We start from the raw sequence: 57,671 nt of genomic DNA, 5'->3' as shown, positions 1-57,671 counted from the left end.
CGCCGAGTGATAACTAGAACACATAAAGCGCAAAAGGTTTTAAGCGAGGGGGCAGAAACTGACGATTGGCGATATTTGTATGTGACCGCGAACCTGTGGGAGCGAGCCTGCTCGCGAAGGGTCCAGCACATTCAACACATGCATTGACTGACAGAAGCCTTCGCGAGCAGGCTCGCTCCCACAGGAGAAAGTGTCGTATCAGCGGGCTTTGGGGGTGGCAACTTTATCGCGCAGGTAAACCGGCTGCGCGTCATCTGCCGGGATCGCCTCACCGCGCTGCCAGGCGTAACGCGCCAGGGTCAATAGGTCCTCGGCGTGGGGCAGCATGCCGGCGTCAGAGCCGCTCAGATTGACCGCAATGCGCTCGCCGTAACCCCAACCGGTACCGGCACCGAACCAATCGCCACTGGCATCAGTTGGCAACGCGGCGACTTCCGGTGGTAACACGGCTTCGGCGCCAACCAGACGCATCTCCCCCGCCGTCTCGCGGTAGCAGCCCCAATACACTTCATCCATCCGCGCATCGATCGCAGCCGCGACCTGGCTTACGCCATGTTCACGAAAGGCACGCTGGGCCAGCACGGCAAGGTTGGATACCGGCAACACCGGACGATCCAGAGCAAAGGCCAAACCCTGCACCACACCAATGGCAATGCGCACACCGGTAAACGCGCCCGGGCCACGGCCGAAAGCAATCGCGTCGACCGCTTGCAGCGTGGTGCCGGCATCGGCGAGCAATTGCTGAATCATCGGCAGCAGCTTCTGCGCATGCAGGCGCGGGATCACCTCGTAATGGCTCGTGACCTTGCCGTCATGCAGCAAGGCAACGGAGCAAGCTTCAGTCGCGGTGTCCAGGGCCAGCAAGGTGCTCATCGATGTTTCCAAAACAGGGGTGGGAAAAAGTGCGTCAGTATAAACAACAACGGCCCGCAAGCGGGCCGTGGATGATGCAGCCGATCAGACTTTTCAGCTCAGCGCGGCCAGCACCTTGGTGGTGATTGCATCAACCGAACCAACGCCTTCGATGTGGCTGTACTTTGGCTTGCCGCCGTTCTTGGCGGAAAGGTTCTGGTAGAACTCCACCAGCGGTTTGGTCTGCGAGTGGTAGACCGACAGGCGATGACGCACGGTTTCTTCAGTGTCGTCCTTGCGCTGTACCAGCTCTTCGCCGGTGATGTCGTCCTTGCCAGCCAGTTTCGGCGGGTTGTAGACGATGTGGTAAACGCGGCCGCTGGCTTCGTGGACACGGCGACCGGCGATGCGCTGAACGATTTCTTCGTCTTCTACAGCGATCTCGACCACGGCATCCAGCTCGACACCGGCAGTGACCAGCGCTTCAGCCTGCGGAATGGTGCGCGGGAAGCCATCGAACAGGAAACCGTTGGCGCAATCAGGTTGAGCGATGCGGTCCTTGACCAGCGCGATGATCAGGTCATCCGACACCAGGCCGCCGGCATCCATGATGCTCTTGGCTTGCACGCCCAGTGGAGTGCCAGCCTTGACCGCAGCACGCAGCATGTCGCCGGTGGAGATTTGCGGAATGCCGAATTTCTCGGTGATGAACTTTGCCTGAGTACCTTTACCGGCCCCGGGAGCTCCCAGCAGAATGACGCGCATCGATGTGCTCCTCAATTTTTTATATAAAAGCTTTACAAAACAAAGGATTCGCTCGTAACCGGCGGATCCTGAAAATACGGGTCGTGGCCGCACAAACGGCCAAAGGCTGATCAAGATACACAGCAGGCTGCGCCCACACAAGACGCCAAAAGTCGGAGAAACCGACGCCCGCCGTGACCTTGCGACGCGGTAACCCAAGTCGCAACCCCATCAATAACTGTCGCCTCGCGGCACTTTCCTACAGCAGGAGAAGCGGCATCCGCCCCTTGTCGCGAATGCCGCCTGAGGTGATCAGCAACCTTAGCCGGTATTGCGCAATCCGGCGGCAATCCCCGCCACAGACACCAGCAGCGCCTGTTCCACCGGGCTGCCCTGCTCGACATCCTGCTGCCGCGAACGCGCCAACAGTTCCGCCTGCAATAGATGCAGCGGGTCGAGGTAGGTGTTGCGCAAGCGGATGAATTCGAGGGTGTCCGGACTGTGCGCCAGCAGCTGCGACTGCCCGGTCAGACCGAGCACGACGGAGCATGCCTGCGACAATAGGTCGCGTAACTGCGCGCCCAATGGCAGCAGATCAGCTTCAACCAGACGCTCGTCGTAGGACTGCGCAATATCTGCATCAGCCTTGGCCAGGACCATTTCCAGCATATCGATACGGGTGCGGAAGAACGGCCATTGTTCGCGCATCTGCCCCAGCAACTCACCTTCGCCGCGCTCCAGCGCCTTGCTCAACGCAGTCTCCCAACCCAGCCAGGCCGGCAACATCAATCGGGTTTGGGTCCAGCCGAAAATCCACGGGATCGCCCGCAGGCTTTCGATACCGCCGGCGCGACGCTTGGCCGGGCGACTGCCCAGAGGCAAACGTCCCAATTCCTGCTCCGGGGTCGACTGCCGGAAATACTCAACGAATTGCGGATTTTCCCGCACCACCTGGCGGTAAGCGCTGACACCGTCCGCCGCCAATTCGTCCATCAGATGGCGCCATTCCGGAGTCGGCGGCGGCGGTGGCAGCAAGGTCGCTTCGAGCACGGCGGCCAGATACAGATTGAGGTTTTGCTCGGCGATGTCCGGCAGGCCGAATTTGAAACGAATCATTTCTCCCTGCTCGGTGGTGCGGAAACGTCCCGCCACCGAACCCGGTGGTTGCGACAGAATCGCCGCGTGCGCCGGACCGCCGCCACGGCCAACGGTGCCGCCGCGACCGTGGAACAGCAGCAGCTCGACTTGCTGCTCACGGCAGATTTCCACCAGTCGTTCCTGCGCCCGATATTGCGCCCACGCCGCAGCGGTGGTGCCGGCGTCCTTGGCCGAGTCGGAATAGCCGATCATCACTTCCTGCGGGCCGTGCAAACGCGCGCGATAGCCCGGCAACAGCAGCAGACGTTCCATCACCGGCCCGGCGTTGTCGAGGTCGGCGAGGGTCTCGAACAGCGGCACCACGCGCATCGGCCGCAGTACGCCGGATTCCTTGAGCAGCAGTTGCACCGCGAGCACATCGGAAGCGGCGCCGGCCATGGAGATCACGTAGGAGCCCAGCGAAGCAGCAGGCGCGGCAGCGATTTCCTTGCAGGTGTTGAGCACTTCAGCGGTGTCCGCCGACGGTTTGAAATGCGCGGGCAGCAAAGGGCGACGGTTGCTCAATTCTTCGGTGAGGAAGTTGATGCGCTGTTCTTCGTCCCAGTCCTCATAGCGGCCGAGGCCGAGGTAATCGGTGATTTCCGTCATCGCCGAGCTGTGCCGGGTCGAATCCTGACGCACATCGAGGCGCACCAGAAACAGGCCGAACGTCACCGCCCGACGCAGGCAATCGAGCAACGGCCCGTCGGCGATGACGCCCATGCCGCATTCGTGCAGCGAGTTGAAACACAACTGCAAAGGCTCGAGCAGGTCGCGATTGTCGTGCAGCACATCGGCGGTTGCCGGGGTCGGCGCGGTCAACGCGGCATGCGCCCAGTTGCGTGTGGCGCGCAGGCGTTCGCGCAATTGCTTGAGCACCGCGCGATAGGGTTCGGCGCTGTCGCCGGCCTTGGCCTTCAGCGCATCGCTGGCCTGCTGCATCGACAGCTCGGCAGCAAGATGATCGACATCGCGCAGGTACAAATCAGCGGCCATCCAGCGCGCCAGCAGCAAGACTTCGCGAGTGACGGCGGCGGTGACATTGGGGTTGCCGTCACGGTCGCCTCCCATCCACGAAGCGAAGCGGATCGGCGCGGCTTCCAGCGGCAAGCGCAGGCCCGTGGCGGCGAACAGTGCCTGATCGGCTTTGCGCATATGGTTGGGGATCGCTTGCCACAACGAATGCTCGATCACCGCGAAGCCCCACTTGGCTTCATCGACCGGGGTTGGTCGGGTGCGGCGGATTTCTTCGGTGTGCCAGGCTTCGGCGATCAGCCGCTGCAGTTTGCTCTGGATCTGCTCGCGCTCGGCGCTGGTCAGGTCGCGATGATCCTGAGCGGCCAGTTGCGCGGCGATGGCGTCGTACTTCTGGATCAACGTGCGTCGCGCCACTTCGGTCGGGTGCGCGGTCAGCACCAGTTCGATTTCCAGCCGCGTCAGTTGCCGGGCCAGAGATTCGGCGCTGTGCCCTTCGCTGCGCAGGCGCGCGAGCAGTTCCGGCAACACCCGCGACTCGAACGGCGCCGGTTGCGACTCCTCGCGGCGATGGATCAGCTGGTACTGCTCGGCGATGTTGGCCAGGTTGAGAAACTGATTGAAGGCCCGCGCGACAGGGAGCAATTCGTCTTCGCTCAATTGATTGAGGCTGGCGCTCAGTTCAGCGTCCATCGAGCCGCGCCGGTCGGCCTTGGCGCCTTTGCGAATCTGCTCGATCTTGTCGAGGAACGCCTCGCCGTACTGGTCTCGAATGGTGTTGCCCAACAGCTCTCCGAGCAGGTGAACATCTTCGCGCAAGCGTGCATCAATATCGGTCATCAGCAGTTCTCCAGCGGTAATCGGGGACAGCGCAGAAACGAATGCTTTGCCAGAGAGTGCCGCTCTGCGCCGCTTCTTACAAGCAGGCGACGAATTGACTTTAAACCTTGCCGGCGAAAGCTAGTCTCAACAGTAAGCCGTACGACGGCCCGCCGCCGGCGCTGCCGGACACTCACCCAGGCCTGCCATCAGCAGGCGCTAAATGAGGTCATCATGAAAATTCGTGAACTCGCCCAGCATTGGGAAGAAAACGCCAAAGGTCGCCTGACCGACACCGGCTACACGATTCATCTGGACGTCGAAGCCGCCGCAAGGCTGGCGGCGATTGCCGAAATGTACCCCAAGCGTCACCCCGAGGAACTGCTCGGCGAGCTGATCGGCGCCGCGCTTGAGGAGTTCGAAGCGAGCCTGCCGTATGTGAAGGGTTCAACAGTGGTGGCGACCGATGAGGAAGGCGATCCGTTGTATGAAGATGTCGGCCCGACGCCGCGTTTTCTGGCGTTATCGCGGCGGCATTTGCATGATTTGTCCTCGGCTGAGAACAAGCAGAAGCACTGATTCGACACACATCAAAACCGTGGGAGCGAGCCTGCTCGCGAATGCGGATTTTCATTCAGCATTTGCGCTGACTGACACATCTCATTCGCGAGCAGGCTCGCTCCCACATAGGCTGTATTCCAGTTCGCAAATTGGTTTATCAACAGACAAAATACACCCGCGCGTACCGCTCCAAAGCCCCAAAGTTCCCGCCCCAGAGCCTTGTCCAAACGGTCAATTAAATTTTTGGCGATAGGCCATCTTTTCTGAACTTTTCAAAAATGCCGCCGGTCGGAACAGGTAACCACGCCTGGAACGAGCGTTTCAATTCGCGTCTACAAGCGATGCTTTCGGCTCCTCTGCCAGGATGGATTCAGTTGTATTTTCAGGAGATGCCTAATGGAGTTGAAGACCATGAAAACCCAAACCTCGTTTTCCCACCTGCGCGGTCTGAAACTGGCCGCTCTGGCCATCGGCACCAGCTTCGTACTGGCCGGTTGCGCCGGTAACCCGCCGACCGAGCAGTACGCCGTGACCCAATCGGCTGTGAACAGCGCCGTCAGCGCTGGCGGTACCGAATTCGCTGCGGTGGAAATGAAGCAGGCTCAGGACAAACTGAAACAAGCTGAAATCGCCATGCACGACAAGAAGTATGACGAAGCCCGTCGCCTGTCCGAACAGGCTGAATGGGACGCTCGCGTCGCTGAACGCAAGGCTCAGGCCGCCAAGGCCGAACAGGCTGTGAAGGATTCCCAGAAAGGTGTTCAGGAACTGCGTCAGGAAAGCCAGCGCACTGTGCAGTAAGCGCGCATCCCGACCGCAAAGCTGAAACTCTTACCGATAGAAAGGACGAAAAATTATGCGTAAGCAACTGATGATTCCCGCTCTTCTGGCCGCAAGCGTTGCACTGGCAGCCTGCTCCACCCCGCCTAACCCGAACCTGGAGCAGGCGCGCACCAACTACGCCGGCCTGCAGGCCAACCCACAGGCGAGCAAAGTCGCGGCACTGGAAACCAAAGACGCCAGCGATTACCTGGACAAGGCCGACAAGGCTTATCTGGACAAGGAAGACGCAGCCAAGGTTGACCAACTGGCTTACCTGACCAACCAGCGCGTCGAAGTGGCCAAGCAGACCATCGCTCTGCGCACCGCTGAAAACAACCTGAAAAACGCCGCAGCCCAACGTGCCCAGGCCCGTCTGGATGCCCGTGACCAGCAGATCAAACAGCTGCAGGACAGCCTCAACGCCAAGCAGACCGATCGCGGTACGCTGGTGACTTTCGGTGACGTGCTGTTCGCCACCAACAAGGCTGATCTGAAATCCAGCGGCCTGGTGAACATCAACAAACTGGCGCAATTCCTCCAGGAAAACCCGGATCGCAAAGTGATCGTCGAGGGTTACACCGACAGCACCGGCACCGCGAGCTACAACCAGTCGCTGTCCGAGCGTCGCGCGACTTCCGTGCAGATGGCCCTGATCAAGATGGGCGTCGACCCTTCGCGCATCGTCGCTCAGGGTTATGGCAAGGAATATCCGGTAGCGGATAACGGCAGCGTTTCGGGTCGTGCGATGAACCGTCGTGTGGAGGTGACCATCTCCAACGACAACCAGCCAGTAGCACCGCGCTCTTCGGTGAGCTCGAACTAAGCTTCACCCGGTAACGCAAAAGCCCCGCCTGAGTTGATCAGGCGGGGCTTTTTTTGTGGAAGTGTGAAAGGCGGTTGACTCAATTCCCATGACCGTTTCGTCTTCCGAAAGCGAAGTCCACTGTCAACTATGACAGTGGACGAGAATCGGTACATGGAAGAGGCTGTTACCTGTCAGCCTGATCCTCACAAGGATTCCCCGATGAAACGATCAATCATCGCAGTCGGATTTTTGTCGACACTTCTCCATACAGCGATGAGCTGGAGCAACGCGGCAATCCCACCACAGCCTTTGTATGATCCCGATGACATGGTCATCAGCACCGATCCCGAACTACTGACTCCCTCGATAAAACGCCCGATCACAGGCGTTCAAAAGGTATTGCTGGTGGCCGGGCACTGGTCAGGCGAACCGGGCCTGGACTCCGGAAAAATTGCTGAGCAAACTTTCTCAACGCACTGGAATTCATTGCGCTCCTACATCCTCGCTGCCTCCGGCAATAAACTGAAACTGGAAGGCACACAGATCGAGGCAGATTTCGGTCCAAAACCTGCTACATGCTCCGCTTCAGGCAGTCTCGACGCAGGACGCAAAGCGGCCCGTGCACAAAACATTGATCCCGCAGGTTTTCCATTCCTCTTTGTGGCGGTCCCCTGTGGCGGCGGCGCAATCGCTACGGTGCCGGGAAACTGGATTTGGGTTAAAGGTATGCCGGGCTCACCGCATACATGGAAGCACGAATTCGGCCACAATCTGGGATACCCACATGGCGGCACTTATACCAAATGTCCGGTGAGTAACGACGTTGTTCAGGCTCCTGAAGAGTGCAGCCCGGTCGGGTATGGTGATACTGGAGACTCGGTATCGGGTGGCGGAACACTCTATCCGGCAATCAACCGGTGGTTTTCCGGCTGGCTAGATGACTCGCAAGCCGCCGTGATCAGTAAGACAGGTCTGTACCGCCTGGGGGTATTGGGTAAGGAAGGGCCTCAACTTTACATGATCAATCGGCCCACAGAACCTCAGTTGATAGCGCTTGAGTACCGCCAGCCCACACCATTCGACGAATTTTCTCCCACCGATAATCGCGTGACCGGCGTCTGGATCAGGTACTCGTCACTGAACGGGACGGTGCGCAATGTGCAATTGGATGCCTCGCCAGAAACTGCCACAACGAACGATCCTACCCTGCAGCCAGGACGGACGCTGGAAGACGCGACGGCAAAAATCAAAATCAAAGTCTGTGCGACGGATAAGGCTGGTGCATCGCTCGCAATTGCAATAAACGGACAAGGCCTCCCATATTGCACAACGACAGTCGTGCCACCGCTGGTCATGACACCCGAGCAGAACGCTACAACAACGCTGAAACCTTTGATCACTGGAACGGCGCGACCGGGAGCAACGATCAAGGTAGCAGAAGCCGCAACCCCGGAGACTTTCTTCGCAACAGCTATCGCGGATGTACAAGGCAGGTGGTCAATAACCCCTCCTACCGATAGGCCATCAGGCCCCAATGCACTTGTGCTTCGGCAGTACTTTGGCGACAGAGTCTCGGGGCCGTCCGAGCAGCGTTTATTCAACGTTGTTGATATCGTGGATGTGCCTCCCCCGGTTATCTCCAGGCCAGTGGAAAACGCTGACTCCGGTTACAACCCTTTGCTTTCAGGCACAGCATTGCCTGGCGCCCATATTCGCGTAACCCGCGTTTACGGCCCTTACGAAATACTGGCGGAAACAGACGCTGATGCCTATGGCAAATGGTCAGTGCGAAGTGTCTGGACATTACCCTCAGGGCCTTTTTCCATGACAGCCTGGCAAAGCATTGATGGTAAGCGCTCGCCGTGGAGTGCCAATAGAACAATCAAGGTAATTGATACGCTCGAGGCGCCAGTCATAGAAACCCCACTAGAGGGTAGTGACAGTGGTCAAAACCCTCTGCTCTCCGGCAAAGCTGTTCCGCGCGCACATATCCGTGTGTCCAAGGTCTACGGCCCTTACGAGGTACTGGCGGAAACAGACGCCGATGACTATGGCAACTGGTCGGTGCGAAGTGTCTGGACTTTACCCGTCGGCCCGTTTTCCATGACTGCATGGCAAAGTATCGATGGCCATCGCTCACCTTGGAGCGCCAATCGAAAAATCACGGTAACTGACGCACCCGCAGCGCCTGTTATCGACACACCGGTAGAGGGCAGTGAAAGCGGCCAAAATCCGCTGCTCTCGGGAAAAGCGCTGCCGGGTGCCCATATCCGGGTCACCAAGGTTAACGGCCCTTACAACATACTGGCGGAAACAGATGCCGATGCTTACGGCAACTGGTCGGTGCAAAGTGTCTGGAGCTTACCCGTCGGCCCGTTTTCCATGACTGCATGGCAAAGCATTGACGGTAAGCGCTCGCCGTGGAGTGCCAATCGAAAAATCACGGTGACAGCCAGCCCTTAGCTGTAAAAGCTCCTTCGTTCAAATGGAGGGGCTCTTTGTTTAGTTTCATACTGTAGCCCCTCACCCCAACCCTTCCCCGAGGGAGAGGGAGCCGATTGGGGGATGCTCTAGAGATACATCGATCTGAAAGTGCTTTATTGAATCCATAATCGACACGGTCTCTCAGGTCGATGTATGGCGGAATACACCTCGGTCAGTCCCCTCTCCCAATGGGAGAGGGGGAAAGTGATCCAGCAGAATCACTGCTCCAGCTTCTGCGGCGTCTCCTCCCCCATACACCGCACAGCCTTTTTCTGGCCATTGATCAACACACCGGTCAACCCTTTCTGCTCGGTATCAAACAACACCAGCACACCATCAATGCACTGCGCCACTTGCGGCGCGGGGGTCAGCGAGACTTTGTAGTCCTCGCCCGGCACCGTCTTGAGCATGGTGAATTCGCTGAGCAGCAATGCATCCTCCGGCTTGGCAAAGTGCAGGTAGCCGTAGTACCACAGCGCCCCGACGGTGCCGAGGATGCTGCAGATACCGGTGATGATCAGCGGGATGGCATTACGTTCTTCACTCATTGCGGGCTCTCATCTTCAGAATTCGGGGGCGGCGGATAGTTGGGGATTTCGCCGAGGCGGCGCAGGCCGTCGAAGTGTTCGGGATCATCAAGGTAGCGCAGCATGACCTGACGCCACACCGGGTCGCCGAAGGTTTGCACATGACCGCCACGGGTCAGCTGCAACACGCGCGGCGGCGGCGCCGCTTGATACAGGCGAATGCCGTTGGCCATCGGCACCAGCGGATCGTCGATGCTGTGGAAGATCAGCTTGGGCACGCCGGTCAGCTGCGCCATCGAGTTGATCGCGCTGTCGCCATCCGGCACCAGCCACGACAGCGGCACCTGCAACGGCCAGGTCAGCCACGAAGTGCTGAGGGCGAATTGGCCGACACTGCGATAACTGGCCGGCACACCATCCAGCACCAGGGCCTTGAGTTGTTTTTGCCGTTCCGGGTGCTGCGCCAGCCAATGCACCGACATCGCGCCGCCGAGGCTCTGCCCGAGCAGCACCAGCGGTTTGCCTTTGACCTCGGGCGCTTTGTCGAGCCAGGCGAACGCGGCGTCGATGTCCTGATAGATCGCCGGCAGGCTCGGCTTGCCCTCGGACAAACCGTAACCGCGATAGTCGACCAGCAGTACCTGATAGCCATTCTTCGGCAACCACCAGCTGCCGCCCAGATGCATCGGCAGATTGCCGCCGTTGCCGTGCAGATGCAGGACCGTGCCTTTGACCTCGACGCCAGGTTTGGCCGGCAGCCACCAGGCGTTGAGCTTCAAGCCATCAGCGGTGATCAGAGTGACAGTGCGGTATTCGAGTTTGGCTTTGTCCGGAGTAAATATCTGGCCCGGTTCAGGGTAGAACAGCAGCGAACTGCAACCGCCGAGGGTCAAGAGCAGGCAAAGGATGCCGAGGATTCTCATCCGGTGAAACCTCGCAAAGAAGAGAACTGAACACAAATCAAACCTGTGGGAGCGAGCCTGCTCGCGAAAGCGGTGTATCAGCCGACATCAATGTTGAAGGTGAAATCGCATTCGCGAGCAGGCTCGCTCCCACAAGGGGTTCGGTGGTGGGTCTAGAGGATATTGGAGTAATCCGCCTCAATCCGGTCCAGGCTCAAATGGTTGAGGAAGTTGGAGAAACACATCCACGCCGACAACGCATTCAAGTCACGGAACTGATCCGGTAGATATTTCGGCGGCACCACCAGCCCTTCATCCACCAGTTGCCGCAAGGTTCGCATGTCTTCCAGTGTGGTCTTGCCACAGAACAACAGCGGAATCTGCTCGAGCTTGCCCTTGCGCACGGCCAACTGAATGTAGTTGTAAACCATGATGAAGCCCTTGAGATAGGACAAGTCTTTGGTGAATGGCAGACCGGTGGGCGTCGAGCCACGGAACACCCGGCTGGCGTTGCCGTAGCTTTCGGCCATCTCGAAACCCTGCTCGCGGAAGAATTCGTAGATCTGCAAGAAGTCCGCGCCCTCCTCGACCATATGAATCGCACGGGTGCGGTTGGTCAGTTTGCGCAGGCGACTCGGGTAAGAAGCGAAGGTGATGATTTCCATCAGGATCGCCAGCCCTTCCTGGGTCACCGTTGACGAGGGCGGGCCTTTGGACAGGAACGTGCAGATCGGCTGGTTCAAGCCATTGAGCGTAGTGCCGACGTGCACCAGACCTTCGTGGACTTCCAATGCGCGCACGTCGCGGTCGTTGAACAGCGCATCCGTGCGGATCTTGATGTAGTCGGCGCCCGCCGCGGCGTCGGCGACGATGCCGTCGGACTCGAACACGCGAATGGTTTCTTCGGCCTCACCGAATACCTTGTTCAGTCGGGTTTGCAGCAGGTGCACCGCGTCTTTGGCGGTGAGGATTTTCGGTTCGTCCTTCAGATCGCCGCGTCCGTCGATGTTGTTCAGGTAGTCGGACATCATCAGGCCGAGGTCGGCCAATGTCGGGTCACCGGCGTGAAAGGCATCGGACGCCGCGCCGTACAGCTCCTGCGAGATCAGGCCGAAGTCCTCGGTGCCGCGCGCCTCGAGCATGCGCACCACCATGCGGTATTCCTTGCACATGCGCCGCATGATCTGCCCGACCGGGTTGAACTGGCCGAGCTGGCGGGTGATGTCGCGCTCGATGTTCTGAAATTCCAGTTTGACCTGGCTCGAATCGAACGACAGCGGGCGGTTGAGGTAGTAGTCGCGATCCACCGCCGGCATTTCCTTGCCTTTGGCCTTGAGAAAACCCTTGCGCACGTTGTCGTCCCACTTGACCGCATCGAGCACGCGGATCGGCGTCTGCGCCAGCACAATGCGATCGGACAACATGCGTATCGTCTGCTGGTAATCGTCCACCCGAAACTCCTGTAGAAAACGTGACGTGCTGAAACTCAGACTTTAAGCCTTTGCGGGAGCGGGCCTGCTCGCGAATGCACTGTGTCAGACAACGCAGATGTTGAATATCAGAGTGCTTTCGCGAGCAGGCTCGCTCCCACGGGGTGTAGCGTGAAACGCTAGACCGACGCCAGCACCAGGTGCATATACCGCGTCAGAATCCCGAGCATGTCCTCTTCGGCCAATGGCTCGGCGTCATTGAGCAGGCCCTGATATTCCATCCGCCCGATAATCGCCGTCAACACCTTGGCATCCTGTTGCGGTTCGCGCGAGCCCAGTACCTGGAACAACTGGCAGGTGCCCTGCAACAGAATCTGCTGATGCGAGCGCACCAGAATGGCCAGACGCGGATTGAGCAGCGCTTCCTGACGGAACGCCTGCTCGGCCATCAGATGCTCGCGGCGGTTGATCAGTTGCCGGTGCACGTAATCGGCCATCAGCCGCGCGATGTCATCGGCCAGTTGCGAGCGCGACTCCGGGCTGCCGTCGGCGCTGACCACCATTTCGCGCAGCAGACCTTCGTTATTGATCCACAACTTGGCCATGTACGCCGCGCTGCGTTCAACGTATTGGGCGAAGGTATCGGTGAGCAGGTCATCGATGTCCTTGAAATAATACGTGGTCGCCGACAGCGGCACACCGGCCTCCGCCGCGACCGCACGATGGCGCACGGCTCGCACGCCGTCGCGCACGACAATGCGCATCGCGGCGTCGAGAATGTCCTGGCGACGCTGCTCACTGCCCTGTCGGCTGGCCTTGCGGCCCTGGTACTGAACACTTTCAGCGACCGCAGTGGCGATACCCGCTGCACCTTCTTGAGCTATTGCACCCATCACGACAGCACTTCCTCTGCTATTTGCAAATTAACCAATTGATACATTTGTACCAGACAGGCAATAAAAAGCCGCCTGTTTTAGGCGGCTTTTCAACTGAAACGTTTACGCTTGCGGTCGCATGTGCGGGAACAGGATCACATCGCGGATCGACGGCGAGTTGGTCAGCAACATCACCAGACGATCGATGCCGATACCTTCACCGGCGGTTGGCGGCATGCCGTACTCCAGCGCACGGACGAAGTCGGCGTCGTAGTGCATGGCTTCGTCGTCACCGGCGTCCTTGTCGGCCACCTGCGCCATGAAGCGCTCGGCCTGGTCTTCGGCGTCGTTCAGCTCGGAGTAGGCGTTGGCGATTTCACGACCACCGATGAACAGCTCGAAGCGGTCGGTGACGTTCGGGTTCTCGTCATTGCGACGGGCCAGCGGCGACACTTCGAACGGGTACTGAGTGATGAAGTGCGGCTGCTCCAGCTTGTGCTCGACCAGTTCTTCGAAAATCATCACCTGCAGTTTGCCCAGACCTTCGAAGCCCAACACCTTGGCGCCGGCCTTCTTGGCGATGGCGCGAGCCTTGTCGATGTCATTCAGATCATCGGCAGTCAGCTCAGGGTTGTACTTGAGAATCGAGTCGAACACCGACAGCCGCACGAACGGCTCGCCGAAATGGAACACCTTGTCGCCGTACGGCACGTCGGTGCTGCCCAGCACCAGCTGCGCCAGCTCGCGGAACAGTTCCTCGGTGAGATCCATGTTGTCTTCGTAATCGGCGTACGCCTGATAGAACTCCAACATGGTGAATTCAGGGTTGTGACGGGTCGAAACGCCTTCGTTACGGAAGTTGCGGTTGATCTCGAAGACTTTCTCGAAACCACCGACCACCAGACGCTTCAGATACAGCTCAGGCGCGATACGCAGGAACATTTCCATGTCCAGCGCGTTGTGGTGAGTTTCGAACGGCTTGGCTGCGGCGCCGCCGGGAATGGTCTGCAGCATCGGCGTTTCGACTTCGAGGAAGTCGCGCTTCATCAGGAAGCTGCGGATGTGCGCGATCACTTGCGAACGCACGCGGAAGGTCTGGCGCACGTCTTCGTTGACGATCAGGTCGACGTAACGCTGACGGTAGCGCTGTTCGGTGTCGGTCAGGCCGTGGTGCTTGTCCGGCAGCGGACGCAGCGACTTGGTCAGCAGACGCACGTTGGTCATTTCAACGTACAGGTCGCCCTTGCCGGAACGCGCCAGGGTGCCTTCGGCAGCAATGATGTCGCCCATGTCCCAGGTTTTCACCGCAGCCAGGGTTTCTTCGGACAGCGTCTTGCGGTTGACGTAGACCTGAATGCGTCCGGTCATGTCCTGGATCACCATGAACGAGCCACGGTTGAGCATGATGCGACCGGCAACCTTGACCGGGATTGCAGCCTCTGCCAGCTCTTCCTTGGTCTTGTCCGCGTACTGTTTCTGCAAGGCATCGCAGTAGTTTTCGCGGCGGAAGTCGTTCGGGAAGGCATTGCCCTTGGCGCGCTCGGCAGCAAGCTTTTCCTTGCGCAGGGCGATCAGGGAGTTTTCTTCCTGTTGCAGGGCTTGCGGGTCGAGTTGTAGGTCGCTCATGTCTTTAAGTATTCCATCAGGTTCGTTGCCCCCAGCCTTCGGCTGGGGATCGCGGGCGAGCCCGCTCCCACAGAGGGTGTTACAGGCCGGATTTCAGGCTCGCTTCCAGGTATTCGTCGATGTCGCCATCGAGCACCTTGTCGCAATCGCTGCGTTCGATGTTGGTACGCAGATCCTTGATCCGCGAGGCATCGAGCACGTAAGAGCGGATCTGGTGACCCCAGCCGATGTCCGACTTGGTGTCTTCCAGCGCCTGCGAGGCCGCATTGCGCTTCTGCATTTCCTGCTCGTACAACTTGGCCCGCAGCATTTTCATGGCGGTGTCCTTGTTGGCGTGCTGGGAACGTTCGTTCTGGCAGCTGACCACGGTGTTGGTCGGTACGTGGGTGATACGTACGGCCGAGTCGGTGGTGTTTACGTGCTGACCACCGGCACCAGAGGAACGATAGGTGTCGATCCGCAGGTCTGCCGGGTTGATTTCGATTTCCACCTTGTCATCGATCTCTGGCGAGACGAAAACAGCGGAGAACGAGGTATGGCGACGGTTGCCGGAGTCGAACGGGCTCTTGCGCACCAGACGGTGCACGCCGATCTCGGTACGCAGCCAGCCAAAGGCGTATTCGCCCTTGATGTGCACGGTCGCGCCCTTGATCCCGGCGACTTCACCGGCGGACAGTTCCATGATGGTTGCGTCGAAACCGCGTTTGTCAGCCCAGCGCAGGTACATGCGCAGCAGGATGTTGGCCCAGTCCTGCGCTTCGGTACCGCCGGAACCGGCCTGGATGTCCAGGTAGGCGTTGTTCGGGTCCATTTCATGGCTGAACATGCGGCGGAATTCCAGCTTGGCCAGATTTTCCTCGAGACGGGCCAGCTCGGCGACGACATCGCCCACTGCGCCTTCGTCGTTCTCTTCGACGGCCATGTCCAGCAGGTCGCGGCAATCGGCCAGACCGCCGTTCAGTTCGTCGAGAGTGTCGACGATCTGCGCCAGCGCGGCACGCTCGCGGCCCAGCTCCTGGGCGTATTCAGGTTTGTTCCAGACACTCGGATCTTCAAGCTCGCGATTGACCTCGGTCAGACGCTCATGCTTTTGATCGTAGTCAAAGATACCCCCGAATAGTTTCGGAGCGCTCGGACAGGTCCTTGATGGTGTTCAGGATCGGGTTGATTTCCATGACGGGCAGCACTCGTTGGCGAACTTTTGAAAGCCGGCGAGTATAACGTAAACAGCCTGTCGCGGCAGCCCGTCTGGCGGTGAATGGGCCGAGATTGCTGCCCTCACCCTAGCCCTCTCCCGGAGGGAGAGGGGACCGATCGGGGGATATTTGAAACATACGCCGAATAGAATGGCTTCACCGAATCCGTGATCGCCAAGCCTGAAGATCCATAATCGCTGCGATCTCTCAGGTCGATGTCTGGCCCGAGACACCTCGGTCGGCCCCCTCTCCCTCCGGGAGAGGGCTGGGGTGAGGGCAACGGCCGTTACTCGATCCCGACCTGATTGCGCCCATTGTTCTTGGCCAGATACAAGCCGCGATCCGCCGCCGAAATCAGCAGCCGGCAGTCACTGCCCGCCTGCGGCACCATGGTCGCCAGACCAATGCTGATGGTCAGACTGGAGCCCTCGGCCGGCGTGTTGTGCGGAATTTTCAACGCCGCCACGGTCTGGCGCAGTTTCTCGGCCAACAGCCGCGCGCCGCCCGGCGAAGTGTTCGGCAGCACCAGCACAAACTCCTCGCCGCCATAACGCGCCGGCAGATCCGACGGTCGCGCACTGGCCTCGCGGATCGCCGTGGCGACCTTGCGCAAGGCTTCGTCGCCTTCAACGTGGCCAAAACTGTCGTTGTACGACTTGAAGTAATCGACGTCGATCATCAGCAATGACAGCTGCGTCTGATCACGCAGCGAACGGCGCCACTCCAGTTCCAGGTACTCGTCGAAGTGCCGTCGGTTGGACAGCCCGGTCAGGCCATCGGAGTTCATCAGCCGTTGCAGCACCAGATTGGTGTCGAGCAATTGCTGCTGGCTGACCCGCAACGCTCGGTACGCGGCGTCGCGTTGCAGCAATGTCATGTAGGACCGCGAGTGGTAGCGAATGCGCGCGACCAGTTCGATGGTGTCCGGCAGTTTCACCAGATAGTCGTTGGCGCCAGCGGAGAACGCCGCGCTTTTGATCAGCGGGTCTTCCTTGGTCGAGAGAACGATGATCGGGATGTCCTTGGTCGCCGGATGATTGCGGTATTCGCGCACCAGGCTCAGGCCATCGAGGCCGGGCATCACCAGGTCCTGGAGAATCACCGTCGGTTTAATCCGCACCGCCTGGGCGATGGCCTGCTGCGGGTCGGAGCAGAAGTGGAAGTCGATGTTTTCCTGATTCGACAGCCCACGGCGCACCGCTTCGCCGATCATCGCCTGATCATCCACCAACAACACCATGGCGGCGTTCTCGTCGGTTTTAATGTCGTCGATCTGTAAATCATTCATGAGCGGTCACCTGAGTACTGCGGGGGCCTGGATTGCCGATCAACCTGTTCATTTGGGGAAAATCTCCAGCAATCGTGGCGCTATCTTTTCCAGCGGGCGGATTTCCACCGCGGCATCGATCGCCGCGGCAGCCTTGGGCATGCCGTACACCGCACTGCTGTGCTGATCCTGCGCAACGGTCAAATAACCCTGCTGGCGCATGAGCTTAAGCCCTTGCGCGCCATCGCGCCCCATCCCGGTCAATAAAACCCCGACCGCGTCACCGTTCCAGTAACTGGCAACGCTCTCGAAAAACACGTCGATCGAGGGGCGATAGATCTCGTTGACCGGTTCGGCGGTGTAGGCCAGCGTGCCGTTTTTCAACAGGCGAATATGGTGATTGGTCCCGGCCAGCAGCACCGCGCCACTCTGCGGCGGCTCGCCTTCACGGGCCAGACGCACATCGAGGCCGCTGGCGCTGGCCAGCCATTCGGCCATGCCGGCGGCGAACACCTGATCGACATGCTGCACCAGCACGATCGCGGCGGAAAAATCCTTCGGCAGGCCTTTGAGCAGCACTTCCAGCGCCGCCGGCCCACCGGCAGACGAACCGATCGCCACCAGCCGCTGACGTGACGGCGAACTGCGCGGCGAACTCGGCGCCGGGCGCGAACGCGGCGCCTTGTCGCCGATCAGCCAGCCGATGTTGAGGATCTTGCGCAACAACGGCGCCGCCGCTTCCTGGGCATTGCCGGCGCCGATCGCCGGCGTGTCGACCACGTCCAGCGCGCCGTGGCCCATGGCCTCGAACACGCGGTGCACGTTCTGCTGGCGGTCGACGGTGACGATGACGATCGCGCATGGGGTCTCGGCCATGATCCGCCGCGTGGCTTCGACGCCGTCCATGATCGGCATGATCAGGTCCATCAAAATCAGGTCCGGCGTTTGTTCGGCGCAGCGTTGCACCGCCTCGGCGCCGTTGCTGGCGACCCAGATCACCTGATGCGCCGGCTCGAAGGCCAGCGCTCGGCGCAGGGCCTCCACCGCCAGGGGCATGTCATTGACGATTGCGATCCTCATGCCCGCGCTCCCCCGATGAGCTCGACCACTGCATCGAGCAGGGCGTCGTCATGAAAACTGGCTTTGGCCAGATAATAGTCGGCGCCGGCGTCCAGTCCACGGCGGCGGTCTTCTTCGCGATCCTTGTACGACACGACCATCACCGGCAACGATTGCAGACGGTTGTCGCGGCGCAGCAGCGTGACCAGCTCGATGCCGTCCATGCGCGGCATGTCGATGTCGGTGATCAGCAGATCGAAGTTCTCCGAACGCAGCGCATTCCAGCCATCCATGCCGTCCACCGCCACCGCGACGTCATAGCCGCGATTGAGCAGCAGTTTGCGTTGCAGCTCGCGCACGGTCAGCGAATCGTCGACCACCAGCACCCGTTTGCGCGCCGCTTCGGCAGTTTGATTGCCGTGGCGGGCAATGCGCTCCAGGCGCCCGGTATTGAGCAGCTTGTCCACCGAACGCAGCATGTCTTCGACATCGACGATCAGCACCACCGAACCATCATCGAGCAAGGCCCCGGCGGAAATATCCTGAACCTTGCCCAGACGCTCGTCCAGCGGCAACACCACCAGCGTGCGCTCACCCACGAAGCGCTCGACAGCCACCCCATAAATCGCCTCGCGCTCGCGGATCACCACGACTTTCAGGGTAGCGCCATCGTTCTGACTGGCCGGGCGATTGAGCAACTGGCTGGCCGCAACCAGCCCGACATGCTGGCCTTCGTGCCAGAAATGCTGGCGTCCTTCGACCTGCACGATGTCTTCGGGGGCCAGATCGCACATGCGTTCGATGTGCGCCAAGGGGAATGCGTAAGCCTCTTCGCCGACTTCCACCACGAGGCTGCGTACCACCGAAAGCGTCAACGGCACCTCCAGATGGAAACGGCTGCCCTCGCCCGCCGTCTGCTCCAGCACCACGGCCCCACGCAATTGGCGGACCATATGCTGAACAGCGTCCAGGCCGACGCCACGCCCGGACACTTCGGTAACCTTGTCGCGCAGGCTGAATCCCGGCAGAAACAGGAAGGTCAGCAGTTCTTCTTCGCTCAATTGCGCTGCGGTTTCGGCTGGGGATAACTGCCGTTCGACGATGCTGCGGCGGACTTTCTCCAGATCGACGCCACCGCCGTCATCGCTGAGTTCCAACACCAGCAAACCGGCTTGGTGGGAGGCGCGCAGGCGAATCAGGCCCTCTTCCGGCTTGCCCTTGAGCAGGCGTTGTTCCGGGGATTCGATGCCGTGATCGACAGCGTTGCGCAGCAAGTGAGTCAGCGGCGCTTCGAGCTTTTCCAGCACATCGCGATCGACCTGGGTTTTCTCGCCTTCGATCTCCAGGCGCACTTGTTTGCCAAGGCTGCGCCCGAGATCGCGAACCATGCGCGCCTGCCCGCTGAGCACGTCGGCAAACGGGCGCATGCGACAGGCCAGCGCGGTGTCGTAGAGCACTTGTGCACGTTGGCTGGCCTGCCAGGCGAACTCGTCGAGTTCGGCGTTTTTCTCGCTGAGCAATTGCTGCGACTCGGCGAGCAAGCGCCGCGCATCTTCCAGTGACTCGAGCGCTTCCAGGCTCAGTGCGTGGTCCTTCAGGTGCACATTGAGATTTTCCAGTGCGCGCAGGCCATTGTTCTGCATGCGCTTGAGACGCTGCATGGTGGCCAGATGCGGTTTCAGCCGCTGGGTTTCCACCAGCGATTTGCTCGATAGATCGAGCAGGCTGTTCAGGCGTTCGGCAGTGACGCGCAAAACGCGCTCGCCGCCTTCGGTGGTGCGTTTGTTTTTGCGCGGGGTCGGTTCGGCGGGCTCGTCCATGATCGGCGCTGTCGCCGTTGGCGCGGGCTCGATCTGCAACTCGGCAATTGGCGGCGTGGCAACCACAGCGGCTGGCGCCGAAGGATCGAGCAGACGCCCCATCAACGCGACGTAGGCTTCAATGTCCGTGGGTTGCGGCGCATTGGCCGGCGTGGCGATGCGCATCAGCAGGTCGGTGCCCTGCAACAACGCGTCGATGTGTTCGGGACGCAGCAACAAACGGCCTTCCTGCGCACTGACCAGGCAATCCTCCATGACGTGGGCGACGCTGACGCCGCTGTCGATGCCAACAATGCGCGCCGCACCTTTGAGCGAGTGCGCCGCACGCATGCACGACTCCAGCTGATCGGCCTGGGTCGGATTGCGCTCCAGCGCCAGCAGCCCGGCGCTGAGCACTTGGGTCTGGGCTTCGGCTTCGAGACTGAACAGCTCGAGCAGAGAGGCGTCGCGCATTTGCTCGGGGGTCATGTCAGGCTCCGGGTCACGGCGGACAACAGCTGTTCTTCATCCAGCCAGCGCAGGCTGCGACCGCGATATTGCAGAACGCCACGGGTGTACTTGGCACTGTTCTGCGCACCGGACTGCGACGCGGCGTCGAGGATGCGCTCGTCGATGGCATGAATGCCGTCCACTTCATCCACCGGCACCACCACCGGCCCGCCGTGCGCGGCGATGATCAGCATGCGCGGCATGACGCGTCCGCCGCTGGCCGGCGCAACGCTGGCGCCGAGGTCGAGCAGTTCCACCAGCGACAGGCACGCGACCAGTGCGCCACGGACATTGGCCACACCGAGCAAGGCCCGCGAGCGCTGGTGCGGCAGCGAATGTATCGCCTGCAACGGCGCAACTTCGACAAGCGTGCGCGTGGCCAGTCCGAGCCATTCCTCGCCGAGGCGGAACATCAGCAGCGAGCGGGTCTTGACGTCGGTTTCGACCTTGCTGACCACCGCTTCGCGCTGGTCCTGCTGCAACGAATAACGGTCAAGCAGGCGCGTGGCGGCGGCGGAATACACCGAACAGTTGCGGCAGTGAATATGCTCTTCCAGCAACGGGCAGGACTTGTCGCCATGAATGCCGATGCGGTTCCAGCAATCGTCGATGGCGCGGGCGTCTTCGTGGGTAACGTTCAAAGTGTCGGGCGCGCTCATCGTTTACGCTCACTGTCGGCGGTGCGCCCGCTGCGGGCGGCGCGCTCCTGCAATCGTCGGGCACCCGCCGTATCGCCCTGAGCCTGCAGCAATACGGCCAGGTGCATCAGCGCTTCGGGGTGTTGCGGTTCGAGGTACAACGCTTTGCGGTAATACCCCTGGGCTTCGAGGCTCAGCCCGGCGACATCGCTGAGCAGGCCGAGCCAATAGAACACCTGCGCCACGGGTTCATGGCTGCGCAGATAGTGTTCGCACGCGGCACGGGCCTCGGCGCTTTTGCCTTCGTTGGCCAGTGCAGCAATCTGCGCCAACAGCGTTGCGGCGTCCGGGTCGGCAGTTTTTTTCGTCACCGGCAAAGCCGTCACGGCAGCGAACGGCCGATTGCGCACTGGCGCTGGCGGCGGCGCGCTGCGCAGTGGTTGGCTGATCGGCACGGCGACCGGTTTGGGCGTCGGCAGCGGTTCGGGGTGCGGCTCGCTATGGCGGCTGAAAGCGAACGACTGCGGGATGCCGATCGAGCGCATGCCCAAGCGCCCGAGCAGACTGCCCTCCGCCGGGCCGATAAACAGCACGCCGTCGACGTGGGTCAGGCGCTTGAGCACTTCGAACACCTGCTTTTGCGTCGGCTGGTCGAAATAGATCAGCAGGTTGCGGCAGAACACGAAATCGAAGGCTGGCTCGCTCGCCAACAGCGTCGGATCGAGGACATTGCCGACCTGCCAGCGCACTTGTTCGCGAACGTATTCGTTGACCCGGTGGCCGTCCTGCTCAGGCATGAAATGCCGATCGCGAAACTGCAGATCCTGCCCGCGAAACGAGTTCTTGCCGTAAACAGCGCGGCGCGCCTTGTCCACCGACAACGGGCTGATGTCCATGCCGTCGACCTTGAATTGATGCGGCTGCAATCCGGCATCAAGCAAGGCCATGGCAATCGAGTAGGGTTCTTCGCCGGTCGAGCACGGCAGGCTCAGAATTCGCAGCGCGCGCATATTATTGAGTTCTTTAAGCCGACCTCGCGCCAGTTTGCCCAGCGTCGCGAAAGATTCCGGATAACGGAAAAACCACGTTTCCGGAACGATCACCGCTTCGATCAGCGCCTGCTGCTCGTCCCGCGAGCCTTGCAACAGCTGCCAATATTCGTCGGCGTGGGCGGCCTGGGACAGGGTCGTGCGCTGGCGCACGGCACGCTCGATGATCGCCGCGCCCACCGACGCGACATCAAGGCCGATGCGTTCCTTGAGGAAATCGAAAAAGCGCTGCTCACTGCTCATGGCTGCGCCTCAAGCTGCGCCGGATCACGCGGCGGATCGGGGAACAGCAAGCTGCGCACGGCGTCATCGAGCAAGTCATTGACCCGCACCCATTGCAGCAATCCCTGCGCATCTTCGCGCACCGGGCCGAGGTACGGCGCCTCACGGTTGTCGAGGCCGTAAGGCTGGAAATCTTGCGGATGACAGCGCAGCGTGTCGGTGGCCTGCTCGAGAATCAGCCCGAGCCATTGCGCTGCTTGCGATTGATCCGGCTGATAATTGACCAGCACCAGCCGCGTGCTGGTGCGCGCCTCGGCGGGCTGGCCAAAAGTCAGCGCACTGAGGTCGATCACCGGCACCACCGCCCCGCGATAGGCGAACACCCCGGCCACCCAGTGCGGCGCCCGGGCAATCGGCTTCAACGGCAGGCGCGGCAGCACTTCGGCCACTTCCGTGGCGCGCAGGGCATAGCGCTCGTTGCCGATGCGAAACAGCAGAAACAGCGCCTGCTTCGCCACTGGCGCGGCGCCACGTTTGGCGATGATTTCGCTCATCAGACTTTGAATCGCGAAACGCCGCTGCGCAGGCCGACGGCCACCTGGCTCAGTTCGTCGATAGCGAAACTGGCCTGACGCAGCGATTCGACGGTCTGGCTGCTGGCATCGCCCAACTGCACCAGCGCATGGTTGATCTGCTCGGCGCCAGTGGCCTGGGCCTGCATGCCTTCGTTGACCATCAGCACGCGCGGCGCCAGTGCCTGCACCTGATGGATGATCTGCGACAGCTGCTCGCCGACCTGCTGCACTTCCGACATGCCGCGGCGCACTTCTTCGGAAAACTTGTCCATGCCCATCACCCCGGCCGACACCGCCGACTGGATCTCGCGAACCATCTGTTCGATGTCGTAGGTGGCCACGGCGGTCTGATCGGCCAGACGCCGGACTTCGGTGGCGACCACGGCAAAACCGCGACCGTACTCGCCGGCCTTCTCGGCTTCGATCGCTGCGTTGAGCGACAGCAGGTTGGTCTGGTCAGCCACTTTGACGATGGTCACCACCACCTGATTGATGTTGCCGGCCTTCTCGTTGAGGATCGCCAGTTTGGCGTTGACCAGATCCGCCGCGCCCATGACCGAGTGCATGGTGTCTTCCATGCGCGCCAGGCCTTGCTGGCCGGAGCCGGCGAGCACCGAGGCCTGATCGGCAGCGGTGGACACTTCAGTCATGGTGCGCACCAGATCCCGCGAAGTCGCGGCGATCTCACGGGAGGTTGCGCCGATTTCGGTGGTGGTCGCTGCGGTTTCGGTGGCGGTGGCCTGTTGCTGCTTGGAAGTGGCGGCGATCTCGGTGACCGAGGTGGTCACCTGCACCGAGGAGCGCTGGGCCTGGGATACCAGCGACGTCAGCTCGGTCATCATGTCGTTGAAGCCGGTTTCGACCGCGCCGAACTCGTCCTTGCGATCAAGGTTCAGGCGCGAACTCAGATCGCCGGTGCGCATGATGTCGAGGATGGTCACGATGCGGTTCATCGGCGCCATGATCGCGCGCATCAGCAGCAGACCGCAGAGGCCGGCGGCCAGCACCGCAACCAGCAGGGAAATGACCATGCTGACTTTGGCCGTTGCCACCGCGTCGTCGATATTGGCCATGGCGGTATCAGCGACGACTTTGTTCTCGCCAATGATGTCGTTGAGCTTCATCCGCCCGGTGTACCACGCCGGGGTCAGTTTCTCGTTGAACAGCTTGATGGCATCGGCTTCCAGATTGCGCTTGTGCAGGTCCAGCACGGCATCCTGAATCTGCATGTAGGTATCGTGGTACTTCTCGAACAGGGCGAATTCGGAACGGTCTTCATCCGTGGCCATGGTCTTGCGATAGTTGGCCATCTGCTCTTGCAGACGCGCCTCAAATGCCTTGTAGTCCGCTGCGTCTTCGCTGGAAACGCCCTGGCCTTCCTTGAGGCCGAGCAGCTCTTGCGTCTGCAAATAACTGTCGACCCATGCACCACGAATCATCGAGCTGTAATAGACGCCGGGGATGGCATCGTCGCGCACGCTGTTTTCACTGGCCTCGATTTTCAACAACCGCGAGTAGGACAGCACCACCATCAACAGCATGATGGCGATAATCACCGCAAAGCTCGCCAAAATGCGTTGGCGCAACGTCCAGTTCTTCACAGTGAATCCTCGTGCCTGATCGAAATGCGGGGAGTATAGCCGAGGGCGGTGTTTCATTTATAAGACGCTTTCGCTGGCAGTACTGTCCTTGTGGGAGGGAGACTGCTCGCGAAGGCAACATCGCGGTCCCGGCAAATCCCCAACTGCGCAAGAAGTTGCGCAGTAGCCCGTAATATTTCACGACCTAAATCCTCTGCAGCCCAAGCAGTGCAAGCCCTGCAGCCAAGTGCGCAAGAAGTTGCGCAGTACTGCGCAACTTCTTGCGCACTTTCTCCCGACTTTCCCGCTGAAAATCGCCCCGAATGATCACCAACTACCGTGGCGCCCCCGCCATCCGGGCACCGCGCAGAACCTGGCACGCTCCTTGATAACACTGCGTCACCCACCGGGCGATTTCGCCTCCGGGCACCCTAACTTTATCCGCAAGGAGAGCACCCCATGGCAACACCAGCGTACATGTCGGTTACCGGCGAAAAACAAGGCCTGATCACTGCCGGCGCTTTCACCGCCGACTCCGTTGGCAACACCTACCAGGAAGGCCACGAAGACCAGGTTATGGTTCAGGCTTTCACCCACGACGTGATCATCCCGCGTGACCCGCAATCCGGTCAGCCAACCGGTCAGCGCGTACACAAGCCAGTTGTGATCACCAAGGTCTACGACAAGGCTTCGCCACTGCTGCAAGCAGCTCTGACTTCCGGCGAGCGCATGAGCGAAATCGTTATCCAGTGGTACCGCACTTCGGCCCAAGGCACCCAAGAGCACTACTACACCACCAAACTGGAAGACGCGATCATCGTCGCCATCAACAACAAAATGCACAACTGCCAGGATCCAGGCAACGCGCACTTCACCCACCTGGAAGAAGTGCAGTTCACCTACCGCAAAATCACCTGGACCCACGAAGTATCCGGTACTTCGGGTTCCGATGACTGGCGTGCTCCAGTCGTTTAATTACGGCTGACCGTTACACGCATCGGCCAGCTCTGCTGGTCGATGTTGTTTACGCCCCTCCAGAATTTCGCGTACGTTGAGCCGCTTTTTTGCGGCCGTCGACGAGCGCCGCTGTACAGCACGAGGAACAAGGGATGTTCGCGCCGGCCAATGAAACCCACTTTGCCCTGACCATCGAAGGGCTTTCCGCCGACTTTCAGGTGTTTACCCTCACCGGCCGGGAAGCCATCAGCCAGCCTTTTGTCTTTGAGGTGGAGCTGGTCAGTGAGCAGCCGTCGCTGGACCTCGAAACCCTGCTGCACAAACCGGCCTTCCTGCAGCTGTCGCCCGACGGCAGCGGCATCCATGGCCAGATCTACCGCGCCGCGCAAGGCGATTCCGGCAAGCGTCTGACCCGATATTCGGTGACGCTGCGCCCACAACTGGCGTACCTGGCGCACCGCATCAACCAGCGCATCTTCCAGAACCTCAGCGTGCCGAAAATCATCGGCCAAGTGCTGGAAGAGCACGGCATCCAAGGCAACGCCTACGAATTCAAGACCGGCTCGATCTATCCCGAGTGCATCTACTGCGTGCAATACGACGAGTCGGATCTGCACTTCATCCAGCGCCTGTGCGAGGAAGAAGGCATTCACTTCCACTTCCAGCACAGCGCCAACGCGCACAAGTTGGTGTTCGGCGACGACCAGACGGTGTTCCCGAAGCTCAAGCCGGTGCCCTATCAGCAAGACTCCGGCATGGTCGCCAGCAACCCGGTGATCAAGCGTTTCGACCTGCGCCTGGAAACCCGCACCAGCCGCACCACCCGTCGCGACTACGACTTCGAAAAACCGCGTCTGACCCTGGAAAGCGAAAACCGTGGCGACGCCCTGCCCGACCTCGAAGACTACGATTACCCGGGCCGCTTCATCGACCGCGAGCGCGGCAAACATTTGGCCAAACGCGCCCTCGAACGTCATCGCAGCGACTTCCAATTGGCCGAAGGCAAGAGTGATCAGCCACTGCTGGTCAGCGGCCACTTTCTCGCCCTGACCGAACACCCGAAAGCCAAGTGGAACGACCTGTGGCTGCTCACCGAAGTGCTGCATGAAGGCAAGCAGCCGCAAGTGCTCGAGGAGTCGGTGACCAGCGACACCACCGCGCTGAAAGACGATTTCCACCAGGGCTACCGCAACCGCTTCCAGGCCACGCCGTGGGACGTGCCCAACCGCCCGCCGCTACGCCATCCGAAACCGCGCATCCTCGGCAGCCAGAGCGCCGTGGTCACCGGCCCGAAAGGTGAAGAAATCCACTGCGACGAGTACGGCCGGGTCAAAGTCCAGTTTCACTGGGACCGCGAAGGCCAGGCCGACGACAAGACCAGTTGCTGGCTGCGCGTCTCCAGCGCCTGGGCCGGCGCCCAGTATGGCGGCATCGCCATCCCGCGCATTGGCATGGAAGTGCTGGTCACGTTCCTTGAAGGTGACCCCGATCAACCGCTGATCAGCGGCTGCCTGTACCACAAGGAAAACACCGTCCCCTATCCACTGCCGGCGAACAAGACCCGCAGCACCTTCAAGACCCTGAGCTCCATGGGCGGTGGCGGCTACAACGAACTGCGCATCGAAGACAAAAAAGGCCAGGAACAAATCTACCTGCACGCCCAGCGCGACTGGGACGAGAACATCGAACACGACCAGAAAATCCGCGTCGGCAACGAACGCCACGACACCGTCGAAAAGAACAGCTACACGGAATTCAAAGCCGAAGAACACCACACCGTCTACGCCGACCGCAAAGTCGAAACCCGCGCCAACGACCACCTCACCGTCGGCGTCAACCAGCACATCAAGATCGGCACCGGCCAGTTCATCGACGCCGGCCAGGAAATCCACCTGAGCAGCGGCATGAAAGTGGTGATGGAAGCTGGCGCAGAGCTGACCTTGGTCGGCGGCGGCAGCTTTATCAAGATTGATGCTGGTGGCGTGACCATGAGCGGGCCGGTGATCAACATGAACTCCGGCGGCAGCCCGGGCGTTGGCACGGGCGCCGCGCCGTTGATGCCCGGCGTGTTGAAACAAGCGGATGCCGACAAGGCCGGCCAGGTCCTGACCCCGGCGCAAATCAATACACTCAAACGTAACGCGCCGTTCTGTGAAGAATGCGAAAAATGCAAGGCAGGTGCCTGTGCCATCTGAACGAATCACCCCCAAAGACTGGCTGGCGCAACAGCCACTGCAAAGTGGCGAGCGGTTGTACCTGATCATCAGCGCGGCCAGCGACGCAGACGCCCTGAAAACCCTGTACCTCACCGAACCCACCGCCCAGCTCATCCCGATCTGGGGCGGCACGCCCTACTCCACCTGGCAACCGGTGATGCCCTACCTCACCGAACTCAAAGCCAACTCCGCCTTCCTGCCCTGGATCGCCGAAACCGACGCCCTCGACTGGGGCTGGCTGGCCGTATCGCGTTCAGAACCGAACGAAGTGTTCGAGCATCTGCGCAGCCTGACGCAGGTGAAAATGCCGGATGGCACCGATGTGTTTTTCCGGTTTTGGGATGGCCGGCATATCTATCCGATTCTGCGGGGGCTTGGGGAAAAGGCTGGAGAAGTGCTGCCGGTGTTTGAGCGGTATCTGATCAATGGGCAGGCGCTGGAAGTGGGCACGCGGGTTGTGCCGAAGGTGCGGGACTGGCCGTGGTGGGAGGTGCCGAAGAGGTTGTTGGAAGGGTTGAGCAAGGACAATCCGGCGACGCTGGTCAGCAACCTGATGCAGTGGCTGGAAGAAGACCGCCCGGACCTCTACACCGCATGGCCCGAGAACAATCTGAAGCTGAAAATCACCCGCTTCGTGCGCCGCCCGGATGCGCCGCAAAATCTTAAAGAAGCATTGATAAACCACCTGATTCTGGAGCAAGGCTGATGGATCGCGTTGCCTTTGTTGACACACAACTCTCTGCCTTCCCCGACAGTTTGAATGATTATCGCAAACTGACCGAAAGCAAATATGCCGAATGGCTAGACGCAGGACCCCAATTCTTCGATAAACCAGCTTTCTTTGGATTGAGCAGAACCATAAAGCTTGGCAGCGCAAATGCTACCGTCAGCGTAAAGGATAATGAATTTGAATCCACGGTCGCACAGTGCCCTAAAGACGGAAGACTGTTAATTGAAAGTAAGTTTGTTTCCGTAAACGACATTCCCGTAGGCAACATAACGGTTGAGGTCACTCCAAAGGAAGGTGGTCCGTCAACCTCAATCACGCTCGACGCTGAAGGCAAAGGCGTTTACAAGGGTATACCAGGAAAAAAGTACTACGTCCGCGTACAAAGCTCAGTCACGAAAAATCAGCTGAACGAATTGTTTAATTCTTATGAAAGTTTAACTGAGCACCTGAACCGGTGGCTGAATTCCGAATGGAGTAAATATAGACCACTCTGGCCAAACGAGACATTCACTTCCTCTTACATTGCCCAGCAAAAGGGAATGATCATAGGCAGCTGGGAGGCAATAAAGTCAGCGTTTGACGGAATTAAACGTATATTCGAGATACTGAAAGATCCAAAAAAATTCGCGGAAGAATTAGGAGACAGCGCGCAAGATCTCCTAAAGCTGGCCAAAGAAACACCAGCTGCAATGGAAAAGCTGATGTTGTTAGCTAGCGACCAAGCCGCACTATTCCTAGTTCTCAAGGCGTCGGGAATCTGGTTAGCACAGCTTCCTCCGAGCTTGATTTCAGGAAAAACAGCTGAGCAGCTGTCCAGCGCTATAGTAACAGTCCTGATCGATATACTGTTGGCGATAGTCTTAACTTTTGCAGCGGAGGGCTCGGGGATTGCATACCTGGGCGTCCGCCTTATCAATTATGGCAGCAAAGTCGTCGAAGCTGTTTCTGGGTTCGTAAGATCAATATTCAGCATCCTCAAAAAATTCATGGAAGCAATCGAGGGTTACAAAAAACTTGCTACGAGAGCTGCTGCTGGAACGTTTGCCAAAGGCAAGGTGAGACTTGGTTGGGATCGACAAGATCACGCGAAGGTAGCGAGTACCGAACACGTTGACGACAAATCAAAACAATCGACGAACCATGATGACAAAGCTGTTGCATGCACCCAAGACACTTGTGTTAACGGATGCCCTGTATCAATGGTTACCGGAGAAGAGCTTCTAACTCTTACTGACGGACAGTTAAACGGAACCCTTCCATTCGCATGGACCCGCCTATACCGTACCAGTTCAGTAGAGGTGGATTGTGGGCTTGGCTACGGATGGAGTCATGCTTTGGCGCAAAGACTCCAGGTTAATCAAGATGGGATAGTTTGGACGGATCATGAAAACCGTGTTACTCATTTTCCGCACCCTAGCAGTCAACGACCAGCTATTACCAACAGCCTAGCCAAAGCTGCCATTTTTTTAGGTGATGATCCCTCTGAACTAATTCTCACCCAGGCCGGGGAGCGCCCACTGTTCTATCATTTTAAGTACGACAACATGGGCGCAACCCTTATCGCAATAACTGACCGGTATCACAATCGGCTGCATATTGGCAGGGATATTCACGGAAGAATCAAACGGGTAGATAACGGAGCAGGACGAGGCCTGCTATTAAGATATGATCGACAACATATCGTGTCTGTGGATATTCAACAATTCACTCCTGCAGACAATCTGGAAGACGCTTGGATTACCATTCAGACACTTGTCACCTACAAATACGACGAACGCAATCGCCTTATAGAAGTAAAAAATGCCGCTGGTGAAAGTGAACTATATAGCTACGACCATCTGAACGTGATTCAGGAGCGACAACTTGCGGGCGGGGCAAGCTTCTTTTGGGAATGGGAAAAGGAAGGTAAATCCGCTCGATGCATTCATCACTGGGCAAATTTTACTCAAATGGATGCCCGCTATTCTTGGGATGACGACGGAAGCGTTACCGTCACTAATGTTGACGGGAGTGAGGAAGTCTACACTCATGATGATCATGCAAGGCTCATAAGTAAGATCGAGCCAGATGGTGCTGAACACATCAACGTTTATGACGACAAAGGGCGATTGATTGCCGAAAAAGACCCGATGGGTGCAGTCACCGAATACCAATACAATGACGCGGGCCGAATGGAAGCGCTCATTCCTCCTGAGGATACACCCACTCTCTACGATTACTCCTTTGGATTTCTGTCTGAGGTTCGTCGAGGCGATTCGATCTGGAAATATACCCGAAATAAACAAGGGGATATCACTCAACAGATTGATCCTAATGGGAACACTACACATTACTCCTACGACAGCCGTGGTCGCCTGCTGGAAATTCGGCAGTCAGATGGCAGCCGCCATAAACTAACCTGGAACAATCTCGGCGAATTGTTAGAGGAGCAACTGCCAGACGGTGGCAAACGAAAATACCGCTACGATGCACTTGGGCGGCAAACCATTCGTCAGGATGAAACTGGCGCGATCACACAATATCAATGGGACGCGGTCGGCCGCCTGAATCAGGTCACTTTGCCCGGCGGCACCACCCGTGCTTTTACCTACAATCCGTATGGCCGTGTCACCGCCGAGCGCGACGAGCTCGGCCGCATCACCCGCTACGAATACGCCGATAATCTGCACCTCGTCAGCCGCCGCATCAATCCCGACGGCAGCCAACTGCGCTATCGCTACGACAACTCGCGCCTGCTGCTCACTGAAATTGAAAACGAGCGCGGCGAGCACTACCACCTCGAATACTACGCCAACGGCCTGATCCAGCAGGAAACCGGCTTCGACGGCCGACGCACCGCGTACGAGTACGACCTGAACGGCCAACTGCTCAAGAAAACCGAGTTCGGCGATGACGGTAGCGAACTGACCACCGAATATCAGCGGGATGCCGCTGGCCGTTTGCTGGTCAAGACGCTGCCCGATGGCGAAGAGATTCATTACAGCTACGACGCGCTTGGTCGCCTCGTTAACGTCGACGACGGCCACTGGCCGCTCGCCTATAAATACGACCTGCAAGACCGACTCATCGAAGAACACCAGGGCTGGGGCACTCTGCGCTACGAATACGACAGCGTCGGCCAGCTCAAGCACTGCCGATTGCCCGATGGAAGCAAACTCGATTATCGTCACCAGCCTGGCGGGCAACTCAGCAGCATCGACCTCAACGGCTCACGCCTGACCAGCCATCAGTTCAACGCCGGTCGCGAACAACAGCGCCAACAAGGCTTGCTGCTCAGCCAGTACCAATACGACGAACAGGGCCGACTTCAAGCACACAGCGTCAGCCAGCGGGACATACACCTGTTCCAGCGCCGCTACCAATACGACGCCAATGGCAACCTCGCCGGCATCGACGACAGCCGCAAAGGCAACCGCAGCTATCACTACGATCCACTCGACCGATTGATCAGCGTACGCGGCGCCATGCCAGAGAGCTTCGCTCACGACCCGGCGGGCAACCTCCTCGGACAAAATGACCTGCCCGTTGCGAACCTCGCAAACGTCAAAGGCAACCGCTTGCTGATGCAAGGCGACCGCCATTACGATTACGACGCCTACGGCAACTTGATCCGCGAGCGTCGCGGAACCGGCCAAAAGCTCGTCACCGAATACCGCTACGACTGCCAACACCGCCTGATCGGCGTCAGCCTGCCGGGTGGCAGCACCGCAAGCTACAAATACGACACCTTCGGCCGCCGCATCGAGAAAACCGTCGACGGCCACACCACTGAATTCCTCTGGCAAGGCGAACGTCTGATCGCCGAAAGCGCCGAAAACCGTTACCGCAGCTACATCTACGAACCGGGCACCTTCCGCCCGTTGGCAATGCTCGAAGGCGAAGGCCCGCTAAAAGCGGCCCCGTTCTACTATCAACTCGACCACCTCGGCACACCGCAGGAACTCACCGACTACAGCGGCGAGATCATGTGGTCAGCGAAGTACCAGGCCTACGGCAACCTCGCGGCGCTGGATGTGAGCGAAATCGATAATCCGCTGCGTTTTCAGGGTCAGTATTTCGACGCCGAGACAGGGTTACATTACAACCGCCACCGCTACTACAATCCGGGGACTGGCCGGTTCTTGACGCCGGATCCGATCAAGCTTGCGGGTGGGTTGAACAGCTACCAGTACGTGCCTAACCCTACGGGGTGGGTGGATCCTTTAGGGTTGAATACTTGTCCTGGAGGCGAAAACTGTACGCCTAGCATCGGCGCTGATGATTCCGCTATAAAACCAAAAGTAGATGAAGGCGACCAAAAAGCGCCCGAAACAGGGGGAGCTGCCCGCGCGGCTCTATATTCCGCGAATTGGCCTAAAGCAAACTTAAACAGTGCCGTTGAAAAATTCGCTGGAAGCAATCCAATCGTCAGCACTACGGACAAGGGCAAAAGAATATATAAAAACCCCCAAAACGGGATAGAAGTGGTTGAAGACATGAACGGAAATTATTTCAGAATTTATGATCCTTCCTTGCCTGGAAAGCGTAAGTATTTAAACCTTGAAGGAATTATTCCGAGCAATAAAACGCTTCCAAACGGTAAGCAAGCCGGAAGAACACAAAGCGAATATAACGAAGTCACGCACTTCAACAAGGAACCATAAAAAATGAAAACAATTTCAGTACCCTTATCTAGAGATGCAATGCATCGCTTGGACTTGGATGAATGCATACCCGGCGACTTAGAAGAGCTATCAGTCTCAGAAGAAGAATTTCTAGCCCTTTCAAAAACGGGGGTACTTGAGGAAATAAACTCGACGCTGAGCAAACTCATCGATGAATATGAAGACGAAAGCATCCAAGGACAAACCGAGTTAGAATCAGCTCTCAAGATATTTCAAAAATTATTTGCCACTACAAATTCCGACACACTAAGGAAGATCATACATCTCAACGAAATGGCGATGAAATACGATACAGGTATGTTTTTTTACTTCTAATCCTCATACTCGACGGCGAAAGCCAATTAAAGCTACGTCGTTCCACAACGAGCTTGGCTACCTAGCACGCCGCAGGAACTTATCGACTACAACATCGAATAATGTAGTCGGTGAAGTCCCGCGCCTACGACAACCTCGCAGCGCTTGATGTCAGCGAAATCGATAATCCGCTGCGTTTTTAAGGGCAGTATTTCGACGCCGAGACAGGGTTACATTACAACCGCCACCGCTACTATAATCCGAGCACTGGGCGGTTCTTGACGCCGGACCCGATCAAGCTTGCGGGTGGGTTGAACAGCTACCAGTACGTGCCTAACCCTACGGGGTGGGTGGATCCGTTGGGGCTGAACGGGTGCCCAGGCCAAACAAAATTTACGAGAAAAGACAAATTCTATGGTTCGCGCAGAGCTGCATTTCAAGACGCAAAACGTGATGCGAGAATACCCACGTCAGCTGAACCAATGGAAGTCAACCATGTTGCCCTTACAAAAATAGGTGAACATGGAGTAGGAAAGCAAAATGTTCTCGATGCAGATGGCAATATTGTTTATACAAGGGAATATCATTATAAAAATATTGACAATGAGCGCGTGGTAATTCAGGAACACTCGTATGGGCATGAAGATTTCCCAAGCGACCATGCTTCGCATAAACCGCATTTCAATGTAAGAGAGTATGACCCCGAAACCGGAAATGCAGACCGCAACAGGACCTTCCACCTAAAAAGTGTCTCCACCCATTATGTTTCCGAGTAACTAAAATGTGGACAGATTTCATTTCAGACAAGAAACAATGGCTAGCCATCTTCGGAAATGGTTATACACCAACAAACCTTAGTATCTCTCATGCCATATTTAGCGACAACGCAATAACCTTAAAGCTATTCAGCCATCTCACAGGCAACAGCTATCCAGAGAAATGGATGAAAAACGGATATAACGAATACACATTTGACCTAATCATCAACGGTGTAACAACGGTGGAGATTATAAATTTCAGCTTCTACGGACCGCTAGAGCTAGAAATAAAAAAACACAACAACAATTACGAGATAAAGACAACGATCAACACGCTATGCAACTTTGCCTGCAGTGCTAGCGCAATATTCATAACTAATATCAAAGCCTACCACAATGACGGAGCAGTTTAGAGCTTCAAAACCCCAAGCTGACATAATTTATACACGGAAACCATAGAACAAATGGGGACAGGACAGATGGAGACGACCGATGGGGACAGATTTATTTTCTAATGAAATAAATCTGTCCCCATCGGTCATTGACCAGCCACAAAACATAGTATCGACGACATAAAACTTTAGGATAACGCCCCATCCGTACCATCCGGGTATTTTGAAATCAAATGAAAGTCAAATGCATAACAAATAGAATAGACGAAAGGTTTACGCTAGACACTGCAGCAAGACTGAAGCGCTATATCTCTGTCGGCGACAGTGAACTAGATATAGAAATTGGAAAAGAATATATAGTTTACGGTATAGAGCTCTGGGACAATTACCCTTGGGTTTATATATGCTCAGAGTCATATGATGAATACCCTAAACCTTTCGCATTAGATTTTTTTGAAATCACTGAAAGAAAAATCTCGTCTCACTGGGTCCTTAAGTCACAACACACATATAACAAAAAAATCAAAACACAGCTCGTTTTTTGCGAATGGGCTGATGACGACAGCTTTTATGAAAAACTGGTCAACGAAGATGAAAGATGCATCGAGGCATTTGAAAGCTATAGAAAAATTATGAACGCTGAATAGAGCATAAAAAGCGCACCTAGTATTTTAGTGCGCAAGTAGAAAACCGTCATTCTTTGGTGCATGACAAAGTTTCTTCTCAATGTCGCTACAGCTAAGATGCCAATGGCAACTTTCGTGGAGTCGACGTCAGCCGCAACTGAGCATGGAAAGCGCCGAGAACCGTTACTTTCAGAAACTCAACACCCAAAAATTCCCGGGCTATCTGAAATAACTTACGGACGAGACTCGTTGGATCGTACAGGCCAAGCAGTCGGCATAAAAGAGGTTGGCAGCCCAAAACTATGTACGATCCATCTATAATTTCTACAGATAAAATGTTCAACACAGGCAGAGAAGCGGCCGCCAAGGACTACCACTAAGCCCGATCCGGTGGCAACCGAGCTTACAGTGCTTCTTATGACGGAATAACCTTCAGAATCTATCTTGATGAAACTTTGACCACAGTCACCCACTTCCACCCAACAATGACATAACTATGAATATAAATATTAGCAGCTCTCAAGAAAACATAATTCACAATTGCTTGTTAGATCTCTTAGAGTCCTCTTCAAGCAACCACTCCAGCTTCCTACTCAAAGCGCTCCATAGCCTTCTTCATTCACAAGGATTCGGAATAGAGATGTCTGGTATATACATCAGCACCGATGCCGACCGAGAAAACATACCCACCTATTTAACTACAGGTATTGCATTCGAGTTCATGGATAATCACGTCACTTTACCATTCAGAGATGCGATCGCATGCATCACCAATTGGTACAACCATCACGACAATATCAGAAACCCTGAACTAGATAAGATTATTGAGGACTTAAAAGTAAAGTTTTTACAATATGGTATTTAACCACGAAAATGCGTCATTTTTCATTACAGCCTTTAGTAGAAATGAGAACGAGCACAAGAGGACCGAGACAAGGAGTAAAAGCGCTGTGAAAGAGGACAGACTTATTTATACAAACCGAATATAGCCCCCCTTTTCTTACTCTCGCAATTAAAAGCAAAAAAAACATGAAATTTAAAAAAATAATACGTCTCGGCGGAAAAGTAATTTTCGACGAACTATCCAACCTAATCGATTACGACATAGCACTCATCTCAGAGAACCTGAAAGAGGATCTCTTACAGGCAGCATTCCCAAACGAACAAATATTAGACATCGGATGGTATCCTGAATTTGACAAAAATGGTGCCTTTAGAATTTCATTAATTGCAAATCGAGATTGGGAATCTCCGATATACACCGACACCGCCAAAACGTGGAGCGACCTTGGCAAAATCTTAGATCACACGCTGCATAAAGTTAAACAAATCTGATGCAGGCTTCACATATTAGGAGTATATGGGGAAAGCAGTGGACCTGACATTGGCTAAGCCATAGGGTGTAGCGGCGCTGCCAATCGATGACAAAATTTGTTAGAGCAACCCACTACGCTAAAGCAGTGCGCAGTCGCTGCCTAATGCCTATGCCTATGCCTATACAATTAATTTGGGAAAAGCCTCAGACCTGTAGTACAAGGGAGTTTCTTTCGGGTAAAAAAATCTCGACAACCAAACTTATAACAGCGAAAGCAAAACCATGATATTTAAGTGCTCGGGCAACGCAGTCAATCCAAATACCGTATCTTATAGAAGCTTGGGATTCGGAGAGGCGGTTACGATCAAGACTCAGCCCTACATACTGCAAATCAAACCCGGCGACTTTCCAAGAAAGTTTGAAATTATTGCAGATACGTTTATTTCGGAATGCAGGATTGACGATACCGTGCAAGGCTATGCGGACATCCCCGAGCTTGCGACAGTTGATTACCCGACTTTCAATGAACTTCTGAACACCCATCCAAACCTAGCAGCAAGTTTGATCGAAGATCATCTTTACTTCGAACTCTTCTATCATCTTTTTCAAAACCCAACCAACCCACAATTGGTTATCAACAACATCAACAGCGTATATACAGAGAAAGATTCAATAATAATCACGGGAGACACATACCCATTCAAATACTTCTAGCAGAAGGAAACTTGCTCGACGGCAGGCCCGCCGACTCAGACCTCAATGGTCGACTGTTAAATAACACTGATCTGGCGACGACGTCAGTGCGCTAATCACCGATTGCTAGTGATCTATTTGCCAGCTCTATTACCCGGTCAGTGCCAAAAGTATGTACAGAGCCAGCGGCATGCGCAGTGTCCGCTATCGGGACAAAGATCGATTCAACGCCGTTACGGAAACTACTGAAACGCAGGAAGTCTAGCTAACGTAAAAGGGCAACCGCCTGCTGATGCCGGGCGATCGCCACTACGATTACACGCTATCCGCCCCCACCAACCGCACCTGCCTCTCCAACTCCACCTTCAACCCCGGCTCCAGCTTCAACTGCCGTGCCAGTTCATCCAGATAGCTCTTCTCCATAAAATTCTCCTCATCCACCAGCATCACACTGGCGATGTACATCTCCGCCGCCATTTCCGGCGTGCTTGCCGCGCGGGCGACGTCGGTGGGGTCGAGGGGTTTGTTGAGTTCGGCGTGGAGCCAGTGTTGCAGCTCCTGGTCGTTGTCGAGTTTGGTGAATTCGCCTTCGATCAGTTCGCGCTCGCGCTCGTCGATGTGGCCGTCGGCCTTGGCGGCGGCGACCAGGGCTTTGAGGATGGCCTGGCTGTGTTCTTCGACTTGCGCGGGTGGCAGGCGGTCGAGGGTTTGTGGTTCGCGTTGGGGTGCGCTGCCTTTTTGGGCGTTGTAGTTGCCGTAGGCCTTGTAAGCCAGTACGCCCAGCGCGGCGAGGCCGCCGTAGATGGCGACTTTGCCGCCGACCTTGCGGACTTTTTTGTTGCCGAGCAGCAGGCCCATCGCGCCCGCGGCCAATGCGCCGCCGCCCGCGCCGGACAGCAGGCCGCCGAGGCCGCTGGAGCCAGACGAGCCACCGAGCAAACCGCCCAGTCCGCTGGCAGCCGACTTGTTGGAAGCGCCACCAGTCTTGTTCTGCAGCATTTCCTGCCCGGACTTGAGCAGTTGATCGAGCAATCCACGGGTGTTCATGTTCCGTCTCCAAACAAGGGTTATCCGGATCTAAGGCCCTCAGCCTAGTTCGAAAGTGCCCGACCCCGACCTGCGAGTGTGCTTCGAGATGTTGCTCGCCACTCAGAAGGGCATGTTTCGAGCGTTACGCAAATGAAAAAGGGGCAGGCTTCTCGGCCGGCCCCCTTCTCCCCTCCCCCTTAGAATCGCGAAACACTCCGCATCGCATCCACCAGATAGCGCATGGCAATCCGGTCGCTTTCCGATAGTTCTCGATAACGCTCCACAAGTTTCAATTCTTCGGAATTGAGGCGGCGTCTTCTGCGCCCGCCGCCCAAGCAAGGGAAGATGCCCAACATTTCGGTGATGCTCTGTATTTTTGCCATGGACGATGTCCTTCTCTATTGAGTCAAGAAACTGCTGAACCTCACATCGCCCTGCCTCTTCGAGCAGCGTCGTGTGCCCCGCCGGCACGAAGGCTTGTATCCGGTCTTGCCCATAGAATAGGAATTAAATCGGCGTTGAAAAGCGGTTTTTAGAGTAATTAATCGAAAAAAGCAGATATGCCCTCTAAATCAGAGAGCCCTGTCAGAAAAATTACAGACATGTCTTGTTTCATTGCCAGGTGACGCAACGCAAACAAGCCTTTTTGCCCGACAATCGAACCGATTAAGCTAGCGGGCATCTGTTTATAGTCCGTTGCGTTTGGCCGAAGGCATGACCGAACCGTAATTTCCGATCCGACAGGTGCCAGGAACGGCGCTGGATTGCACACGACAGGTTGTATTTATGCACCGCAGGAATTTGCTCAAAGCGTCCATGGCCATTGCGGCCTATACCGGTCTTTCCGCGTCGGGCCTGTTGGCCGCCCGCGCTTGGGCAGCCAATGGCGGCGCCGCCGATGGCGAGGCCCAGGCCTTCGATTTCGAAGCATTGAAGCGTCAGGCCAAGCAGCTCGCCGGCAGTGCCTATCAGGATACGAAACAGGTGTTGCCGCCAACCCTGGCGACCATGACTCCGCAGAATTTCAACGCGATCCGCTACGACGGCGAGCATTCCTTGTGGAAGGAAAACAAAGGTCAGCTGGACGTGCAGTTCTTCCACGTCGGCATGGGTTTCCGTCAGCCGGTGCGCATGTACAGCGTTGATCCGAAGACGCGCATGGCGCGCGAGGTGCATTTCCGTCCGGCGCTGTTCAATTACGAGAACACTTCGGTCGACACTCAGCAGCTCAAGGGCGATCTGGGTTTTGCCGGCTTCAAGCTGTTCAAGGCGCCGGAGCTGGATCGGCATGACGTGGTGTCGTTTCTCGGCGCCAGCTATTTCCGTGCGGTCGATGCTACTGGCCAATATGGCCTCTCCGCGCGCGGCCTGGCCATCGACACCTACGCGAAGAAGCGCGAAGAGTTTCCCGACTTCACCAAGTTCTGGTTCGAGACGCCTGACAAGAACGCCACGCGTTTTGTGGTCTACGCCCTGCTCGACTCGCCGAGCGCGACCGGCGCCTATCGCTTTGACATCGATTGCCAGGCCGAGCGCGTGGTCATGGAAATCGACGCGCACATCAATGCTCGTACCACCATCGAACAACTCGGCGTGGCGCCAATGACGAGCATGTTCAGCTGCGGCACCCACGAACGGCGCATGTGCGACACCATTCATCCGCAGATTCACGACTCCGATCGCCTGGCAATGTGGCGCGGCAATGGCGAGTGGATCTGCCGGCCGTTGAACAACCCGGCGACGCTGCAATTCAATGCATTTGCCGACAAGGACCCGAAGGGTTTCGGCCTGGTGCAGACCGACCACGAATTCGCCAACTATCAGGACACCGTCGACTGGTACAGCAAGCGCCCGAGCCTGTGGGTAGAACCTACAACCGCCTGGGGCGAAGGCTCTATCGATCTGCTGGAAATTCCTACGACCGGCGAGACGCTGGATAACATCGTCGCGTTCTGGACGCCGAACAAACCCGTGGCTGCCGGTGATTCGCTGAACTACGGGTACAAGCTCTACTGGAGCGCCCTGCCACCGGTCGGCACGCCACTGGCGCGGGTGCACGCGACGCGTTCGGGCATGGGCGGCTTCACCGAGGGCTGGGCGCCGGGTGAGCATTACCCGCCAGTGTGGGCGCGGCGCTTTGCCGTAGACTTCACCGGTGGCGGCCTCGAGCGCCTGCCACAGGGCACCGGGATCGAGCCGGTGATTACCTGTTCCAACGGCAAGGTGCAGGACTTCAGCGTGCTGGTGCTGGATGACATCAAGGGTTACCGGATCCTGTTCGACTGGTACCCGACCAATGACAGTGTCGAGCCAGTGGAACTGCGCCTGTTCATTCGCACCAATGACCGCACGTTGAGCGAGACCTGGCTGTACCAGTATTTCCCGCCGGCGCCGGACAAGCGTAAATACCCTTGAGGTTCTAAGGCGGCTGTTCTGGCGTCATTCGCGAGCAGGCTCGCTCCCACAGGGGTCCGCATTCCTATTGTGGGAGCGAGCCTGCTCGCGAAGAGGCCCGCCTGACAACGCAAAATTGTGCCGAATAGAAAAGCCCCGACCCTCACCGGCTCGGGGCTTTTGCTTTCCAGCCTTCAATCAATCACGCAAATCCGACTCATGAATCGGCTGGTCGCGATGGGTAGCACGTTGATACTGCGCCGGCCACACCGCTTTGCGCCCACCCAGATCATCGTCGGCATGCAGCGGCCAGTACGGATCGCGCAGCAGCTCTCGGGCGAGGAAAATGATATCGGCCTGACAGGTACGCAGAATGTGCTCGGCCTGGGCCGGCTCGGTAATCATTCCGACAGTACCGGTGGCGATGCCTGACTCTTTGCGTACCCGCTCGGCAAAGCGCGTCTGATAACCGGGTCCGACCGGAATTTCCGCGTTTGCAGCTGTCCCTCCTGAAGACACGTCGATGAGATCGGCGCCCAGCGTGTGAAGGCGACGCGCCAGCTCCACGGTTTCGTCCGGGTTCCAGCCGTCTTCGACCCAGTCGGTCGCCGAGACGCGGACAAACACTGGCAATTCCTCCGGCCATACCGCCCTCACCGCTTCAGTGACTTGCAGCACCAGACGGATACGATTCTCGAACGAACCACCGTACTGATCGCGACGTTGGTTGCTCAGCGGCGAAAGAAACTGATGCAGCAGATAGCCGTGCGCGGCATGCACCTCGACCACGCTGAACCCCGCCGTCAGCGCGCGTTTGGCCGCGTCGACAAAGGCCTGAATCACCTCGGCAATCTGCCCTTCATCCAGCTGCTTCGGTTGGGTGTGCTGCGGGTCGAAAGCAATCGGCGATGGCCCGACCGGGGTCCAGCCGCCGTCCTCGGGTTTGACACTGCCATGCTTGCCGATCCACGGCCGGTGGGTGCTGGCCTTGCGCCCGGCGTGGGCCAGTTGAATACCGGCGACCGCGCCCTGGGCGTTGATGAAGCGAGTGATGCGTTGCAGCGGTTCGATCTGTTCGTCGTTCCACAGTCCAAGGTCTTCGGCGGTGATGCGTCCGTCGGCGGTAACCGCCGTGGCTTCGGTGAAAACCAGACCGGCACCGCCCACCGCGCGGCTACCCAGGTGCACCAGGTGCCAGTCGTTGGCCAGGCCGTCGACGCTGGAGTACTGGCACATCGGCGACACGGCGATGCGGTTGGGCAGGGTCAGTTGGCGAAGAGTAAAGGGTTCAAGCAGCAGACTCATGGGGCACCTCTCGAATCAGTGGGCAGGCTCCAGGGTTCTGTTTGAAAAGTCGACGAGTGACAGAAAAAGGGTGCAGCACCCGCCCCCGCGGGCAAAAATTCGACAAGACGTCACAAGGCCAATCAAGCAGTGCTTAGAGCCTAGTCGACAACGGGGGATCTTGGGGGGTTCCAGAAAAGATCGCAGCCTTCGGCAGCTCCAACAGAGGAATGCGATCCCCTGTAGGAGCTGCCGAAGGCTGCGATCTTTTGATCTTCAGCGCGGTTCGATATGAGCAATCATCAGCTGCACAGTCTCGTTGCCACGAAACTCGTTAACGTCGAGCTTGTAAGCCAGTTCAACCCATTGAATCGTCGGGTTCGGCCACACATCGCGATCAATGCCAAACGCGATGCCATCGAGCTTCACCGAACCGCATTCGCTTTTCAGCACCACTTTCAAATGCCGTTCGCCGACCACGCGCTGCTCGACCAGTTGAAACACACCGTGAAACAGCGGCTCGGGAAAATGCTGCCCCCACGGCCCGGCGTGGCGCAAGGCGCGGGCCAGTTCGAGGTGGAACTCTTCGACGGCCAGCGTGCCATCGGACAACATGCGCCCGGTGAGGTCTTCTTCGCGAAGTTGCCTACGTACTTCAGCGTCAAATGCCTCGGCGAACAGCGGAAAATTCTCCTGCGGCAAGGTCAGACCAGCGGCCATCGCATGACCACCATATTTGGTGATCAGGTTCGGATGCTGCGCCGCGACCACACTCAGCGCATCGCGAATATGGAAGCCCTGCACCGAGCGACCGGAGCCCTTGAGCAGACCATCACCGGCATCGGCGAAGGCAATGGTCGGGCGGAAATAGCGCTCTTTCATGCGCGAGGCGAGGATGCCGATCACGCCCTGATGCCACTCCGGATCGAACAAGCACAGACCAAACGGCATCGACTCGACCGGCAGATCCTTGAGCTGCGCCAGCGCTTCACGCTGCATGCCCTGCTCGATGGATTTGCGATCCTGGTTCATGCCGTCCAGTTGCGCAGCCATTTCCCGCGCCAGATTGGCGTCGGCCGTAAGCAGGCATTCGATGCCCAGGCTCATGTCGTCCAGACGTCCGGCGGCGTTCAGGCGCGGGCCGACGATGAAACCCAGGTCGGTGGAAGTGATCCGCGCAGCCTCTCGCTTGGCGACTTCGAGAATCGCCTTGATCCCCGGCCGTGCCCGGCCGGCGCGAATCCGCTCCAGCCCTTGATGCACAAGAATGCGGTTGTTGGCATCCAGCGGCACCACGTCGGCGACGCTGCCCAGCGCCACCAGATCGAGCAGTTCGCCGATGTTCGGTTGTGGCTTGCTCTCGTACCAGCCGAGGCTGCGCAGACGCGCGCGCAACGCCATGAGTACGTAAAAGATCACCCCGACGCCGGCCAGCGCTTTGCTCGGAAATTCGCAGCCCGGCTGATTCGGATTGACCAGCGCATCAGCCTGCGGCAGTTCATCGCCGGGCAAGTGGTGGTCGGTGATCAACACCTTCAGTCCGGCGCGCTTGGCCGCCGCGACGCCTTCGACACTGGAAATACCATTGTCGACGGTGATCAATAATTGCGGTTCACGGGTCAGCGCGACTTCGACGATTTCCGGCGTCAGGCCGTAGCCGTATTCGAAGCGGTTCGGCACCAGGTAATCGACATGCGCCGCGCCCAACAGGCGCAGACCGAGCACACCGACAGTGCTGGCGGTGGCGCCGTCCGCATCGAAGTCGCCAACAATGAGAATGCGCTGACGCTGCTCCAGAGCCGTCACCAGCAGGTCGACCGCCGCATCGATGCCTTTGAGCTGCTGGAACGGGATCAAGCGCGCCAGACTCTTGTCCAGCTCCGCCTCCGACTGCACGCCCCGCGCCGCGTACAGGCGGGTCAGCAGTGGCGGCAGATCACCGAGGAAAGGCAGCGTGGCAGGCAATTGACGAGGTTCGATACGCATGGGGCGACGGAGGCTTCTCTTTGATTCGTGGGAAATATCAGCGGTGTCGCGACCTCAGCCGCGCTCACCTTGCAGCCATTGCAACTGGACTTCGTGCTGACCGCGATCGTCGGTGACGAAGATCGTGCCTTCGCTGATCATCACGTCCCACTTGATGACGCGCGGCATGTCCTTGGCCAGGGTCTCCAGCACTTCTTGCGGGACGGCGGCGATGTTGACGTTTTTCAGGTTCTTGATCGCCGGGATCACCTTGGTTTCCCACACACGCAGGCTGCCGTAGGCCAGCAGGCTGGTGCGTTCGGTGCGGCGCGAGCACCAGGTCAGGCGATCGGCATCCGGCTGGCCGACTTCGATCCAGTGCAGGACACGGTCGTCCAGGCTCTTTTCCCACAAGGCCGGTTCATCCACGTCTGACAGACCACGGCCGAACGACAGCTGCTCGTTGTACCAGAGCGCGTAGGCCAGCAGCCGCACAGTCATGCGTTCTTCGGTCTCCGAAGGATGACGGGCGATAGTCTGCTTGACGCTTTCGTAGACGCTGCGGTCGAGGTCGGTGAGGTTCAGTTCGAATTTGTAGGTAGTGGACGGCTGGGCCATGAACGGGCTTCTTGATACGAGGAAAGTCGGCAAGTCTAACCGATGCCACAGGCAATCATCGAATTGATGGCAATCAAGCTGCGGCGTCTGACAGTCGGCTATGTTAAAACCCTGTATCCGCTCAGCCTTGTCCTACAGGATTTCGCATGCCGTTCACCAGCAAACCGCTCTCGGGTCTGAAAGTCATTGAATTGGGTACGTTGATTGCCGGGCCGTTTGCCTCGCGCATTTGCGGCGAATTCGGCGCCGAAGTGATCAAGATCGAATCGCCGGACGGCGGCGATCCCCTGCGCAAATGGCGCAAGTTGTACGAAGGCACCTCGTTGTGGTGGTTTGTCCAGGCGCGCAACAAGAAGTCGCTGACCCTCAATCTGAAACACCCCGACGGTTTGGCGATCCTGAAACAACTGCTGGGCGAAGCCGACATCCTCATCGAGAATTTCCGCCCCGGCGTCCTGGAAAAACTCGGTCTGAGCTGGGAAACCCTGCACGCACTGAACCCGAAACTGGTGATGGTGCGCCTCTCCGGTTTCGGTCAGACCGGGCCGATGAAGGACCAGCCAGGTTTCGGTGCGGTCGGCGAATCCATGGGTGGCCTGCGGTACATCACCGGTTTCGAAGATCGGCCACCGGTGCGCACCGGGATTTCCATCGGTGATTCGATTGCCGCGCTGTGGGGCGTGATCGGTGCGTTGATGGCGCTGCGTCATCGCGAGGTCAACGGCGGGCTGGGCCAAGTGGTCGACGTTGCGCTGTATGAAGCTATCTTCGCGATGATGGAAAGCATGGTGCCGGAGTTCGACGTGTTCGGTTTCATCCGCGAGCGCAGCGGCAACATCATGCCGGGCATCACGCCCTCTTCGATCCACACCAGCGCCGACGGCAAGCATGTGCAAATCGGCGCCAATGGTGATGCAATCTTCAAACGCTTCATGCTCGTGATTGGCCGCGCAGATCTTGCCAACGACCCGGTGCTGGCCAGTAACGACGGGCGTGACAGTCGCCGGGACGAGTTGTATGGCGTGATTGATCGCTGGGTCAATTCCTTACCGCTGCAGACCGTTCTCGACTTGCTCAATCAGGCCGACGTACCGGTCAGCCGGATCTTCAGCGCCGAGGACATGTTCAACGATCCGCAATACCTGGCGCGGGAGATGTTCCTGCATGCCAAGCTGCCGGACGGCAAGGACTTCAAGATGCCCGGCATCGTGCCGAAGCTGTCGGAAACGCCGGGCTCGTCCGAATGGGTCGGACCGCAGCTTGGCGAACACAATGCGCAGGTGCTTGGCGATCTGGGCTACGACGCGGCGCAAATCGCTCGGCTGCGCGAAGACGGGGCCATTTGAGCAACGCTGGAGGTTTGGTTTTCGAGCAAAAAGCTGTGCACAGGGCAAACGCCGGGCAAAAGAAACCCCGAGAAGTGGGGAGACGACTCGGGGTTAAACGGGGTCTGCTTCGAGACCCGTAGCAGCAAGCGACAAGCACCGGAGCACAATGCTTGATCCTGCTGTTATTGGGTCTGACTGACAGGGATGCAGGAAGGTTCCCACAAAAAATATTTCATCTTTACAGGGCCGGACGCTTGTCCAGAGCTGCATTGCGCAACGCCGCAATGACGCAGGGTTCCAGCCGCCCTTCGGCGATCATCACGTCACGGTGCAGACCGTCCACCACGTCGGTCAGCAAGCGCTTGTCGCTCAACTGGGCCTGATTGAATTCGCGTTCCACCACAATGGCGCCGCTGCTGTTCTTCAGCGTCACCAGACATTCACCATGGCTGCCGCGAGGGGTCAGCGTCACCTGATACGGGCTCAGAGCCTCACCGAGCAATAGACTGATACTTTCCATCTCGATCTCCACTCAATAGTCCGAAAACACAGTGCCTGGGGCGTGTTCACATTAAATGACCACCGGCCCGAGAAGAAAGTTCTGCCTGTCACGTTCCGACCTTGCAGGACCGTGTCTGACAGAGCATGCATGGCGAAGATGACAGAAAAATATTCGCCGGTATCAGGCCTCGATGAGTGCCTGCGCAGCGACCAGGTAGCTGTCCAGCAGACCTCGCATCAATACCGCCGAAACCGGTGTCTGCAGACGCCCCAGCAGGCGCAGGCGTTGTTGACGAAGCACCGGCTCCAGGTCACTCAACAAACTCTGCGCGACCGAGCCCAGCAGAATCAGGGCACGCGCCTCATGGTGCGCCGCCAGGTGATGAATCAATGCCAACCCATCGCCACCTTTGAGCTGCGGATCGCAAATGGCGATATCGACCGCACCGCGATGCCCCAGTGAAGACAAGGCTGACGCCAGCGAAGGCGCGGTCAATACGTCGTAGATGCCGATGGCATTGAGCATTTGATGCAATGCCATCAGCTGGAACGGGTTGGGTTCAAGAATCAGGACTTTAAGCGAGCGCATGGGCGACCTCTGGAGCGATCATCGCGGACTCTCACCGCAGGTGTCGTTCACTCTAGGGCAGGCGTCTTAAGCCTCCCATCAGAAAAGTAGCCGCGTCTTGCAGGACATTTCCCTTCTTTACTGCAGACAGCGGCACCCGCTCTCGGTCCGACGCTGGGTGATGTCGGTCCAGCCGCCCAACAAGCCGCGCAATTTGCCGTCGCCGCTGTAAAACGGCACGGTCCACTGATAAACCTCGCGAGGCCCGCCCTTGAACAGCAGTTGACGTTTGCTGAAGCGCGACTTGCGGGTTTGCAACTGGGCGATGAATTCGTCGTGGAGCATCCGCGCGGTGGTTTCCGGAAACGCATCGACTTCGATCAGCAAGCGTCCCTGCATCTGGTCCTGGCGCACCGACAGCGCTTCCTCGTAACTGCGATTGCAGATGATCAAACGCCCGTGCAGATCACGGACAAACACCGGATCCGGCATCGAATCGATCAGGGCGTGCTGAAAGGCCAGTTGATCGCCCAACTCCTTTTCCGCCGCGCAGCGCAGCTTGATCACGGCCGCCAGGCGCCGGTTCCACACCAGCGACAGCATTCCGAAAACGCCGATTCCCCCCATCGCCCAGCATGCCCACTCGACCAGGCGCTTCCACACGGAGGGCACGGGCGGCGGCGAAACGCCTGCCAGCCACTTGAGACGAATCGCCCGCAACTCCGCAGCAGGGAAAGCTTCCAGCGCCTTGTTAAGAATACTCAGTAGTTGCGGCATGCCTTTTCGTACAGCCAGATGATCGGCTTCCCACTTGCCCTCTACCAGAGCACCGACCTTGAGCATGCCCAACGGATAGAGCTGCGCGCCGATTTCGTTTTCGATGGTTGCGTAGGCTTCCCCACTCTCGACCAGCGCCCGCGCTTCGGCGTAGGTTTTCACCGAGCGTATTTCAATCGACGGATAATCGCGCCGAATCGCATCCTCCAGGGCATGACGGGCGGGCAGCACCAGAACGCGCTTCGCCAGTTGCTCGAAAGACTCCACCCTCGGGGCATTGGCATGTCCGACAAACACCCAGCCAGCCCCTCCGAAAGCATGACTGAAATCGAGAAACGCCTTGCGTTCATCGCTCATGGCCAACGTCGTACTGATGTCCGCGACCCCGCTTTGCAGGCGATCGAGCATATGGTCGGTCGAGAACGATTCCTGGTGCTCGAATTGCAGTCCGGTCATAGCGCTGACCCGCTTGAGCACATCGTTGTTCAGACCGCTCCACTGGCCGTGTTCGTCCTGAAACAGGTACAGCGGATATTGCACCGATGCCACCGTTACTCTGGGGTTGTCACGGATCCATTGCCGCTCGTGCGCATCCAGCTCGACAGCCGGCACATTGCCCGACGCATTGGCCTGATCGAGTGCCATCTGCGCTGCCACGCCGCTGTGCATCCATCCCAGCACCGCCAACAAAAACAACCAGCCCAGTGCCGGTTTCAAACCTCTGTAAAACAGCATTGCCATTTCCTTCGTGATCGACTCACCCGTCCTTCGTGGGTGAAAACCCGAGCAGTGTGGCAGCAGAAACAAAAAAGCCCGTCAGGAGACGGGCTTCAAAATGTGACAGCTTTTACTGGCTTAGAGTGGCTTGCCGCGGTTGCCATGCTGGCTGACAAAGGCTTGCACGGCTTTCAGGTCGTTTGGCAGAACCGTGCAACGCTCGCTTCGCTCAAACAAATCAGAAAGATGTGCAGGTAGTTCGAGCGCTTTTCCTACACCCGCTTTCTCCACTGCCTCAGGAAACTTGACCGGATGGGCAGTGCCCAGAATCACCATCGGGATATCCAGACTGCGACGGCATTCGCGCGCAGCTTTCACACCGATGGCAGTGTGCGGGTCGAGGACTTCACCGGTTTGCCCGTAGACGTCGGCGATGGTTTCGCAGGTCTGCGCATCGTCCACCGCCAGCGAATCGAACAGCTTGCGTGCTTCGGTCCAGCGTTCTTGTTCGACGCTGAAACTGCCGTCCTTTTTGAACGAGTCCATCAGGCCGGCAATCGCCGCACCGTTACGCCCGTGCAGGTCGAACAGCAGGCGCTCGAAGTTCGACGAAACCATGATGTCCATCGACGGCGACAGCGTTGCGTGCAGGGTTTCCTTGACGTACTGGTTGCCGCTCATGAAGCGGTGCAGGATGTCGTTGCGGTTGGTCGCCACGATCAACTGATTGATCGGCAGGCCCATGTTGCGCGCCAGGTAGCCGGCGAAGATGTCGCCGAAGTTGCCGGTCGGTACCGAGAACGACACCGAACGCGCCGGACCGCCCAACTGCAGGGACGCATGGAAGTAGTAAACGATCTGGGCCATGATCCGCGCCCAGTTGATCGAGTTCACCGCCACCAGACGCGTGCCTTTGAGGAAGCTCTGGTCGGCGAAGCTGTTCTTGACCATTTCCTGGCAGTCATCGAAGTTGCCTTCGATGGCGATGTTGTGGATGTTCTCGCCGAAGATCGTCGTCATCTGCCGACGCTGCACTTCCGATACACGCTGATGCGGGTGCAGGATGAAGATGTCGACGTTTTCGCAGTGCTTGCAGCCTTCGATGGCCGCCGAACCAGTGTCACCAGAGGTGGCACCGACAATCACCACGCGCTCGCCGCGCTTTTCCAGCACGTAATCGAGCAGACGACCGAGCAGTTGCAGGGCGAAGTCCTTGAACGCCAGGGTCGGGCCATGGAACAGCTCCAGCACCCATTCATTACCGTTCAACTGACGCAGTGGCGCAACGGCGCTGTGGGCGAACACACCGTAGGTTTCTTCGAGGATCTTCTTGAAATCGGCATCCGGGATGCTGCCGGTGACAAACGGGCGCATCACCCGGAAGGCCAGTTCGTGATAAGGCAGGCCAGCCCAGGAAGCGATCTCTTCCTGAGTGAAACGTGGCAGGTTTTCCGGGACGTACAGACCGCCATCGGTCGCCAGACCGGCCAGCAGGACCTCTTCGAAATTCAGGGCCGGGGCCTGGCCGCGAGTACTGATATATCGCATTTTTTTCAAACCTTCGGTTTGAGCTGCAAGCTGCAAGCTGCAAGTCGCAAGTAAAAGCCAGACTGCTTCTCTCTTGCCGCTTGCAGCTCGAAGCTTGCCGCTGCTTTTAGTTCAAATGTTCGACACGGATCCGTACAACCGGGCCGTCGACGCCAGCCAGTGCTTCCAGCGCGGTGATCGCATCATTGATGCGTTGCTCGACCACGCGGTGGGTCAGCAGGATCATCGGCACCAGGCCGTCATGCTCTTCGACTTCCTTCTGCATGATCGATTCGATATTGATGCCGCGCTCCGACAGGATGCTCGCCACCTGAGCCAGTACGCCCGGATGATCCTTGGCGTGGATTCGCAGGTAGTAAGCGCTTTCGCAGGCTTCGATCGGCAGGATCGGATGCGCCGACAGCGAGTCCGGCTGGAAGGCCAGGTGCGGCACACGGTTTTCCGGGTCGGAAGTCATCGCGCGAACCACGTCGACCAGATCGGCGATCACCGACGAAGCGGTCGGCTCCATGCCAGCGCCGGCGCCATAGAACAGCGTCGAACCGGCGGCGTCGCCGTTGACCATGACGGCGTTCATCACGCCGTTGACGTTGGCGATCAGGCGATCGGCCGGAATCAGCGTCGGGTGCACGCGCAATTCGATGCCGGCGTCAGTGCTGCGCGCCACACCCAAGTGCTTGATGCGATAGCCCAGCGCTTCGGCGTAGTTGACGTCGGCAGTGGTCAGTTTGGTGATGCCTTCGGTGTACGCCTTGTCGAATTGCAGCGGAATACCGAAGGCGATAGACGCCAGAATGGTCAGCTTGTGCGCGGCATCGATGCCTTCGACGTCGAAGGTCGGGTCGGCTTCGGCGTAACCCAGCGCTTGCGCTTCGGCGAGCACGTCTTCGAACGTACGACCTTTTTCGCGCATTTCGGTGAGGATGAAGTTGCCGGTGCCGTTGATGATCCCGGCAACCCAGTTGATGCGGTTGGCGGACAGGCCTTCGCGGATCGCCTTGATCACCGGAATGCCACCGGCCACGGCCGCTTCGAATGCCACGATCACGCCTTTCTCGCGTGCCTTGGCGAAAATCTCATTACCGTGAACGGCTATCAGCGCCTTGTTCGCGGTGACCACATGCTTGCCATTCTCGATGGCCTTGAGTACCAGCTCGCGGGCAACGGTGTAGCCGCCCATCAGCTCTATGACGATGTCGATCTCAGGGTTCGTGGCCACTTCGAAGACATCGTTGGTAATCGCAATACCGGTCGTCTGGAACTGAGGCTTTGGCGTGCGCGTGGCAATTTGCGCCACTTCGATTCCACGCCCGGCACGACGAGCAATTTCCTCGGCGTTGCGCTGAAGTACGTTGAAGGTACCGCCACCGACGGTCCCTAACCCACAGATGCCTACTTTGACCGGATTCACTGTGAACTCCCCATGAAACGGCCGACACAGGGTCGGCCGGAAAACAACCGCGTGCTCGCGGCTCTCTGTTGATGGCCCGGCGCTGTAGCTGCCGGACCACGATCATCAACGGTTGCCCGTGACAATGCGAATTACTTCGCGCCCAGCGCCAGTTTGGCGACTTGTGGCGCCGGCTGGTAGCCCGGAATGACCTGGCCGTCGGCCAAAACGATGGCCGGTGTACCGTTCACGCCGATCGACTGACCTAGCGCGAATTGCTTGGAAACCGGGTTATCGCACTTGGCGGCTTTGATTTCCTTGCCATCGACCATTTTGTCCATGGCGGCTTTCTTGTCTTTCGAGCACCAAACCGCTTGCAGCTGTTCGTCGCCAGGCGAATTCAGGCCCTGGCGCGGGAACGCCACGTAGCGCACTTCGATGCCGCGCTTGTTCAGCTCGGGCACTTCGGCATGCAGTTTGTGGCAGTACGGACAGGTGGTGTCGGTGAACACGGTGATGTGCGATTTGGTCTCGCCCACGGCCGGGTAGACCACGGTTTCGGCCACCGGGATGGCATTGATCAGTTTGGAAATGCCCAGGCGTTCGGTCTTCTCGGTCAGGTTGACCGGTTTGCCATTCGCGAGCTGGTACAGGTTGCCCTGCACGATGTAGTGGCCATCGGCACTGGCGTACAGCACGCGGCTGCCTTTGAGTTTGACTTCGTACATGCCAGGCAACGGGCTGGCATTGATGCTTTCGACCGGAACCTCGAGTTCGAGTTTTTCCAGGCTTTGACGAATGGCTTTGTCGGCCGCGTCGTCGGCGACGGCAAAGGTGCTCACCAGCGCAATAGCGGCGGCGGCGAAAATCTGGGTCAGACGCATGAGTACTCCTGAGGGCGGGCCAATGAAACGATCAGAACGCCCGTGCGAAACACCGGGTCATAACCGTCCATCGTGCAAACCGGCAAAGCCTAACACATAAGGCCGCGAGGGCCGAATGCGCCTGTCGCCACACACTCATGTGCAACTGACACACCTTCATGCTTGTACAACTGACCCACAACCACATGTGGCTGACGCACATCATTGTGGCGAGGGGATTCATCCCCGCCGGGTTGCGAAGCAGCCCTAAACCATCCACCGCGATCTTTCAGTCAAAATCGAGCCAGCCGGGTTTGCGACTGCTGCGCAGCCGAACGGGGATAAATCCCCTCGCCACAGGTCAGTATTTCAACATTATGGGATGTGTCAGCCGCGTGGGTGGTGTTTGGCGTGAAGATCCTGCAATCGGGCGCGGGCGACATGGGTATAGATCTGCGTCGTAGAGAGGTCGCTGTGCCCGAGCAGCATCTGCACCACGCGCAAGTCCGCGCCATGGTTGAGCAGGTGCGTGGCAAATGCGTGGCGCAAGGTATGCGGCGACAGCGATTTGCTGATCCCGGCGACCTTGGCCTGATGCTTGATCCGATGCCAGAACGTCTGCCGGGTCATCTGCTCGCCGCGCTGGCTGGGGAACAGCACATCGCTGGGGCGGCCACCGAGCAACTCGCCACGAGCATCACGCATATAGCGCTCGACCCACACAATCGCCTCCTCGCCCATCGGCACCAGACGCTCCTTGCTGCCCTTGCCCATCACCCGCAAAACGCCCTGGCGCAGGTTGACCTGCTCCAGTGTCAGGCTGATCAGTTCGGTCACGCGCAGGCCACAGGCATACAGCACTTCCAGCATCGCGCGGTCACGCTGGCCGATGGCGTCACTCAGGTCCGGAGCCTTGAGCAGTGCTTCGACATCGGCTTCCGACAGCGATTTGGGCAACGGCCGGCCCAGTTGCGGCATGTCGACGCGCAACGTCGGGTCGACGCTGATCAGCTTTTCCCGCAGCAGATAGCGATAAAAGCCACGCACCCCGGAGAGAAATCTCGCGGTGGAGCGCGGCTTGTAGTTTTGCTCCAGCCGCCACGCCAGGTGATCGAGGACCAATTCGCGACCGGCATTGATCAGCTCGAGATTTTTCTCCTGCAACCAGCCGTTGAACAGCGCGAGGTCGCTGCGATAGGCGTCGCGGGTGTTGTCGGACAGGCCTTTCTCCAGCCATAAAGCGTCGAGGAATTGATCAATCAGCGGATGGTCGATGGCAGGCATGGGTGCTCAGGGCAGGGCTTTTTCAAGCTGCGTGCAAATAGAGAATAAAGGCGCGCTAGTCTTTCATAGCCGGCCAGATCAAGAAACAGGCAGCTTCATTGAATGAGGCGTGTCAGATTGATCCGGTAAATCGCAGGCAACAAAAAAGCAGCCCGTAGGCTGCTTTTTTCTGCATCGGAAGCTGGGCTTAAGCCAGTTTTTCCTTGATGCGGGCTGCTTTACCCGACAGGTCGCGCAGGTAGTACAGCTTGGCTTTACGTACGTCACCGCGACGTTTAACAGCCATGCTGTCGATCTGCGGGGAGTAGGTCTGGAAAGTACGTTCTACGCCAACACCGTTGGAGATTTTACGAACGGTGAACGCACTGTTCACGCCGCGGTTACGCTTGGCGATTACAACGCCTTCGAACGCTTGCAGACGGGAACGATCGCCTTCCTTCACTTTCACCTGAACGACAATAGTGTCGCCTGGGGCGAAGGTAGGGATTTCTTTGCTCATCTGCTCTGCTTCGAGTGCAAGGATGATTTTGTTGGTCATGCTGTGCTCCTAAGGTAAATCGTTCGATCTACCATCGATACGTTGTTAACTATCGTCCCGCTCGCGGATGTATTCCTTGAGCAGCTTCTTCTCTTCTCCAGAAAGCGAGCGGCTTTCCAGAAGATCGGCGCGTCGTTCATAGGTCCGACCAAGGGACTGCTGTAAACGCCAACGCCGGATATGCGCGTGATTGCCACTCAGCAACACGTCGGGAACACGCTGATCCGCATACACCTCCGGTCGGGTGTAGTGCGGGCAATCCAGCAGACCATCCGTAAAGGAATCTTCCTCAGCGGAATCCGCATGCCCTAAAGCTCCAGGCAGCAGTCGTGTAACCGCATCGATCAGGACCATGGCCGGCAGCTCGCCGCCAGACAGTACATAGTCGCCAATCGACCACTCTTCATCGACATGAGCCTCAATAAAGCGCTCGTCAATGCCTTCGTAGCGGCCGGCAATCAGGATCAATGCATCCGATTGTGCCAGCTCGCGTACCGCCGACTGAGTCAGTTGACGGCCTTGGGGGGACAGGTAAATCACCTTCGCCGCCTCCCCGGCTGCTGCCTTGGCCTGAGCCAGCGCATCTTCCAGGGGCTTGATCTTCATCACCATGCCCGGACCACCGCCAAACGGGCGATCGTCCACAGTGTGATGCCGATCCGTCGTGTAATCTCGCGGATTCCAACAGGTCAGCTGCAAGAGCCCCTGTTTGACCGCACGACTGGTGATGCCGTAATCGCCAATGGCGGAAAACATCTCGGGAAACAAACTGATCACTTCTACGCGCAAGTTAGCCACGTTCAGAAGTCCGCGTCCCAATCCACCTTCATCTCGCCCGCTTCCAGGTCGACGGCCAACACGCATTGCTCCGTATAGGGCAACAGGCGTTCGCGATCATCCAGGCTGCCAGCGCAAGGCTTGACGACCATTACATCATTGGCGCCGGTTTCCAGAAGATGATCGATTTTCCCGAGCAGTTGCCCGAGGGTGTCGATGACCTTCAGACCTTCCAGCTGGTACCAGTAGTACTCGCCTTCGGTCAATTCAGCGAACAGGTTGCGCGGCACGCAGATCTCATAACCGGCCAGAAGACGAGCTTCTTCACGATCATCGAGACCCTTGAGCTTGGCGACCAGGAACTTGTCGCTCCCGCGTCCACTGACCAGCTCGACCTGTTTGACATTGCCTTCGCGCTTGAGCGTCCAGGTTTTGTACTGCAACAGGTTTTCAGTCGGATCAGTAAAGGAATAAACCTTCACTTCGCCGCGAACGCCATGAACAGAATAAATTTTGCCAATAACGATCAAATCATCGGCAGGGGCTGGCGTCGCGTTCATATTGCTCAGGCCGCAGCCTTGGCAGATTCCTTCAACAACTGAGCAACGCGCTCAGAAGGTTGTGCACCAACGCTCAGCCAGTAGGCAACGCGCTCTTGGTTCACGGACAGACGGATTTCCTGACCACGGGCAACAGGGTTGAAGAAACCAACCTGTTCTTTGTGGGAGCCGTCACGCGGGTTACGCGAGTCGGTTACGGTCAGGTGGTAAAACGGGCGCTTTTTGGAGCCGCCAAGGGCAAGACGGATTGTTAGCATGTGAACATCGTTCCTGTAGTCGGTGCTGCAAATCTAAATGCACAGCGGGCATGGGTGCCCGAAAGGCCGCATATTCTAAGGAATATCCGGACTTTTGCAAATGACTTTTTCCGGCGCCCATGGCATGCCGTGCAGATTTGCATAGAGAGCCGTCGATGAAAACGGCCAGTCAGCTCCCGCCGAGTGCGGGTTTGCTGTTGATCCTGCGTCCTTGCAGGGTCTGCGCCGGTGCGACGACCGGCGAAGTCTTGGTGTCCTGTCTCACATTTTCGGCATGCCGCCGCCGGGCAACATACCGCCCATGCCGCGCATCATTTTCGCCATACCGCCCTTGGCGGTGAATTTCTTCATCATCTTCTGCATCTGCTTGTGCTGCTTGATCAAGCGGCCGATGTCCTGCACCTGCGTGCCGGAACCCATGGCGATCCGGCGCTTGCGCGAACCGCTGATCAGCTCAGGGTCGCGGCGCTCGGCCGGGGTCATGGAGTTGATGATGGCTTCCATCTGTTTGAATTGCTTCTCTGCGGCGTTCTGGGCATTGCCCATCTGCGACAGGTTGACGCCGCCGATGCTCGGCAGTTTGTCCATGAGGCCGCCGAGGCCGCCCATGTTCTTCATCTGTTGCAGCTGATCGCGGAAGTCTTCGAGGTCGAAGCCCTTGCCCTTTTTCAGCTTCTTGGCCAGTTTGTCGGCCTTGTCCTTGTCGAGGGTCGCTTCGGCCTGTTCGATCAGGCTGAGCACGTCGCCCATGCCGAGGATCCGCGAGGCGATACGCTCAGGGTGGAACGGATCGAGCGCTTCGCTCTTCTCGCCCATACCGATGAACTTGATCGGCTTGCCGGTAATGGCGCGCACCGACAGTGCGGCACCGCCACGGGCGTCGCCGTCGACCTTGGTCAGGATCACACCGGTCAGCGGCAGCGCATCGCCGAAGGCCTTGGCCGTGTTGGCGGCGTCCTGACCGGTCATGGCGTCGACCACGAACAGGGTTTCAACCGGGTTGATCGCAGCGTGCAGCGCCTTGATCTCGCCCATCATCTCTTCGTCGATGTGCAGACGACCGGCGGTGTCGACGATGACCACGTCGATGAATTTCAGTCTGGCTTCTTTAATAGCCGCATTGGCGATGTCGACCGGCTTCTGGCTCAGGTCGGACGGGAAGAACGTCACGCCGATGTCGTTGGCCAGGGTTTCCAGCTGCTTGATCGCGGCCGGACGGTAAATGTCCGCAGACACGACCATGACCGACTTCTTCTTGCGCTCTTTAAGGAAGCGCGCCAGCTTGCCGGCAGTGGTGGTTTTACCCGCGCCCTGCAGACCGGCCATCAGAATCACGGCTGGCGGAACGGCACTCAGGTTGAGGTCTTCGTTGGCCGCGCCCATCAGGCTTTCGAGTTCGGCCTGGACGATCTTCACGAACGCCTGGCCCGGCGTCAGGCTGCGCGACACCTCGGTGCCAACAGCGCGCTCCTTGACCGAATTGACGAAGTCCTTGACCACCGGCAGTGCGACGTCAGCTTCGAGCAACGCCATGCGCACTTCACGCAGGGTGTCTTTGATATTGTCCTCGGTCAGCTTGGCCTTGCCGGTGACATGGCGCAGCGTCTGCGAGAGACGGTCGGTTAAGTTTTCAAACATTGCGCGATCCTTTCAGGCCCTGTACGAACCGGGATAATGGCGGCCCAGACCGGAATCAACATGTGCTCGGCGAGCCTGCGGCGTGGGCAGGTCGCGGATTATAGCGAAGACTGCGGCCGGCGGACACCTCGCCGTCAGCTTGCGGAGTCTTTCGTGCCGTGGCGGTTCTATGCCAAACTCAGCGCCTTTCGGGCTCGCCTAACAGGATTTATGCTCCCCTTGTCACCCAGTTTGCTGACCACCCTCGCCGCCGCCCTGCTCTATGCCGCTGCGACCGTCTATCAAAGTACCCGCCTGGCCACCGGCGCCAAGGCGAACAAGCGCCTGCTGGTCAGCCTCGGCGTATTCGCCGTGCTCGCCCACGGCGCCAGCCTGCTTACACATCTATTGACCCCGATCGGCCTCGGTCTGGACTTCTTCAGCGCGTCCAGCCTTATCGCCGCTGCGGTGATTGCCCTGACCCTGCTGGCCTGTTCGCGGATCCCGGTGGAAAACCTGCTGGTGCTGCTGTTCCCGCTCGGTGCGATCACGGTATT

The 57,671-nt window shown here is 58.2% G+C and carries 48 protein-coding genes and 1 pseudogene (1 of these 49 only partly in view); 16 read left to right on the top strand and 33 right to left on the bottom strand.

The genetic code is table 11. From position 1 onward, the window contains the following. Positions 1-198: 198 nt before the first annotated feature. From tsaB to ppc, 3 genes are all read right to left on the bottom strand, one after another. Positions 199-873, bottom strand: a complete 675-nt coding sequence (gene tsaB, locus PSH90_RS05145) for a tRNA (adenosine(37)-N6)-threonylcarbamoyltransferase complex dimerization subunit type 1 TsaB (protein WP_256810825.1) — start codon at positions 871-873, stop codon at positions 199-201. A gap of 93 nt (positions 874-966) precedes the next feature. Next, positions 967-1,617: an adenylate kinase gene (gene adk, locus PSH90_RS05140; protein WP_056783171.1), complete on the bottom strand. Its 651-nt coding sequence runs from the start codon at positions 1,615-1,617 to the stop codon at positions 967-969. 300 nt (positions 1,618-1,917) lie between these two features. Then, positions 1,918-4,548 carry a phosphoenolpyruvate carboxylase gene (gene ppc, locus PSH90_RS05135; RefSeq protein ID WP_305382293.1) on the bottom strand — a complete coding sequence of 877 codons (2,631 nt, stop codon included), beginning with the start codon at positions 4,546-4,548 and terminating at the stop codon, positions 1,918-1,920. 213 nt (positions 4,549-4,761) lie between these two features. On the opposite strand from ppc, the gene PSH90_RS05130 reads away from it, so the two are divergent. The 4 genes from PSH90_RS05130 (at position 4,762) to PSH90_RS05115 (ending at position 9,178) form a co-directional block, all read left to right on the top strand. Beyond that, positions 4,762-5,106: a hypothetical protein gene (locus PSH90_RS05130; protein ID WP_016771500.1), complete on the top strand. Its 345-nt coding sequence runs from the start codon at positions 4,762-4,764 to the stop codon at positions 5,104-5,106. A 378-nt stretch (positions 5,107-5,484) separates the two neighbouring features. Then, on the top strand, positions 5,485-5,889 hold the full coding sequence (locus PSH90_RS05125; RefSeq protein ID WP_024011747.1) for a DUF4398 domain-containing protein: 405 nt from the start codon (positions 5,485-5,487) through the stop codon (positions 5,887-5,889). A 55-nt stretch (positions 5,890-5,944) separates the two neighbouring features. Continuing rightward, positions 5,945-6,733 carry an OmpA family protein gene (locus tag PSH90_RS05120; protein WP_024011746.1) on the top strand — a complete coding sequence of 263 codons (789 nt, stop codon included), beginning with the start codon at positions 5,945-5,947 and terminating at the stop codon, positions 6,731-6,733. Between the two features lie 201 nt (positions 6,734-6,934). Next, on the top strand, positions 6,935-9,178 hold the full coding sequence (locus PSH90_RS05115) for a hypothetical protein (RefSeq protein ID WP_305382292.1): 2,244 nt from the start codon (positions 6,935-6,937) through the stop codon (positions 9,176-9,178). Between the two features lie 239 nt (positions 9,179-9,417). Here PSH90_RS05115 and PSH90_RS05110 read toward each other — a convergent pair whose 3' ends face one another. From PSH90_RS05110 to PSH90_RS05050, 13 genes are all read right to left on the bottom strand, one after another. Continuing rightward, a complete protein-coding gene (locus PSH90_RS05110; protein WP_095180465.1) occupies positions 9,418-9,747 on the bottom strand; it encodes a hypothetical protein in 330 nt (109 codons plus the stop codon). Then, positions 9,744-10,649, bottom strand: a complete 906-nt coding sequence (locus PSH90_RS05105; RefSeq protein ID WP_256810814.1) for an alpha/beta hydrolase — start codon at positions 10,647-10,649, stop codon at positions 9,744-9,746. The genes PSH90_RS05110 and PSH90_RS05105 overlap by 4 nt, the downstream gene beginning before the upstream one ends. Positions 10,650-10,801: 152 nt before the next feature. After that, positions 10,802-12,052, bottom strand: coding sequence for a flavohemoglobin expression-modulating QEGLA motif protein (locus PSH90_RS05100; protein ID WP_166554750.1), 1,251 nt, complete (start codon positions 12,050-12,052; stop codon positions 10,802-10,804). A 185-nt stretch (positions 12,053-12,237) separates the two neighbouring features. After that, on the bottom strand, positions 12,238-12,951 hold the full coding sequence (locus PSH90_RS05095) for a TetR/AcrR family transcriptional regulator (protein WP_056783159.1): 714 nt from the start codon (positions 12,949-12,951) through the stop codon (positions 12,238-12,240). Positions 12,952-13,056: 105 nt separating this feature from the next. Then, entirely contained in the window at positions 13,057-14,559 is a 1,503-nt protein-coding gene (lysS, locus tag PSH90_RS05090; protein ID WP_076566067.1) for a lysine--tRNA ligase, read from the bottom strand. Between the two features lie 79 nt (positions 14,560-14,638). After that, a protein-coding gene (gene prfB / locus PSH90_RS05085) for a peptide chain release factor 2 (RefSeq protein WP_099758102.1) occupies positions 14,639-15,734 on the bottom strand; the annotation gives its coding sequence in 2 pieces (ribosomal slippage) (positions 14,639-15,661 and positions 15,663-15,734; 1,095 coding nt in all). Between the two features lie 307 nt (positions 15,735-16,041). Then, complete coding sequence (locus tag PSH90_RS05080; RefSeq protein ID WP_041478162.1) at positions 16,042-17,043, bottom strand: PleD family two-component system response regulator; 1,002 nt, start codon at positions 17,041-17,043, stop codon at positions 16,042-16,044. A 48-nt stretch (positions 17,044-17,091) separates the two neighbouring features. Continuing rightward, complete coding sequence (locus PSH90_RS05075; protein ID WP_236168078.1) at positions 17,092-18,102, bottom strand: chemotaxis response regulator protein-glutamate methylesterase; 1,011 nt, start codon at positions 18,100-18,102, stop codon at positions 17,092-17,094. After that, positions 18,099-20,369, bottom strand: a complete 2,271-nt coding sequence (locus PSH90_RS05070) for a hybrid sensor histidine kinase/response regulator (RefSeq protein ID WP_236168079.1) — start codon at positions 20,367-20,369, stop codon at positions 18,099-18,101. The genes PSH90_RS05075 and PSH90_RS05070 overlap by 4 nt, the downstream gene beginning before the upstream one ends. Then, on the bottom strand, positions 20,366-21,049 hold the full coding sequence (locus tag PSH90_RS05065) for a chemotaxis protein CheW (protein WP_305382290.1): 684 nt from the start codon (positions 21,047-21,049) through the stop codon (positions 20,366-20,368). Before PSH90_RS05065 ends, PSH90_RS05070 begins: the two co-directional genes overlap by 4 nt. After that, complete coding sequence (locus tag PSH90_RS05060) at positions 21,046-22,320, bottom strand: CheR family methyltransferase (protein ID WP_305382289.1); 1,275 nt, start codon at positions 22,318-22,320, stop codon at positions 21,046-21,048. The genes PSH90_RS05065 and PSH90_RS05060 overlap by 4 nt, the downstream gene beginning before the upstream one ends. Then, positions 22,317-22,853, bottom strand: a complete 537-nt coding sequence (locus tag PSH90_RS05055) for a chemotaxis protein CheW (RefSeq protein ID WP_305382287.1) — start codon at positions 22,851-22,853, stop codon at positions 22,317-22,319. The genes PSH90_RS05060 and PSH90_RS05055 overlap by 4 nt, the downstream gene beginning before the upstream one ends. After that, on the bottom strand, positions 22,853-24,475 hold the full coding sequence (locus PSH90_RS05050) for a methyl-accepting chemotaxis protein (protein ID WP_056783144.1): 1,623 nt from the start codon (positions 24,473-24,475) through the stop codon (positions 22,853-22,855). Before PSH90_RS05050 ends, PSH90_RS05055 begins: the two co-directional genes overlap by 1 nt. 438 nt (positions 24,476-24,913) lie before the next feature. Here PSH90_RS05050 and PSH90_RS05045 point away from each other — a divergent pair, with 438 nt between their 5' ends. The 9 genes and pseudogenes from PSH90_RS05045 to PSH90_RS05000 all read left to right on the top strand — a co-directional run bounded on the left by PSH90_RS05045 (position 24,914) and on the right by PSH90_RS05000 (position 37,120). Then, positions 24,914-25,429 (top strand): Hcp family type VI secretion system effector, encoded by a 516-nt coding sequence (locus tag PSH90_RS05045; protein WP_007949952.1) that lies wholly within the window; start codon positions 24,914-24,916, stop codon positions 25,427-25,429. A 134-nt stretch (positions 25,430-25,563) separates the two neighbouring features. Beyond that, positions 25,564-27,606: a type VI secretion system tip protein TssI/VgrG gene (gene tssI / locus PSH90_RS05040; protein WP_305382285.1), complete on the top strand. Its 2,043-nt coding sequence runs from the start codon at positions 25,564-25,566 to the stop codon at positions 27,604-27,606. Continuing rightward, the gene (locus tag PSH90_RS05035; protein ID WP_305382284.1) at positions 27,596-28,333 is read left to right on the top strand and encodes a DUF4123 domain-containing protein; all 738 of its coding nucleotides are present in this window, start codon (positions 27,596-27,598) and stop codon (positions 28,331-28,333) included. Before tssI ends, PSH90_RS05035 begins: the two co-directional genes overlap by 11 nt. Further along, positions 28,333-33,000, top strand: coding sequence for an RHS repeat-associated core domain-containing protein (locus PSH90_RS05030; protein WP_305382283.1), 4,668 nt, complete (start codon positions 28,333-28,335; stop codon positions 32,998-33,000). The genes PSH90_RS05035 and PSH90_RS05030 overlap by 1 nt, the downstream gene beginning before the upstream one ends. A gap of 3 nt (positions 33,001-33,003) precedes the next feature. Continuing rightward, on the top strand, positions 33,004-33,336 hold the full coding sequence (locus PSH90_RS05025) for a hypothetical protein (RefSeq protein WP_039759068.1): 333 nt from the start codon (positions 33,004-33,006) through the stop codon (positions 33,334-33,336). Between the two features lie 22 nt (positions 33,337-33,358). Then, positions 33,359-34,091 (top strand): annotated as a pseudogene (locus PSH90_RS27470) (RHS repeat-associated core domain-containing protein); the annotation flags it as partial. Between the two features lie 607 nt (positions 34,092-34,698). Further along, positions 34,699-35,112, top strand: a complete 414-nt coding sequence (locus PSH90_RS05010) for a hypothetical protein (protein WP_305382281.1) — start codon at positions 34,699-34,701, stop codon at positions 35,110-35,112. Between the two features lie 1,008 nt (positions 35,113-36,120). Next, the gene (locus tag PSH90_RS05005; protein ID WP_305382280.1) at positions 36,121-36,426 is read left to right on the top strand and encodes a hypothetical protein; all 306 of its coding nucleotides are present in this window, start codon (positions 36,121-36,123) and stop codon (positions 36,424-36,426) included. Positions 36,427-36,688: 262 nt separating this feature from the next. After that, positions 36,689-37,120, top strand: coding sequence for a hypothetical protein (locus PSH90_RS05000; protein WP_056783135.1), 432 nt, complete (start codon positions 36,689-36,691; stop codon positions 37,118-37,120). A gap of 294 nt (positions 37,121-37,414) precedes the next feature. Here PSH90_RS05000 and PSH90_RS04995 read toward each other — a convergent pair whose 3' ends face one another. Both PSH90_RS04995 and PSH90_RS04990 read right to left on the bottom strand, forming a co-directional pair. Continuing rightward, positions 37,415-38,146 carry a tellurite resistance TerB family protein gene (locus tag PSH90_RS04995; RefSeq protein WP_039759087.1) on the bottom strand — a complete coding sequence of 244 codons (732 nt, stop codon included), beginning with the start codon at positions 38,144-38,146 and terminating at the stop codon, positions 37,415-37,417. 179 nt (positions 38,147-38,325) lie between these two features. Then, the gene (locus PSH90_RS04990; RefSeq protein WP_041478186.1) at positions 38,326-38,511 is read right to left on the bottom strand and encodes a hypothetical protein; all 186 of its coding nucleotides are present in this window, start codon (positions 38,509-38,511) and stop codon (positions 38,326-38,328) included. Between the two features lie 403 nt (positions 38,512-38,914). Between PSH90_RS04990 and PSH90_RS04985 the strand changes: the two genes are divergently transcribed. Beyond that, positions 38,915-40,543: a glucan biosynthesis protein D gene (locus PSH90_RS04985; protein ID WP_252887376.1), complete on the top strand. Its 1,629-nt coding sequence runs from the start codon at positions 38,915-38,917 to the stop codon at positions 40,541-40,543. A 177-nt stretch (positions 40,544-40,720) separates the two neighbouring features. On the opposite strand, the gene PSH90_RS04980 is transcribed toward PSH90_RS04985, so the two are convergent. The 3 genes from PSH90_RS04980 to PSH90_RS04970 all read right to left on the bottom strand — a co-directional run bounded on the left by PSH90_RS04980 (position 40,721) and on the right by PSH90_RS04970 (position 44,389). Next, the gene (locus tag PSH90_RS04980) at positions 40,721-41,827 is read right to left on the bottom strand and encodes an NADH:flavin oxidoreductase/NADH oxidase (protein ID WP_305382279.1); all 1,107 of its coding nucleotides are present in this window, start codon (positions 41,825-41,827) and stop codon (positions 40,721-40,723) included. 255 nt (positions 41,828-42,082) lie between these two features. Continuing rightward, positions 42,083-43,792, bottom strand: coding sequence for a single-stranded-DNA-specific exonuclease RecJ (gene recJ, locus PSH90_RS04975; protein ID WP_252885420.1), 1,710 nt, complete (start codon positions 43,790-43,792; stop codon positions 42,083-42,085). A 54-nt stretch (positions 43,793-43,846) separates the two neighbouring features. Beyond that, on the bottom strand, positions 43,847-44,389 hold the full coding sequence (locus PSH90_RS04970; protein WP_007908961.1) for a YaeQ family protein: 543 nt from the start codon (positions 44,387-44,389) through the stop codon (positions 43,847-43,849). A gap of 146 nt (positions 44,390-44,535) precedes the next feature. On the opposite strand from PSH90_RS04970, the gene PSH90_RS04965 reads away from it, so the two are divergent. Next, positions 44,536-45,735, top strand: coding sequence for a CaiB/BaiF CoA-transferase family protein (locus PSH90_RS04965; RefSeq protein ID WP_041478190.1), 1,200 nt, complete (start codon positions 44,536-44,538; stop codon positions 45,733-45,735). Between the two features lie 220 nt (positions 45,736-45,955). Here the strand turns inward: PSH90_RS04965 and PSH90_RS04960 are convergent, their stop codons facing one another. The 12 genes from PSH90_RS04960 to ffh all read right to left on the bottom strand — a co-directional run bounded on the left by PSH90_RS04960 (position 45,956) and on the right by ffh (position 57,135). Beyond that, positions 45,956-46,237, bottom strand: coding sequence for a DUF3509 domain-containing protein (locus tag PSH90_RS04960; RefSeq protein WP_016771530.1), 282 nt, complete (start codon positions 46,235-46,237; stop codon positions 45,956-45,958). Positions 46,238-46,399: 162 nt separating this feature from the next. Then, positions 46,400-46,807 (bottom strand): response regulator, encoded by a 408-nt coding sequence (locus PSH90_RS04955; protein ID WP_305382278.1) that lies wholly within the window; start codon positions 46,805-46,807, stop codon positions 46,400-46,402. 117 nt (positions 46,808-46,924) lie between these two features. Beyond that, entirely contained in the window at positions 46,925-48,298 is a 1,374-nt protein-coding gene (locus PSH90_RS04950) for a transporter substrate-binding domain-containing protein (RefSeq protein ID WP_095180449.1), read from the bottom strand. 120 nt (positions 48,299-48,418) lie between these two features. Next, positions 48,419-49,828 (bottom strand): threonine synthase, encoded by a 1,410-nt coding sequence (gene thrC / locus PSH90_RS04945; protein ID WP_305382277.1) that lies wholly within the window; start codon positions 49,826-49,828, stop codon positions 48,419-48,421. A gap of 106 nt (positions 49,829-49,934) precedes the next feature. After that, the gene (locus PSH90_RS04940; RefSeq protein ID WP_024011722.1) at positions 49,935-51,239 is read right to left on the bottom strand and encodes a homoserine dehydrogenase; all 1,305 of its coding nucleotides are present in this window, start codon (positions 51,237-51,239) and stop codon (positions 49,935-49,937) included. 131 nt (positions 51,240-51,370) lie between these two features. After that, positions 51,371-52,102, bottom strand: a complete 732-nt coding sequence (gene dsbC / locus PSH90_RS04935; protein ID WP_305382276.1) for a bifunctional protein-disulfide isomerase/oxidoreductase DsbC — start codon at positions 52,100-52,102, stop codon at positions 51,371-51,373. Between the two features lie 366 nt (positions 52,103-52,468). Beyond that, entirely contained in the window at positions 52,469-53,365 is an 897-nt protein-coding gene (gene xerD / locus PSH90_RS04930) for a site-specific tyrosine recombinase XerD (RefSeq protein WP_305382275.1), read from the bottom strand. 187 nt (positions 53,366-53,552) lie between these two features. After that, on the bottom strand, positions 53,553-53,903 hold the full coding sequence (gene rplS, locus PSH90_RS04925) for a 50S ribosomal protein L19 (RefSeq protein WP_041478196.1): 351 nt from the start codon (positions 53,901-53,903) through the stop codon (positions 53,553-53,555). Positions 53,904-53,948: 45 nt separating this feature from the next. Continuing rightward, on the bottom strand, positions 53,949-54,659 hold the full coding sequence (trmD, locus tag PSH90_RS04920) for a tRNA (guanosine(37)-N1)-methyltransferase TrmD (RefSeq protein ID WP_305383108.1): 711 nt from the start codon (positions 54,657-54,659) through the stop codon (positions 53,949-53,951). 44 nt (positions 54,660-54,703) lie between these two features. Next, complete coding sequence (gene rimM / locus PSH90_RS04915; protein WP_016771538.1) at positions 54,704-55,240, bottom strand: ribosome maturation factor RimM; 537 nt, start codon at positions 55,238-55,240, stop codon at positions 54,704-54,706. A 5-nt stretch (positions 55,241-55,245) separates the two neighbouring features. Continuing rightward, positions 55,246-55,497: a 30S ribosomal protein S16 gene (gene rpsP, locus PSH90_RS04910; RefSeq protein WP_003185073.1), complete on the bottom strand. Its 252-nt coding sequence runs from the start codon at positions 55,495-55,497 to the stop codon at positions 55,246-55,248. A gap of 261 nt (positions 55,498-55,758) precedes the next feature. Beyond that, complete coding sequence (gene ffh / locus PSH90_RS04905) at positions 55,759-57,135, bottom strand: signal recognition particle protein (RefSeq protein WP_252885415.1); 1,377 nt, start codon at positions 57,133-57,135, stop codon at positions 55,759-55,761. A 210-nt stretch (positions 57,136-57,345) separates the two neighbouring features. Here ffh and PSH90_RS04900 point away from each other — a divergent pair, with 210 nt between their 5' ends. After that, positions 57,346-57,671: the 5' portion of an inner membrane protein YpjD gene (locus PSH90_RS04900; RefSeq protein ID WP_016771539.1), read on the top strand. The gene runs 487 nt beyond the window's last position; 326 of the gene's 813 nt are visible here — the first part of the coding sequence; the start codon lies at positions 57,346-57,348; the stop codon falls past the right edge of the window.

Origin of the sequence: Pseudomonas sp. FP1762 (assembly GCF_030687105.1) — a bacterium.
Classification (GTDB): Bacteria; Pseudomonadota; Gammaproteobacteria; order Pseudomonadales; family Pseudomonadaceae; genus Aquipseudomonas; species Aquipseudomonas siliginis.
This window is presented reverse-complemented; position numbering and strand designations above follow the sequence as displayed.

Bases quoted from the DNA above. Each gene is read 5' to 3' on its own strand.
- tsaB (WP_256810825.1), bottom strand. From the start codon at position 873: ATGAGCACCTTGCTGGCCCTGGACACCGCGACTGAAGCTTGCTCCGTT.
- adk (WP_056783171.1), bottom strand. From the start codon at position 1,617: ATGCGCGTCATTCTGCTGGGAGCTCCCGGGGCCGGTAAAGGTACTCAG.
- ppc (WP_305382293.1), bottom strand. From the start codon at position 4,548: ATGACCGATATTGATGCACGCTTGCGCGAAGATGTTCACCTGCTCGGA.
- PSH90_RS05130 (WP_016771500.1), top strand. From the start codon at position 4,762: ATGAAAATTCGTGAACTCGCCCAGCATTGGGAAGAAAACGCCAAAGGT.
- PSH90_RS05125 (WP_024011747.1), top strand. From the start codon at position 5,485: ATGGAGTTGAAGACCATGAAAACCCAAACCTCGTTTTCCCACCTGCGC.
- PSH90_RS05120 (WP_024011746.1), top strand. From the start codon at position 5,945: ATGCGTAAGCAACTGATGATTCCCGCTCTTCTGGCCGCAAGCGTTGCA.
- PSH90_RS05115 (WP_305382292.1), top strand. From the start codon at position 6,935: ATGAAACGATCAATCATCGCAGTCGGATTTTTGTCGACACTTCTCCAT.
- PSH90_RS05110 (WP_095180465.1), bottom strand. From the start codon at position 9,747: ATGAGTGAAGAACGTAATGCCATCCCGCTGATCATCACCGGTATCTGC.
- PSH90_RS05105 (WP_256810814.1), bottom strand. From the start codon at position 10,649: ATGAGAATCCTCGGCATCCTTTGCCTGCTCTTGACCCTCGGCGGTTGC.
- PSH90_RS05100 (WP_166554750.1), bottom strand. From the start codon at position 12,052: ATGTTGTCCGATCGCATTGTGCTGGCGCAGACGCCGATCCGCGTGCTC.
- PSH90_RS05095 (WP_056783159.1), bottom strand. From the start codon at position 12,951: ATGGGTGCAATAGCTCAAGAAGGTGCAGCGGGTATCGCCACTGCGGTC.
- lysS (WP_076566067.1), bottom strand. From the start codon at position 14,559: ATGAGCGACCTACAACTCGACCCGCAAGCCCTGCAACAGGAAGAAAAC.
- PSH90_RS05080 (WP_041478162.1), bottom strand. From the start codon at position 17,043: ATGAATGATTTACAGATCGACGACATTAAAACCGACGAGAACGCCGCC.
- PSH90_RS05075 (WP_236168078.1), bottom strand. From the start codon at position 18,102: ATGAGGATCGCAATCGTCAATGACATGCCCCTGGCGGTGGAGGCCCTG.
- PSH90_RS05070 (WP_236168079.1), bottom strand. From the start codon at position 20,369: ATGACCCCCGAGCAAATGCGCGACGCCTCTCTGCTCGAGCTGTTCAGT.
- PSH90_RS05065 (WP_305382290.1), bottom strand. From the start codon at position 21,049: ATGAGCGCGCCCGACACTTTGAACGTTACCCACGAAGACGCCCGCGCC.
- PSH90_RS05060 (WP_305382289.1), bottom strand. From the start codon at position 22,320: ATGAGCAGTGAGCAGCGCTTTTTCGATTTCCTCAAGGAACGCATCGGC.
- PSH90_RS05055 (WP_305382287.1), bottom strand. From the start codon at position 22,853: ATGAGCGAAATCATCGCCAAACGTGGCGCCGCGCCAGTGGCGAAGCAG.
- PSH90_RS05045 (WP_007949952.1), top strand. From the start codon at position 24,914: ATGGCAACACCAGCGTACATGTCGGTTACCGGCGAAAAACAAGGCCTG.
- tssI (WP_305382285.1), top strand. From the start codon at position 25,564: ATGTTCGCGCCGGCCAATGAAACCCACTTTGCCCTGACCATCGAAGGG.
- PSH90_RS05030 (WP_305382283.1), top strand. From the start codon at position 28,333: ATGGATCGCGTTGCCTTTGTTGACACACAACTCTCTGCCTTCCCCGAC.
- PSH90_RS05025 (WP_039759068.1), top strand. From the start codon at position 33,004: ATGAAAACAATTTCAGTACCCTTATCTAGAGATGCAATGCATCGCTTG.
- PSH90_RS05010 (WP_305382281.1), top strand. From the start codon at position 34,699: ATGAAAGTCAAATGCATAACAAATAGAATAGACGAAAGGTTTACGCTA.
- PSH90_RS05005 (WP_305382280.1), top strand. From the start codon at position 36,121: ATGAAATTTAAAAAAATAATACGTCTCGGCGGAAAAGTAATTTTCGAC.
- PSH90_RS05000 (WP_056783135.1), top strand. From the start codon at position 36,689: ATGATATTTAAGTGCTCGGGCAACGCAGTCAATCCAAATACCGTATCT.
- PSH90_RS04995 (WP_039759087.1), bottom strand. From the start codon at position 38,146: ATGAACACCCGTGGATTGCTCGATCAACTGCTCAAGTCCGGGCAGGAA.
- PSH90_RS04990 (WP_041478186.1), bottom strand. From the start codon at position 38,511: ATGGCAAAAATACAGAGCATCACCGAAATGTTGGGCATCTTCCCTTGC.
- PSH90_RS04985 (WP_252887376.1), top strand. From the start codon at position 38,915: ATGCACCGCAGGAATTTGCTCAAAGCGTCCATGGCCATTGCGGCCTAT.
- PSH90_RS04980 (WP_305382279.1), bottom strand. From the start codon at position 41,827: ATGAGTCTGCTGCTTGAACCCTTTACTCTTCGCCAACTGACCCTGCCC.
- recJ (WP_252885420.1), bottom strand. From the start codon at position 43,792: ATGCGTATCGAACCTCGTCAATTGCCTGCCACGCTGCCTTTCCTCGGT.
- PSH90_RS04970 (WP_007908961.1), bottom strand. From the start codon at position 44,389: ATGGCCCAGCCGTCCACTACCTACAAATTCGAACTGAACCTCACCGAC.
- PSH90_RS04965 (WP_041478190.1), top strand. From the start codon at position 44,536: ATGCCGTTCACCAGCAAACCGCTCTCGGGTCTGAAAGTCATTGAATTG.
- PSH90_RS04960 (WP_016771530.1), bottom strand. From the start codon at position 46,237: ATGGAAAGTATCAGTCTATTGCTCGGTGAGGCTCTGAGCCCGTATCAG.
- PSH90_RS04955 (WP_305382278.1), bottom strand. From the start codon at position 46,807: ATGCGCTCGCTTAAAGTCCTGATTCTTGAACCCAACCCGTTCCAGCTG.
- PSH90_RS04950 (WP_095180449.1), bottom strand. From the start codon at position 48,298: ATGCTGTTTTACAGAGGTTTGAAACCGGCACTGGGCTGGTTGTTTTTG.
- thrC (WP_305382277.1), bottom strand. From the start codon at position 49,828: ATGCGATATATCAGTACTCGCGGCCAGGCCCCGGCCCTGAATTTCGAA.
- dsbC (WP_305382276.1), bottom strand. From the start codon at position 52,102: ATGCGTCTGACCCAGATTTTCGCCGCCGCCGCTATTGCGCTGGTGAGC.
- xerD (WP_305382275.1), bottom strand. From the start codon at position 53,365: ATGCCTGCCATCGACCATCCGCTGATTGATCAATTCCTCGACGCTTTA.
- rplS (WP_041478196.1), bottom strand. From the start codon at position 53,903: ATGACCAACAAAATCATCCTTGCACTCGAAGCAGAGCAGATGAGCAAA.
- trmD (WP_305383108.1), bottom strand. From the start codon at position 54,659: ATGTTTTCCGCCATTGGCGATTACGGCATCACCAGTCGTGCGGTCAAA.
- rimM (WP_016771538.1), bottom strand. From the start codon at position 55,240: ATGAACGCGACGCCAGCCCCTGCCGATGATTTGATCGTTATTGGCAAA.
- rpsP (WP_003185073.1), bottom strand. From the start codon at position 55,497: ATGCTAACAATCCGTCTTGCCCTTGGCGGCTCCAAAAAGCGCCCGTTT.
- ffh (WP_252885415.1), bottom strand. From the start codon at position 57,135: ATGTTTGAAAACTTAACCGACCGTCTCTCGCAGACGCTGCGCCATGTC.